The organism is Acinetobacter chengduensis (assembly GCF_003664645.1).
GTDB lineage: Bacteria > Pseudomonadota > Gammaproteobacteria > Pseudomonadales > Moraxellaceae > Acinetobacter > Acinetobacter chengduensis.
In genome coordinates this window covers 1-41,469 of sequence record NZ_RCHC01000023.1, presented here as the reverse complement: position 1 = coordinate 41,469, position 41,469 = coordinate 1, and the positions used below count along the sequence as shown (strand labels likewise).

General features: G+C 40.3%; 40 protein-coding genes. 10 read left to right on the top strand and 30 right to left on the bottom strand.

All coding sequences use genetic code 11. From position 1 onward, the window contains the following. Positions 1–142: 142 nt before the first annotated feature. The 3 genes from D9K81_RS16025 to D9K81_RS16015 all read right to left on the bottom strand — a co-directional run bounded on the left by D9K81_RS16025 (position 143) and on the right by D9K81_RS16015 (position 3,089). A complete protein-coding gene (locus D9K81_RS16025; RefSeq protein ID WP_120375932.1) occupies positions 143–1,060 on the bottom strand; it encodes a hypothetical protein in 918 nt (305 codons plus the stop codon). 76 nt (positions 1,061–1,136) lie between these two features. Then, entirely contained in the window at positions 1,137–2,285 is a 1,149-nt protein-coding gene (locus D9K81_RS16020) for a toxic anion resistance protein (RefSeq protein ID WP_120375931.1), read from the bottom strand. Positions 2,286–2,300: 15 nt separating this feature from the next. Beyond that, the gene (locus D9K81_RS16015) at positions 2,301–3,089 is read right to left on the bottom strand and encodes a tellurium resistance protein (protein WP_120375930.1); all 789 of its coding nucleotides are present in this window, start codon (positions 3,087–3,089) and stop codon (positions 2,301–2,303) included. Between the two features lie 296 nt (positions 3,090–3,385). Here D9K81_RS16015 and D9K81_RS16010 point away from each other — a divergent pair, with 296 nt between their 5' ends. After that, a complete protein-coding gene (locus tag D9K81_RS16010) occupies positions 3,386–4,987 on the top strand; it encodes a hypothetical protein (protein WP_120375929.1) in 1,602 nt (533 codons plus the stop codon). Positions 4,988–5,048: 61 nt separating this feature from the next. Here D9K81_RS16010 and rnk read toward each other — a convergent pair whose 3' ends face one another. The 3 genes from rnk to D9K81_RS15995 all read right to left on the bottom strand — a co-directional run bounded on the left by rnk (position 5,049) and on the right by D9K81_RS15995 (position 8,305). Then, positions 5,049–5,453 carry a nucleoside diphosphate kinase regulator gene (gene rnk, locus D9K81_RS16005; RefSeq protein ID WP_120375928.1) on the bottom strand — a complete coding sequence of 135 codons (405 nt, stop codon included), beginning with the start codon at positions 5,451–5,453 and terminating at the stop codon, positions 5,049–5,051. A gap of 183 nt (positions 5,454–5,636) precedes the next feature. After that, the gene (gene glyA, locus D9K81_RS16000) at positions 5,637–6,893 is read right to left on the bottom strand and encodes a serine hydroxymethyltransferase (RefSeq protein ID WP_120375927.1); all 1,257 of its coding nucleotides are present in this window, start codon (positions 6,891–6,893) and stop codon (positions 5,637–5,639) included. Positions 6,894–7,048: 155 nt separating this feature from the next. After that, complete coding sequence (locus D9K81_RS15995) at positions 7,049–8,305, bottom strand: alpha/beta hydrolase family protein (RefSeq protein WP_120375926.1); 1,257 nt, start codon at positions 8,303–8,305, stop codon at positions 7,049–7,051. 468 nt (positions 8,306–8,773) lie between these two features. On the opposite strand from D9K81_RS15995, the gene D9K81_RS15990 reads away from it, so the two are divergent. The 3 genes from D9K81_RS15990 to D9K81_RS15980 all read left to right on the top strand — a co-directional run bounded on the left by D9K81_RS15990 (position 8,774) and on the right by D9K81_RS15980 (position 10,799). Beyond that, positions 8,774–9,472 (top strand): exonuclease domain-containing protein, encoded by a 699-nt coding sequence (locus tag D9K81_RS15990; RefSeq protein ID WP_120375935.1) that lies wholly within the window; start codon positions 8,774–8,776, stop codon positions 9,470–9,472. 98 nt (positions 9,473–9,570) lie between these two features. Further along, a complete protein-coding gene (locus D9K81_RS15985; protein WP_120375925.1) occupies positions 9,571–10,215 on the top strand; it encodes a hypothetical protein in 645 nt (214 codons plus the stop codon). Between the two features lie 233 nt (positions 10,216–10,448). After that, entirely contained in the window at positions 10,449–10,799 is a 351-nt protein-coding gene (locus tag D9K81_RS15980) for a hypothetical protein (RefSeq protein WP_120375924.1), read from the top strand. A gap of 95 nt (positions 10,800–10,894) precedes the next feature. Here D9K81_RS15980 and D9K81_RS15975 read toward each other — a convergent pair whose 3' ends face one another. After that, on the bottom strand, positions 10,895–11,116 hold the full coding sequence (locus tag D9K81_RS15975) for a hypothetical protein (RefSeq protein ID WP_120375923.1): 222 nt from the start codon (positions 11,114–11,116) through the stop codon (positions 10,895–10,897). Positions 11,117–11,665: 549 nt separating this feature from the next. On the opposite strand from D9K81_RS15975, the gene D9K81_RS15970 reads away from it, so the two are divergent. Further along, positions 11,666–12,208 carry a serine O-acetyltransferase gene (locus D9K81_RS15970; RefSeq protein ID WP_120375922.1) on the top strand — a complete coding sequence of 181 codons (543 nt, stop codon included), beginning with the start codon at positions 11,666–11,668 and terminating at the stop codon, positions 12,206–12,208. Positions 12,209–12,367: 159 nt separating this feature from the next. Further along, the gene (locus D9K81_RS15965; RefSeq protein ID WP_120375921.1) at positions 12,368–13,576 is read left to right on the top strand and encodes an MFS transporter; all 1,209 of its coding nucleotides are present in this window, start codon (positions 12,368–12,370) and stop codon (positions 13,574–13,576) included. A 25-nt stretch (positions 13,577–13,601) separates the two neighbouring features. On the opposite strand, the gene hpaR is transcribed toward D9K81_RS15965, so the two are convergent. The 11 genes from hpaR to D9K81_RS15910 all read right to left on the bottom strand — a co-directional run bounded on the left by hpaR (position 13,602) and on the right by D9K81_RS15910 (position 25,326). After that, complete coding sequence (gene hpaR / locus D9K81_RS15960; RefSeq protein ID WP_120375920.1) at positions 13,602–14,027, bottom strand: homoprotocatechuate degradation operon regulator HpaR; 426 nt, start codon at positions 14,025–14,027, stop codon at positions 13,602–13,604. Positions 14,028–14,083: 56 nt separating this feature from the next. Beyond that, positions 14,084–15,424 carry an OprD family outer membrane porin gene (locus D9K81_RS15955; RefSeq protein ID WP_120375919.1) on the bottom strand — a complete coding sequence of 447 codons (1,341 nt, stop codon included), beginning with the start codon at positions 15,422–15,424 and terminating at the stop codon, positions 14,084–14,086. Positions 15,425–15,459: 35 nt separating this feature from the next. Continuing rightward, the gene (locus tag D9K81_RS15950) at positions 15,460–16,809 is read right to left on the bottom strand and encodes an MFS transporter (protein ID WP_120375918.1); all 1,350 of its coding nucleotides are present in this window, start codon (positions 16,807–16,809) and stop codon (positions 15,460–15,462) included. 364 nt (positions 16,810–17,173) lie between these two features. Then, positions 17,174–17,944, bottom strand: coding sequence for an IclR family transcriptional regulator domain-containing protein (locus D9K81_RS15945; RefSeq protein ID WP_120375917.1), 771 nt, complete (start codon positions 17,942–17,944; stop codon positions 17,174–17,176). Further along, positions 17,937–18,695: an IclR family transcriptional regulator gene (locus tag D9K81_RS15940; protein ID WP_120375916.1), complete on the bottom strand. Its 759-nt coding sequence runs from the start codon at positions 18,693–18,695 to the stop codon at positions 17,937–17,939. Before D9K81_RS15940 ends, D9K81_RS15945 begins: the two co-directional genes overlap by 8 nt. A gap of 110 nt (positions 18,696–18,805) precedes the next feature. Further along, positions 18,806–19,558, bottom strand: a complete 753-nt coding sequence (locus D9K81_RS15935) for an SDR family NAD(P)-dependent oxidoreductase (RefSeq protein WP_120375915.1) — start codon at positions 19,556–19,558, stop codon at positions 18,806–18,808. A gap of 19 nt (positions 19,559–19,577) precedes the next feature. Further along, positions 19,578–20,279, bottom strand: a complete 702-nt coding sequence (locus D9K81_RS15930; protein WP_120375914.1) for a hypothetical protein — start codon at positions 20,277–20,279, stop codon at positions 19,578–19,580. Between the two features lie 15 nt (positions 20,280–20,294). After that, on the bottom strand, positions 20,295–22,037 hold the full coding sequence (locus D9K81_RS15925; protein WP_120375913.1) for an FAD-dependent oxidoreductase: 1,743 nt from the start codon (positions 22,035–22,037) through the stop codon (positions 20,295–20,297). A 153-nt stretch (positions 22,038–22,190) separates the two neighbouring features. Continuing rightward, entirely contained in the window at positions 22,191–23,132 is a 942-nt protein-coding gene (locus D9K81_RS15920) for a p-hydroxyphenylacetate 3-hydroxylase reductase component (RefSeq protein ID WP_120375912.1), read from the bottom strand. A 16-nt stretch (positions 23,133–23,148) separates the two neighbouring features. Further along, complete coding sequence (locus D9K81_RS15915; RefSeq protein WP_121523637.1) at positions 23,149–24,420, bottom strand: p-hydroxyphenylacetate 3-hydroxylase oxygenase component; 1,272 nt, start codon at positions 24,418–24,420, stop codon at positions 23,149–23,151. A gap of 291 nt (positions 24,421–24,711) precedes the next feature. Continuing rightward, the gene (locus D9K81_RS15910; RefSeq protein ID WP_120375910.1) at positions 24,712–25,326 is read right to left on the bottom strand and encodes a TetR/AcrR family transcriptional regulator; all 615 of its coding nucleotides are present in this window, start codon (positions 25,324–25,326) and stop codon (positions 24,712–24,714) included. Between the two features lie 93 nt (positions 25,327–25,419). Here D9K81_RS15910 and D9K81_RS15905 point away from each other — a divergent pair, with 93 nt between their 5' ends. Continuing rightward, positions 25,420–26,616 carry an MFS transporter gene (locus D9K81_RS15905; RefSeq protein WP_120375909.1) on the top strand — a complete coding sequence of 399 codons (1,197 nt, stop codon included), beginning with the start codon at positions 25,420–25,422 and terminating at the stop codon, positions 26,614–26,616. A gap of 127 nt (positions 26,617–26,743) precedes the next feature. Here D9K81_RS15905 and D9K81_RS15900 read toward each other — a convergent pair whose 3' ends face one another. From D9K81_RS15900 to D9K81_RS15855, 10 genes are all read right to left on the bottom strand, one after another. Then, positions 26,744–28,138, bottom strand: a complete 1,395-nt coding sequence (locus tag D9K81_RS15900) for an MFS transporter (protein ID WP_120375908.1) — start codon at positions 28,136–28,138, stop codon at positions 26,744–26,746. Positions 28,139–28,649: 511 nt separating this feature from the next. Further along, a complete protein-coding gene (locus D9K81_RS15895) occupies positions 28,650–29,303 on the bottom strand; it encodes an EthD domain-containing protein (RefSeq protein WP_120375907.1) in 654 nt (217 codons plus the stop codon). A 117-nt stretch (positions 29,304–29,420) separates the two neighbouring features. After that, positions 29,421–30,869: an NAD-dependent succinate-semialdehyde dehydrogenase gene (locus D9K81_RS15890; protein WP_120375906.1), complete on the bottom strand. Its 1,449-nt coding sequence runs from the start codon at positions 30,867–30,869 to the stop codon at positions 29,421–29,423. An 11-nt stretch (positions 30,870–30,880) separates the two neighbouring features. Continuing rightward, complete coding sequence (gene hpaI / locus D9K81_RS15885) at positions 30,881–31,684, bottom strand: 4-hydroxy-2-oxoheptanedioate aldolase (protein WP_120375905.1); 804 nt, start codon at positions 31,682–31,684, stop codon at positions 30,881–30,883. A 10-nt stretch (positions 31,685–31,694) separates the two neighbouring features. After that, the gene (gene hpaH / locus D9K81_RS15880; RefSeq protein ID WP_120375904.1) at positions 31,695–32,498 is read right to left on the bottom strand and encodes a 2-oxo-hept-4-ene-1,7-dioate hydratase; all 804 of its coding nucleotides are present in this window, start codon (positions 32,496–32,498) and stop codon (positions 31,695–31,697) included. A gap of 14 nt (positions 32,499–32,512) precedes the next feature. Then, on the bottom strand, positions 32,513–32,902 hold the full coding sequence (locus D9K81_RS15875; protein WP_120375903.1) for a 5-carboxymethyl-2-hydroxymuconate Delta-isomerase: 390 nt from the start codon (positions 32,900–32,902) through the stop codon (positions 32,513–32,515). 27 nt (positions 32,903–32,929) lie between these two features. After that, positions 32,930–33,778, bottom strand: coding sequence for a 3,4-dihydroxyphenylacetate 2,3-dioxygenase (gene hpaD / locus D9K81_RS15870; protein ID WP_120375902.1), 849 nt, complete (start codon positions 33,776–33,778; stop codon positions 32,930–32,932). 53 nt (positions 33,779–33,831) lie between these two features. Then, positions 33,832–35,292, bottom strand: coding sequence for a 5-carboxymethyl-2-hydroxymuconate semialdehyde dehydrogenase (hpaE, locus tag D9K81_RS15865; protein ID WP_120375901.1), 1,461 nt, complete (start codon positions 35,290–35,292; stop codon positions 33,832–33,834). A 19-nt stretch (positions 35,293–35,311) separates the two neighbouring features. Then, positions 35,312–36,073, bottom strand: a complete 762-nt coding sequence (locus tag D9K81_RS15860; protein ID WP_120375900.1) for a fumarylacetoacetate hydrolase family protein — start codon at positions 36,071–36,073, stop codon at positions 35,312–35,314. Then, entirely contained in the window at positions 36,073–36,735 is a 663-nt protein-coding gene (locus tag D9K81_RS15855; RefSeq protein ID WP_120375899.1) for a fumarylacetoacetate hydrolase family protein, read from the bottom strand. The genes D9K81_RS15860 and D9K81_RS15855 overlap by 1 nt, the downstream gene beginning before the upstream one ends. Positions 36,736–36,885: 150 nt before the next feature. On the opposite strand from D9K81_RS15855, the gene hpaA reads away from it, so the two are divergent. From hpaA to D9K81_RS15840, 3 genes are all read left to right on the top strand, one after another. Next, positions 36,886–37,782 carry a 4-hydroxyphenylacetate catabolism regulatory protein HpaA gene (gene hpaA / locus D9K81_RS15850; protein ID WP_120375898.1) on the top strand — a complete coding sequence of 299 codons (897 nt, stop codon included), beginning with the start codon at positions 36,886–36,888 and terminating at the stop codon, positions 37,780–37,782. Continuing rightward, positions 37,782–38,996 (top strand): multidrug effflux MFS transporter, encoded by a 1,215-nt coding sequence (locus D9K81_RS15845; RefSeq protein WP_227602101.1) that lies wholly within the window; start codon positions 37,782–37,784, stop codon positions 38,994–38,996. The genes hpaA and D9K81_RS15845 overlap by 1 nt, the downstream gene beginning before the upstream one ends. A gap of 315 nt (positions 38,997–39,311) precedes the next feature. Next, positions 39,312–40,298 carry a tyrosine-type recombinase/integrase gene (locus tag D9K81_RS15840; protein WP_121523635.1) on the top strand — a complete coding sequence of 329 codons (987 nt, stop codon included), beginning with the start codon at positions 39,312–39,314 and terminating at the stop codon, positions 40,296–40,298. 27 nt (positions 40,299–40,325) lie between these two features. Here D9K81_RS15840 and D9K81_RS15835 read toward each other — a convergent pair whose 3' ends face one another. Together D9K81_RS15835 and D9K81_RS15830 are read right to left on the bottom strand one after the other, a co-directional pair. Further along, positions 40,326–40,835 (bottom strand): hypothetical protein, encoded by a 510-nt coding sequence (locus D9K81_RS15835; protein WP_228199858.1) that lies wholly within the window; start codon positions 40,833–40,835, stop codon positions 40,326–40,328. Beyond that, positions 40,832–41,419 carry an N-acetylmuramidase family protein gene (locus tag D9K81_RS15830; protein ID WP_120375896.1) on the bottom strand — a complete coding sequence of 196 codons (588 nt, stop codon included), beginning with the start codon at positions 41,417–41,419 and terminating at the stop codon, positions 40,832–40,834. Before D9K81_RS15830 ends, D9K81_RS15835 begins: the two co-directional genes overlap by 4 nt. Between the last annotated feature and the right edge of the window lie 50 nt (positions 41,420–41,469).

Sequence of the window (41,469 nt, the reverse complement as noted above, 5' to 3'; positions counted from 1 at the left end):
CAATGATCGAAAAAACTGATCAAAATAAAAAATATAACTTTTATTCAAAGACATAATACAGTTCTACGTCTCTATCTAACACTTTGTAAAACGATTCGATGCACTAAAAACATGGAGCCTAAAATATTTAAGCTTAAGGCCTCTAACTTAAGTGTTGCCCAATACGTTGAATACGATTTTTCAAATGCGAGGATAAAACAAATAGCAATAGACTCATCACAAGGAATATCGCAATAGCAAACAATAATACCCAGTATACGACTGTACTCAGCACATTGGCTTGCGCGACTTGCTGACTCACACTTTGCGCCATTGGCGTCATTGTTTTATCAAACAGTTGATTTTGCATGCTCCACAACTGCTCGGGTTTAAAGCCATAGCTTAAAAACTGAGGATCCTGTTGTTCGGCCTGTATCAGCGCTTGTACATAAGGAATGGCAGTTGCACGATCGGCTGGCTGATGTAACAAGGCAGTTTGTGCCAAAAGATAGCTTTTAACTGGTACCGCAATCTCTGATGCTTTCAAATAATGTGATATTTCACTTTCTTGAATATTTTTATCATAGTGAACTAGCTGTTGATATTCACCCGCATGATCAGATTTTAAATCATATTGCACATAGGTCAGTCCGCCCCAAAGCACCATAAATGCAATGATCCAACCTACAAACTTCAATACAAACGATTGGAATCTGACAGCAAAAAAGCGAATTTTACGTAGCAAATGGATCACAAAAAATGAACCAATAAATGCCACAAAGAGTTTTAGAAAAAGCCAACCAAACCATGCCAATAAATTGACGAAATAATCAGGCTGTTGGCCAACGGCCATCAGCTGTGCATCAATACTACTGGGTAAATGTAATTGTTCAACCTGCGTGGTCAAACCAAAAAAACCATAGACAAAATCTTGTTGTACAAACAGACCAATCACCGAAGCAATCAAAAAGACCGATGTCGTGATGCCCAATAAGACAACATTACGTTGCCGCTTTTTAAGCGTTACTAAACCAGCTTCAATCTGTTGTGGACGAACAGCATATTCATCTAAGGGAGGCATATATTCTCCTGAGTCACTAACAATATTGCCTTCCTAAGCAGTAAAAATGGCACACCCTTATGCCAATGATCAAGTTCTAAGAAATCTTGGAAGCATTTGAGCTGGTATCCAGCACCAAATGATTCAAATTATCCTGCAATGCACGTAAGCGTGTAGTCGCCTCATCACGTTTTTGCATGCCTTCTTTTTGAATCTGAATCACATCATTCACTGTTTTAATGAGGGTATTTTGTACATGTTCAAGGGTTTCAATATCAATCACCGAACGCTGATTCGCTTTGGCTGTATCTACCGAGTTCTGATGCAACAAATCCGCATTACGTTTGAGCAAGTCATTGGTCGCATCATCAATAGTATTGGCCAACTGCACACTATTCTTTTGTTCCTGCAATGAAATTGCCAAGCTAATTTGGTTTTTCCATGCAGGTAAAGTAATATTTTTAATGGCATAAAACTTATCTACCAGCATCAAATTATTCGACTGAATAATACGAATCATGGGTAAAGTTTGCATCGCAGATTGTTGCAAGACTTGTAAATCACTGACTCGTTTTTCTAAATTATTGGCCAAATGATTGAGATCATAAATTTTTTGTGTATTGTTCTGATCTTGCTCTAAAGCCGTTAAAGTCGAAATTTCTTGTTGAATATCTTGTTGCTTCAATTTACCTGCAGCAACATATACGCCCAACTGCTTATATTCGTCTTGCACGCTATTAAACATACGATCCAGCGTATCTACACGTGCTTTCAAGCCGTTTTGTGAGCTTTCAATTTCTTTCACCAAAGCATCAATTTGCTCTTTAGTAGTATTAAAATGCTGATCAAAACTTTGCTTCGCACCCTTAAACTTACTCAGTAAGCCGCCCAAAAAGCCTGAATTTTTGGATTTGTTTAAAATACTACTGGTATTGAGTTGCTGTGCTACTTGCACCACCTGATTGAGCTTTTGCCCTGTTGCATCAAGGTCTTTATTTTGCACTAAACTTAACAGTTCATCGGTATACGTTGATGTTTTAGTTGCAATATTTTTACCATACTCAGCAACTGCATTATGGTTCATATCCGCCAATTCTTTATGTGCGGTCATGACATCCTGAAAATCTGCTGGTTTTAAACCAATACCTTGTAAGTCGAGTTGTTTAAATTTTTCTTCTACCACAGATACAGCTGTTGTTGGGGTGTCTTCGTTTACAAGCAATTGGAGGTTTTCTGGATGTGTCATAGCGCACCTTACTGATTATGATTTAGAGGATTTCTCTAATGATTTTCTTAATGTTTTAATGAGGGCTTCTCGACTATTATCAAGTTTTTCCAGTGAAGTTGTCGAGTTATTCTGCTGGCTTTGTTTAACATGATACTGCCATGCTGGAATCAGCACTTGCTGTGCCTCTTTAAAACGGTCCAGCAAACTAAAAGATAACTGCTGTGATAAATGCATTTGCATCATTGCAATATCATTGCTGGCCTGTAAAGTTCTTAAGCTTTGAATCTTTTTTGCTAAGCGCTCGGCAAAACTGTCCAAAGGCGCTTGATGTGCAAAACTTGGGTATTCTTGTGAGAATTCCTCAGCCGCCTGAATATATTTTACCATTTGCTCACGTAGCCCCTGTAACTGACTAAAACGTGATTGTGATTTTTGAATTTCGATTTGCAAATGCTGACTGAGCTGATTGGCATCAGTTAAGATTTGATCGAGCTTTTTATAGTAATCAAATTGATGAGAACCAAACTCTAAATCAATACCCAGCCATTTTTGTAAGCCATTAAATTTGCGTTTTTTTAAAATTTTCTTTGAGTCAGACAGCATGTGTATTAACTCTTCAATCCGTTGGCCCAGCTTTTGAGTTAAATGCGGATCTACCCCGTCTAACAGCACTGATTGAGCCTGAATGATGGAATCTGCATAATGATTTAAACGATATTGATCATTCAATATGGGGACCAATTCATTGCATTTGACCGACAGCACTTCCTCTGAAGATACAATTATCTCTGTTAAAGGCACCAACACATCGACTTGAGACATAAATCATTAAACTCAATAAAATCATTTTTATACTAAGGCTTTTAGCAAAGCTTTGATGTAGTTTTTTGCAAAATATCCGAGCCTTTTGAGTATTGCGCTATTTTAATCTTAAGCCTTCATTCAAACTTTGAAAGGTAAACAACTGGATTTTAAATCATCTGCTAAACACGTTTAAGTTTTTCGATCATTGTTTAAATTAGCATCGATTTAATTTTATAAAAATCTAGCTCTAATCACTAGCACTACTCAAAGATGCTCTTTTATACTCATATCAAAATAACACTAAAAGAATCATCATGATAACAAATCATTTTAGTACCTCAAGCGACTCTACTTTATCTACAACCGCGCGTATGCAAGGCATTCGAAAACATTTTAAAGATAGCGCAAATCAGCATGAGTTTTATATTGCCAATGCATTAAATACTGTTAATTTGGATCAAAGCTTTGCCAGCTTTCAGCGCCTTGATCAATTATTTACAGCATTTAAAAAACAAGTAGGTTCACTCGATATTCAGCATGATGCTGAAACAAGCCAGTTAAACACACTCATGCTATTGGCCAGCCATTTGGGCCAATTTTTAGCAGAACGTAGTACTTATGCAGAACAATGGTTGAATCGTGAAGAGCTGAAAAGAACGCTATCTGAAAGTGAAATGTCCTTGCCTCAATCATATTTATATGACTATGCACTGGTTTTAGCTCATAAAATAGTTTTTCCCCTTCTTGTTGTACACCAGTACTTTCAACAAGCTGAAATTCCACTTCATTTTAGTCAACATGTTGAAATCGAACTTCTCAATCACATGGTATTGACTGGCGAAAGCCGACAAAAAATTGCTGAAGAAATGCATGCGTTACAAAAGATGTATCAAAACCAATACCCGTTACCCAGCGGAAGCCCTTATTTAAAACTTGTAGAAATATCTAACTTAGACTACTCCCTCAAAAGCCTTGAACGCTTAGATGAGTTAATGCGGGAAATGCGCCAGAATTACATCATTTCCGCTGAAAAATTTTTAACAGAAGAAAACAATTATTACTTCATTTTATTTCTAAGTGGCTACTTAGGGCGCGTTATCGCGCAACACGCAGGCACTTCTTTACGCTGGCTAAATCCGGTCCAAGCAAGCCAAATGCTTGGGCAAGATATTCAAGCTCAATTGCCGACTGCGCGCATCGCACATATTCATAATCGCGTATTTTTTACCACTGGTCATGTTTGTGATTTTCTTTTTGCACCTATTATTCAGACCAGCTCAACAAAATATGCCCAGCAGATTATTAACGACATTTTAAAAACGCGTAATCCAATGTACATTGCTAAAACATCTTTAGATGATCTGCATAAAGGCTCTCCTTATCATGATGCCTTACATCAAGCTGGTGTATTGATCGCGTATATATTTCAATTTATTCATGGAGTCATGCCAAGAACTGACCCAGATGACAATATGATTCCAACCAGCTTTCCACCCGGCCATACATTTATTAAGCACATGGGTGGCCCTGATGAAGCCTTAAATCAACTGGAACAGAATCCAAACAAACATCCATTTAATGTTCTTGCTTATGAAATGTATGCCTGTTTACCACATATTCGTACCGATGCTTTTGCCATTCACATTCGCCAATACGGCGCACATGCCATGAACTTACAACTGATTATTCCCTATTTTTCTGTATTTGATTACCGTGGATTTTCTATTTTCCAACCTTATTTGAATGCCTGCGATGCGATTACAGACAGTGCTATGCCTCAAATTTTATCTGCGATGCAAGCACTGTTCGATGGTATAAACAATTTTGAAACATCACTGCCTGCGGAGCGAAAAGTTTGGGCCAACCATTACCAACCTCATTTAAATCCCTACCCACAGGGTTTTGCTCAGAACTAAATAAAAAAACTCCAGATCATCAATCTGGAGTTTTAGTTTTAACTGATGTCACGTAAGCCAATTATAAATAGTTGCCTTCGCGCTCTGGTTGGTACAGCACTTTTTCAATTTTGACTTTCATAATGTGACCGTCTGGCTGTGGCCATTCAATTTCTTGACCTTCAGCTAAACCTAAAATGGCCGCACCCACTGGTGCCAACACATTCACTTGTCCTTTATCGCCACGAAAATCATGCGGATAAACCAAGGTAATTTCAGTCGCCTCTGTCGCTGGTGCAATTTTAATGAGCACCTTAGCATTCATACTTACAACATTGGCTGGCACATCCTGCGGTGCAACGACTTCGGCACGTGCCAACTCATTTTCCAGATGCTTCATGGTCGGCGTTAGCTGATCCTGATGTTCGAGCATGGTTTCCAAACGGTTCAAATCCTGTTCTGAAAGAACAATATTCGGCTGCGTCATCTATAATTATCCTTGTATTTTTATCCATTCAAATGATGATCAAATGAATCATTCTTTATGAAGCTATTTATTAAGTTATAGCAGAATTTTCTGCACTTGAGTAACACTAAGTATTCTGCTGAAACTGTATTTAATTCAGCTATAAAAAAAGCCCCCTTGAGGGGGCTTTTTCTCAAGTAGAACTTATTTTGCGTAAACTGGGAATTTAGCGCAAACAGTTTCAACTTTCGCTTTAACTGCGTTAATTACAGCTTCGTCGCCTTTTGCATCTAAAATGTCTGCAATCCATCCAGCCAAATCACGTACTTCAGCTTCGCCAAAACCGCGAGTTGTTACTGCAGGCGTACCAATACGGATACCTGAAGTTACGAACGGAGAACGAGGATCGTTTGGTACAGAGTTTTTGTTCACAGTAATGTGAGCAGCACCTAACCAAGCATCAGCTTCTTTACCTGTAATATCGCCTTGTTTGATTAAAGACAATAGGAACAAGTGGTTTTCAGTACCACCAGAAACAACATCGTAACCGCGAGCGATCAACACTTCAGCCATTGCTTTCGCGTTTTTAACAACTTGTTGTTGATAAGCTTTGTATTCAGGCGCCATTGCTTCTTTAAAGCAGATCGCTTTTGCTGCTACAGCATGAACCAAAGGACCGCCTTGGTTGCCTGGGAATACAGCTGATTGAAGTTTTTTCTCAATTTCTTCGTTTGCTTTCGCAAGGATTAAACCTGAACGTGGGCCACGAAGTGTTTTATGTGTAGTCGTTGTTGTTACGTCAGCAATTTGAACTGGGCTTGGGTAAACACCAGCAGCAACTAGACCTGCAACGTGAGCCATATCTACAAATAGGTAAGCGCCAACTTTGTCCGCGATGTCACGGAAACGCTGCCAGTCAACAATTTGGCTATAAGCAGAGAAGCCAGCAACGATCATACGTGGCTTATGTTCTTCAGCTAAACGTTCAACTTCTTCATAATCGATTTCGCCAGTTTCTGGGTTCAAACCGTATTGAATTGCGTTGTAAGTTTTACCAGAGAAGCTTACTTTAGCACCGTGAGTCAAGTGACCACCGTGAGCCAAGCTCATACCTAATACTGTATCGCCTGGGTTAAGAAGCGCTAAGTAAACTGCAGAGTTTGCTTGTGAACCTGCATGCGGTTGTACGTTTGCATAGTCTGCGCCGAAAAGTTCTTTAGCACGATCAATCGCTAGTTGTTCAATAACGTCTACATATTCGCAGCCGCCGTAGTAGCGTTTGCCTGGGTAGCCTTCCGCATATTTGTTAGTGAGTTTAGACCCTTGAGCTTCCATTACTGCTGGTGAGCAGTAGTTTTCAGAAGCAATGAGTTCGATGTGCGCTTCTTGGCGGGCATCTTCTTGAGAAATCGCTTTAGCGATTTCCGGATCAAATTCAGCAATAGATGTGTTGGCAAACATTAGCGAGGTCCTATGAAATGTAGGGCTTTTAAGCCGTGCTAAGATTGGCGCGTATTGTAGCATGAAGTTTTATCAAGTAGAGAATGAAGTTCGTGCTGTTTGCAATAAAAAATGCCCATCTTTATTCTAAAAATGAGCATTTTAGTTAAATTAACTTATTGAATTGGCATTAGAGATTGTACATCTTTCACAATATTGCCCAAATTTAAACTATAGGCTGTGATGTGATCCCATTTAGCTGCTAGTGGAAGTGCATCATCTGTTTTATAACTAATTGTTGTGCCCTCTGGTGCTGATTTCACCAAAGCATCTGTCACTTGGCGTGGCACCGTTGGATCGAGTGTCCCTTGATAAATAATAATTGAAGTTTTAATCGCTGTTTTTAACGGCTGTGAACCATTAACCAAAAAGTCTTTCACTTCTGGAATATCCGTCATGAAATTCGCTTGGGTTCGTGGGTAATTTACTAAGCTCATATTTTGCTGTAAATATTTCCCCATTGCCCCACCCAAAGCATCACCCAACTTATCAGAACATAATGTTTCTGCTTCTGCTGCAATTGAATCCGTTGGTGATTTAAAGATTTGGTTGTATTGCAAATTTGGATATTGATTTTTTATACCAGCAACAATCAATGCAGTAAAGGTATCTAAAGAAGCCAATGTGGTAATTTGTGCTGTTGGATCTGTCATTTGTTGAGCAGCATCTTCTCCAATACTCAACACAGAACCCAAAAATGATGCGGGTGCTACGGCAATCGCACCTTTATAGCTTAACTGCGCACGTGATGCATATTGTGCTGCGCCTAAAGCCGCTTGCCCGCCTTGCGAATGCCCAACAACCAACCATCGATTTTCTGTGGTATTGCCAAGATAATTACGTGCTGCAACCACAGCATCTGTAATTGAAAAAGCTTCACTTTTTAGATTTAAGAATGGATGTGGTTCACGGCCACTTGGCTCCCCCAGTCCTTCATAATCTGGTGCAACCACCGCATAGCCAGCAGCCAATAGCGCTTGAATTAAATATTCATTGCCTTTTAAACCTTGTTGGCTGGGTGCACACATATCCGCAACACCAGTAGTTCCATGCGCCCATGCAACAATAGGCCATCCCCCCGCTGGTTTAGCTGTATTTGGCGTAAATACTAATGCGGTTGCTTGGGTCTCTTTTCCATTCACACCTAGCATTTTATAAGTCATTAGGGACTTATCTGAACTGACCGTAGCTAAAACATTATCTGCTGTTGGACTAGCATCGGTGTAGCCCACTGTTTTAACAACAGGACTCTCGATATTATTTTTAGGTATCCCATTATCAATGATATAGACGGCCTCTCCACCATCGCCACCGCCACATGCCGTTAGTAAAATAGAACCGCCCATTAAGACTGCTAAAATATGTTTTTTCATTCGAAGTCCTTCCTTGTTGTTTTTTTCACCATTTTATATATACCCCGTCCATGCGCATATACACAAGAGTATTTAAGATCAATGACAACCTATGCGTTATATGATGTAAAAATGTCTATGAACGCATGACCAACTGAGTATTTTTATGTGAAGGTGAACCTAATCTTAAAGAGATAGGAATAACATTTAGATCAGCGTTGGATGCTTTGAAATTTACACAAGCGCTATGAAACTAAATTAAGTTGGTCTACTCGATAACTTATTTTTTCAATTCTTCTTAAATAAAGAACTTTAAGCTATGAACACTAAAACTAGACTTTATGGATATATGACGTACTCAAATAAATCTTAATTGACTCATATTTTCAGCAAATACATGCAAGGTCATCTCTTTCAGTGCAGTTGGGTTTGTCAGCATTCGACGCAAATGATAGATTGGGCATATTCATTTTGCTTTTGGATTTGGGCATGCAAGCCATTATTCTTGATACAGAAACACATACATTAAATGGTCAACCCATTGAAATTGCATACGCGCCGATCGAAATACAAAATGGCAAGCTCAGCTTAGACAAAACCAAAGTATTTGATCAGCTGTATACTGTGGATGAGCCCATTTCATTTGCAGCCATGGCTGTACATCATATTTTAGAGTCAGACTTGGTCGGTATGCCACATTATAGTAGTTTTCAGCTCCCCGCTGAAACAACTTATATTATTGGCCATAATATTGATTATGATCTTCGCGCATTAGAAAAATGTGGTGTGAATACATCTAAAATTAAAGCCATTTGTACACTTGCCCTTGCACGTCGTGTTTGGCCTGATGCTGAAGCGCATAATATTTCTGCATTAATTTATATGATTAGCAAAGGTAGTGAAAAAGCCCGTGAAATGATTCGTAAAGCACACCGTGCAGATATGGATATTATTTTAACGGCTAATATTTTGATGCATATTGTGCACCAACTCAAAGTGAATGACCTTGAATCCCTCTATGCGCTTTCTGAAGATGCTCGCATTCCACGTAGCTTAAATTTTGGTAAGCACCGTGGTACAGCAATTGCTGAACTCCCTGCGGACTATGTGCAATGGCTGATGCGCCAAGAAGATTTAGACCCTTACCTACGTAAAGCTTTAGAAAATACGGCGGTTAAAACCCTATAAAATTGTTAAAAATCAAATGAAAATTCATTAAACTGTCATTTCAGTGTAATTTTTACACAATAGGATGTGCCTTGATTTATTGGGGAATAAATTAAGGTATGTCTACTTTTTATAAAACCGAACTTGGTTTTCGCACCATCAAATTACGTGACTTAGCATTAAATGCAAAACAACGTCGACTCTTGCTACTCATCGGCACAGATGATTTCAATGCGATGAATTCATCAATGCAAAATCGATTTGCTACTCCTGAATTAATTCAACAACTTTTAGAGCTCGGTCTCATTCAAACAGAGGCTACATTTAGCCCAGATTTAGACATCCCGCCGATAACTGACGATGCTTTCACTGCCCCATCGCTACAAACTACAGAGATTCAAACAGCCACGAATGAGCCCATTGAATCTAGCACTCAAACTTTTGTGATGCCTGATACGCCATCACTCATTCTTTCGAATCAAGAAGCTCATCAAGAACATAGGCCTGAAACAACAACGCTACGTACCCATGCTTCAACTCTAAACGAGTTAAAAGATTTCATGACGCAACAATTGCAACAATATTGTGGCCTTATGGCTAAGTTATTGATTGAAAAAATTCATAAAACGCAGCATCCTGCTGAATTAAAAACCTGCCAAATGCAATGGATGACCCATTTACAAGAATCGCGAATTCAGCCTGCTCAACTCAATATGGCTTTAAAATATGTGAATTCTAGTATTCACACCTTGGCTAGTGATTAAGCGAGATCACTCTAGGTCATCGCTATGTTTATACTTAGAGCTTTTATGTTCATTCTGATTTATAAAAGCTCTCAAATTAAACTTTTGTTAGTTTTAAAACACTCAATTTGTCTAAAATTCTCTCAATTATATTCAAAGTAGCTCAAGCATCATTTACACACTACGACTTAATGCTAATGGGTTTTCATTGTTATATTTGGCATAGATAAGGCTGTATTTTAAGAGCGTGACGCATGGCAGTTTTATTTGAGTTTGACCCTTTTGACCATCCGACTCAATTGAGTAAAGTCGGTAATTGGGTGATTACCTTTTTAAGCCCTGCAAGTGAACTGCATGACATCCAGCTGGCCATTACCTATGTATTACCGCGCCAAGCCAATGACCAATTACAAGCACGACGAGTTATTATTCATAGTACTGCACACGAACAGCAATGGCTGATTCAAAATATTGAATGCTTTGACAGTGCTCAAAATACGGAAATTGATTTATTAGCAACGACACTCGAAGGCCAACAGATTTTACAGACTGTCGTGCAAGAATTTGCGCGTTATGATGTTCTAGTCAAACTCATTTGTGAATAAGCTAAATACTTAAACAAATGAAAGAAACATCTAATAAAAAAGCTCCTCAACTAGGGAGCTTTTTTACGGTTTGATCAAGCTATTATTCAGTGAATTTAGGCTTCAATTACTTTATAAATACTTGGTGAAGTCTGGCTTTCATACAGAAATTCAATGCTGGGTTGAATCATTTCACCATTCACAAAAATATGATCAATATGGCGAGATACTGGAGTTCCTTCTGCGGCTTGCTCCATAAGACGTGTACTCAAAACTGCTTTTGCATCGAGAATCTGGCTATATTGATCTTTCACTTTAATATCAATCATTTTTATCATTTCACTATATCCTTCTTCAATTATCAACGTCATCTATCTATTTATGTGTTATAGCACATACAAAACAATCAACCACAAAGAAAATGTTAGATTTCATGGCAATGTAACTTTTCTTAATTTTAAAAATGATATATCAAAGAGATAGTTTGAATAAATTAATATTGTATGACAATTTTGCTATATATCTGACCCATCAGTTTCCACTTTATAGACATTAATCCATTAAAAAAGCCCGCACATTGGCGGGCTTTATGTTGGAAGGCTAGTGCTGATTGTATTGTTTGAACTAGCAAACTCAAAACGAGCTGTCATTGATCCGTCCAACTACTTTGTAGCGTCTACTTAATGTTTCGACCTACTGTAATTTCACTATAAGACGACATGCAGAATACTTCAATCATTTGAACACTTTCACACATTTGTGCAAATAAACACCAATTGATTTCTTTTCATTTTAAGTGAACAATTGCTTGGTTATTTTTGACTATAATTAATTCTCAGGCTGTATAGGACAGTCTTCTCTCTTTTTATGATGCAGTGAATTCAACCATGTTATCCAAACTTATTTTAAGTGACCTCTATCGCTACTGTGGCAACACCAGCTGGAAGTCGTTTATTAAAAATTATTTGTTTAACCGTGGTTTTAATTTTAGCGTTTGGCTTCGTCTTGCAAGCCCGCAATCACCTTGGCGTAAAATTGCCTACCCTATTTTTTATTATAAGAAAAAGAAATACAGTATAGATATTCACTGTACCACTCAAATTGGCTATGGCCTCTTTATTGGTCATGGTGGGCCTTTGGTTGTAAACCCAACGACGATTATTGGCAACAATGTAAATTTATCTCAATTTACTACCATTGGTGCAAATGGTGGCAGACAAGCCGCTGTCATTGGCGACAATGTTTATATTGGCCCTAATGTATGTATTGTTGATCATGTCAATATTGGTCAAAATGCAACGATTGGTGCAGGTAGCGTAGTCACTAAAGACATTCCAGATAATGCAACCGCAGTGGGTAACTATGCCAAAGTGATCCATTACAATAATGCAGGAACATCGGTGAATCGTCGCTGGGACATTCATCAATAAAAAAAGAGCCTGATTTAGGCTCTTTTTTTTATTTGTTGTACTCAACGTAGCATAACTTTATTTAATATGAATCTTATCCATTTATAGTGAAAATTCTATTTTAAAATCAGTTAAAAGCCCCTAATATAGTTAATATATTAACTTAATAATTAATCATTCGTGCATACCTTCAGTTCATTACGTTTTCCAAACTTTCGTAACTATTTTATTGGCCATTCACTTTCCACGTTGGGTACTTGGATTCAACAAGTTACACTTGCTTGGATTATTTATGAACTGACAAATTCCACCGCATTACTGGGCATTATTGGTTTTTGTGCGCTCATTCCACAGTTATTTGTGAGCCCTTTTGCTGGTGCTTGGATCGATAAAATCGACAAACGCAAAACTCTAATATTTATTCAGATACTGTTGTTTGCCCAAGCCATTTTATTAGGTGTGGCTTATCATTTTCATTGGCTAACGCCTTCCATACTTATTGGTCTTTCCTTGCTACTGGGTATATTAAGTGCAATTGATACGCCCCTACGTCAGTCCTTACTCAGTCTAATTATCGAAGACAAAACTGCGCTACCAAATGCCTTGGCCTTAAACGCCATGGTGTTTAATGCCTCCCGTTTTGTTGGCCCGCCTATTGCTGGTCTTTTGCTGGCCAGCATTGGTGCAGAGCTTTGCTTTTATTTAAATGGTCTATCCTATTTGGTGTTGGCGCTGGCTGTTTTTTGCATGAAACAAGTAAAATCTTCAATCGCGCAAGGAAATATCAAAAATGTACTTAAAGAAGGTTTTGAGTACGTCTATCGGCACCACGTTTTTAAATATTTAATGCTGACTGTTTTTATACTCAATATGACTGCTTCTAGTTATGTCGCTCTGCTCCCTGTATATGCAAAAGATATATTACAAGGCGATGAAAAAACCTTAGGGATACTTTGGGGTGCGGCAGGCGTAGGTTCATTACTCTCGTCCGTAATTCTTGCTGGACAAAAAAGCTTTAAACGTGTCCACACACAAATTTTATTCAATCTCTTGTTTTGTGGTGCTGGCTTGTTGCTCTTAGCTCTTTCTTCTAGCTACATATTTTTGATGCTGGCGATGTTTTTATTGGGTTTTGGGATATCTACATCCAATATTTCCACCAATATTGTGTTACAGCAAGATACACCAGAATCTTTACGGGGACGTGTGGTGTCTATTTACACCTCTACTCGATTTGGCTTTGATGCACTCGGCGGGCTTTGTGCAGGATTGTTCGCCAGCCTAATCGCACCGCAAAATGTGATGCTGATCTTTGCATGTATTCTTTTAAGCTATGCGCTGTTTAATTGGCTTCGGATTTATCCGCATCTAAATGCGCCAAAGCTGTAGCTCAGCGCATATAGATAGTAAAATATCAGTCTTGCTTTAAGCTTTGAATCTCTTTGAGAAGTTCCATCAGCTGTTGCATTTTTTCTTCACCAAAACGGTCCTGAATATTTTGATAGCGGCTTTCCATGCGCCCACGCATTTGGGCAAAAATCTTTTGCCCTTCTTCACTTAACGAAATGAATGAGAAACGCTGGTCTGTATCTGAACGACGGCGCACGATCAAGCCCGTTTCTAGCATGCGATTAATAATGCCCGTCAAGCTTGGCTTTAAAATACAAGCTTTTTCGGCCAAGGTCGTGCTATCTAATTCCTGGTATTGCGCCAATGTACGGATAATGCGCCACTGTTGTTCGGTTAAACCCATCTCGTTCAATTCAGGACGAAAATGGGTCATAAGTGCTTCACGGGCTTCCAATAAAGCCAACGTCAAGGATGGTCGGATATTTTTCATGTAGTGCGATGGCATAAATATTAATATATTAACTATTCTACCAACATTATGAAAAATTAAAATGATAATGGATATTCGATGATGACTCGTAATTCATCGATATCATTATAGCGATAGCCATCTACCGCACGATGTGTTGCTTGGCGCAGTTTAATATCCATGCCTTTAGCAAAGCCTGAAGGTACCTTATAGGCCAGTTGAATATCTCGTTCCCAATGCGTTGTGTCTATATTTGTGTCATAGACATGGCGTTTTGTGTAGTAAGTGTTATTACTGTGACTATTATCAATATCCCAACCATAAATATAGCGTGCCATTAAACTTAAGCCCGGCAGACCATACGGTGAAAAATCCGTCTCATATTTGATTTGCCATGATTTTTCTTTAGCTTCAGAGAAGGTTGCAAACTGAGCCGCATTTAAAATAGACGTGTTACCACCAATAGTAGAAAAACCTACCCAATCAAAGGGCTCATTGCCAAAGACCTGCTGATACCCTGCAGAAAGCGTATGATTTTGATACTGATAACCCAGCAACACTGATGCGATATGTGCTTCAATATCTCCAGCTATTTTTTTACCTGTATCATTATTGCTATAACCCGCAAAGGCCACTTTAATTTTCTGATCAGGATCGTGTAGCGCTTTTTGGTATGTTGCACCTAAAAAGTACTGATTCCAGACATCTTCAAGCTCTGACGCATACACCGTGACAGACCCTGTAGGCAGTTTATATGTTCCGCCTAAAAAGCTGATGCTGTCAGCCTTGATGCCTGCTGCATAGTCCGTGGTGAAATAATTCAAATCATGCGTCGAATCCAATGGATTCATGCTGTAGAAATAACCTGCGTTCACCACCAAGTTATTCAGCGTTTTATCTTGAAGAGATACCCCTGTAGACACTGTAGGTAGCAAGCGCACTGTACTGGTTGCAATCACAGGTACATTTGGAAACTGATTACCATAAGTGAGCACCGTGTCTTTGTATTTAACTTTGACTGCACCGCCAACTTCGCCATAAGCATCTCTGGTTTCGCCAGTTTTAGGGTCAAAAGTAATTAAATTGGTACCGGTCTTATATTTATCACTATAAAGCTTAATGCCAACCATACCGTAAGCATCAAAGCCAATTTGCACGGCACCATCAGTAAAACCTGAACTGTACTGCCCCACAATGCCATGCGCCCATTCGCTACGGTATCCTTCTCTTTCAGAAACAGGAAGCTGTGAATTTGCGCCAGATGGATTAGAAGCACCATTTCTAAAGTCACGGTAAAAGTAAAAATTCCGATTCATTAAATCAAATTTGCCATCTTCAAAAATATTATTGGCAAAAATTTCTGGTGATAAAGGCATGAGCATCCCTATCACCAGTGAAAGTTTCACTGGTGTATTCATTAAATTATCCTTAATTTAAATATTGAATGAGACTGTTATTTGTCACTCACAAATACAGCTTTGGCAGGAATCAAGAAGATCATAATGAGCGCAGCAACAACCATCACTGCAGCAATACTGAGTAAAGCACCTGCGTTAGTTCCAGTGTTTTCACGCATAAAACCAATCAGCCATGGGGCAAATAGTCCGCTCATGGTTGCTAAGGTACTCACCATTGCAATCCCTGCTGGTGCGGTTTTGTCTTTTAGATAGGCTGCTGGCAACGACCAAGCGACCACGACACCACCACTGAAACCAAAACCTGCTAAACCTAAAATAATCAAACGCGTCACCAAACCACCTTCCCAAAATGCAGCCAAGGCCATCATGGCAGCACCAAACAGCATGCTGATGGCATAGTGCCAACGGCGTTCACGGCGCTTATCCGAACTGCGACCTACTGTAATCATGCCAACTGCAGCCAATGAAAATGGAATCACCGCGTAAAAAGAAATCTGTGCAATATCCGTCACGCCCATTTCTTTAATCATGGTTGGCATCCAGAAGTTAAAACCGTATGAACCGCAGTAAGCTGCAAATGCCAGTGAAGCCAATAGATATACACGGTAATCTTTTAAGCAACTGAGTACCGCAGTACCACTGTGGCTTGAAGCATCTTCTTCCACTGCGCCTTTGCGATCTTCTTGCATAATTTGTTTATGCAGAGCACGTTCTGAAGTATTCAGCCATTTTGATGATTGCGGTTTATCCGTTAAATACAGCAAGCACAGGAAACCAATTAAAATAATTGGCATCGCTTCAAGTGCAAACATCCATTGCCAACCGCCCAAACCATGTACGCCATTCATGTGGGTCATGATTAAGCCTGAAATTGGGCCACCAATAATGGGTGCAGCTAATGTTGCCAAAATCAAGATGGAAGTCACACGACCACGCATGTAGCTTGGAAACCAAAAGCTGAGGTACAAAATCACCCCTGGGAAAAAGCCTGCTTCAAAAATGCCCAGCAATAAACGCAAAAAATACAGCTGAGATGCAGTGCTAACAAACATGGTGGCTGCAGAAGCTAAGCCCCATAAAATCATAATGCGCGCTAACGTTTTACGCGCACCGATTTTGCCCATGAGAATGTTGCTTGGGATTTCAAAGAACGCATAGCCAATAAAGAAAATACCCGCAGCCATGGCGTACTGTGAATCTGTAAAGCCAATGGCTTCCTGCATTTGTAATTTTGCATAGCCAATATTCACTCGATCTAAAAACGAAAAGAAATAAGCAATAAACAAAATAGGTAAAATTTTCCAAAACAGTTTCGTCAGTAATTGTTGCTTTTCTAACTCAGTCGCATTGGAAAGTGTAATGTCCGACGTTAGTTGGTTATCCATACCAAACCCCTCATCTCTAGCTTCTCAGCTAAACAAAATTATTGTCCTATTAGCAAATCATTTGCCAATGATGAAAAGTTAATATATTAACTAATCTTAATCAAGAGCTAGAACAATAAATTTTTCTTATGAGTTTTATAAATAAAAAAAGAATTAGCGTAGGTCAAAATAATCTATTTGTAGACATGGCCTAACCCAAACATTCATGCGCTCTGCAAGAGGATGAAAGAGAGATGCTTCAGTATTTAGCGATGAAAATACGTCAATAACAACACAACGTTGAATGTTGTAAATGCAATATCTTAACGAGACTAGATACCGCGTAAGCAATCATAACTTTAAGCTGAACTAAATTTTAGTCATGCTAATTTGCGCCAATACTCTTAGATAACTCTAAAATTTTGGCAGAAAGATAGTCTTGAATCTGTGCTTGCTGTTCCAACAGAACATCACTGACATGGAAAATGGTAATTACAAACTGTACTTCTTCAGAAATACTAAACACAGGAATGCTGATAGAACTCAGCCCACGACTTGGCCGATCAATCATTACCGTCAGTGGTTCTTCACGCTGGGCTTTCATCCGTTGTAAAAAATCCTGCTTTTCTTTTTGACTGAGCTTCTGCCCTGAACTGCGCATGCTGTCCAGCTCTAAAGCTTGCTTAAGCAAATGCTCTGGAATGTACTTGGCAAAAGTATTGCCAATAGAACTATTCACCAGTGTCATTACAGAACCCACACGAATCTGTGAATAGACACTTCGTGATGGATCAAAAGTTTTAATTACGGTTGGACCCAATGAGCCCCAAATACTGACCGCGGTACCAAAGCCTGTTTCATAATTAATCGCTTTGGCAGTTTTACAGGCCTCTTCTACAGGATCTAAAGCGTTTAAAGCGCGAAAGGATAAATCTAAGGCCAAACTGCCGACTTCATATTCATTATTATCAGTTTTATGCAATAAGCCAATCCGCGTCAGACTAACCAAATATCGGAAGATTTTCGCTGGGCTTTCATTCAACTGCAGGGCAATTTCTTTTAAGCTTAAACGTGACTGATTTTTGCAAAATAACTCTAACACCTGTGCCGTATAGTCAATACTTTGAATACCAGCATTTTCGTTTAAATCATGCATAGCTACTCTCCTGTAAATTACGGGCAGCAACTTTTAATTCGACCAAGATTTGCTGAATTTTTTCTGGGCTTAACTGCTGTGTTTTGGCAAAGGCGGTAATGGCAAAACTGATTTGCCCTGCACTATTAAACACAGGCACTGCATAACTGCTAATACCGGGTGTAGGTGTATCAATCAATGCGGAATAGCTCAAAGCTCTAATGTCGGTTAAATCCTGCTGAAAAATTGGATCCAAAAATTGTTCTTGCTCTGGCAAGAAGGCTTTTTGAAGGATGTGATTTTCTTCTACATCTATAGATTTATAAGCAGCAAATAGCCGTCCAGTCGCTGTGCTGAGCGCCATTTTATTACCTAAGCGGAAACCCAAGTTAAAGAAACCCGCAGACTCTTTATAAAACACCACCGTCGGTCCATTTAAATCTGACCATAGTGAGCTAAAGACATTCACTTCGTATTTTTCAGCTATTTGAGTCAGTAAATGACGTGACTGTGCGACAACTTCATTTTGGCTGATTTTAGCAATGCCTAAACGTAAGCTAAGCGAACCCGCTTCAAATTCGAGTGTGCTTTCATTGCGTTTGAGCAGGCCTGTACGCTGCAAACTAATGAGATATTTATAAGTAGAGCCAGGCGCAAGCCCCAAAGTTTCAGCAATTTCACTCAAAGAAAGTGATTTTTTTGACCGGCAGATCAAGTTTAATATTTCACCTGATAATTCAACTGTCTGAATCCCGCGTTGCTGGCCAGCCATCCCTGCTCCTCTATACAATAATTCTTAAAATTTAAATAACTTAAAATTTAAGCTCATACTAAACAGATCAAGCAGGAAAAGGAATAGCATTTATAGTATAGCTTGAGCACTTATACTGTTAAATAACCGCCATCTACAGGCAAGATACAACCCGTTACATAGCTGGCCGCGTCAGAACATAAAAATGCCACTGGCCCAGCCAGTTCAGTAGCTTGCCCCATACGGTTCATAGGCACATGGCGCAAATAGCCTGCCAATGCATCGGGATTTGCACGTGTTGCCTCAGTCATTGGTGTTTCAATGACACCTGGAGCAATTGCATTGACACGGATATGATATTTGGCCAATTCTGCCGCCAAAGTTCTGGTCATTTGTGCGACTGCGCCTTTAGAAATTGCGTATGCCGTCGCACCTGTCGCCGCTACAAAGGACTGAATCGAAGCGACATTAACAATATTGCCTTGGGTCTTTTTCAACGACTCAAATAAAGCATTAATCAGATAATAACTGCCTTTTACGTTCACATCGATGGTATCGCTTAAGTCCTGAATAGACGTTGCAGACTCAAAGTTACTACGACGTAAAATTCCAGCATTATTTACCAATACATCAATGTCACCAATCGTGTCATACACGGCTTGAGCAAAATCTTGACAACATTGCTGCTCTGCCACGTTCAGAGCAAAAGCATAAGCTCGCCCACCTGCCGTCTCAATTTCATTTTTTACATTTTGCAGTTTTTCAAAGTTCATATCTGCCAAAATCACCGTTGCGCCAAGCTTTGCTAAAGCCTTGGCGATCGCCTCACCATTACCTTGCGCCGCACCAGTCACGACAATTTTCTTTTGTACTAAATCAAACATGTTCATTATCCTTGTATATTCAGCTCCGCCTGCTGATATCATTTTTTAAAATATATTCTTCACCAAAAAACCGTACTGTACCGTCTTGAATAAAATGTCCAATATCATGAGAAATTTCTTCACGACCACGTTCACTGTCAAAATAGTGATTCTGCACGCTGTGCAAATCTGGAAAATGCAGATCGGATAATCCCCGAATTTTGGGTGAATGCTGGGTCAACACCTGATTCACCCAATGCCGTGCATATCTAGACAAACCAATATGCACTTTGGTGGCTAACTTAGAGTGATGTGCCCATATACGCTGCGCTGCTGTATCTGGTAAATCATCATATAAAAATAAGCCCCGCATAATTTTAATGCCCGGTACATACATCGAGCCTGCTTTAAGCGCTTGTCGATTCAATACTTCCGTATCCGTGATTTGATAGATATGCATCTGCGCAACTTTGGGTTGAAGCTCTAGTTGCAACACTTGCAGTAATTCCATGACATTACACTGTGCCTGTGGCCAGAGTTGAACCACCACATCTGGTGCCTCACCTTGTAAGGATTCAGACTGGCCATAAGGTAACAGTTGTATCGATGTTAAAGCCAAGTTCACAATGACTTTTTGTAGCGATGCTGAATGAGCAAGGCTTGGTCCCCACTCATGCAAACACCAGTGTCGCAACTGTTGAACTTGACTTGGGTGGGCCTGCAACTGAATCAGTATTTGCATACGACACCCTCCTGTTTAGACTGCCTCAGCACTACGCTTTACAGTCTCTATCACTGGATTATTATCCTGACCTTTCGCAATAAATAACCCCGTTTGATAGCCAAATACCAACGCTGGTCCAAGGGTAATTCCTGCTCCAGGATAATTACCACCCATAATACTGGTTGCATCATTACCCACAGAATAAAGTCCATTAACAACTTTACCTGAGCGATCCAATACACGACTATGGCGGTCTACAGGTAAACCTGCATAAGTCCCGATATCACCCGGATGCAATTGAACTGCATAGAATGGCCCTTGCTCGATAGGTTTTAAACATGGGTTTGGCATGTGCAACGGGTCACCTTGATAGCGGTTATAAGCTTTTGAGCCTTTACCAAAATCTGGATCTTGACCAATTTTTGCCAGGGGATTGAACTTCTGAATTGTTTCTTCAAGGCCTTTTGCATCAATACCGCAATTTTTTGCGAGCTCTGCAATGCTGTTCCCTTTTTTCAGATAACCTGATTTTAAATGCTTACCAATAGGTAATGGCTGAGGTGGCACAGAACCTAAACCATACATTCGTAGTGTTTTACGGTCACAAATCAGCCATGATGTAATTTGACCGTCAATATTGGCGCCATTGATCATGCCTTGTACAAAATCGTGATAAGAATTGGCTTCATTCACAAAGCGCTTACCCTTTTTATTGACTGCAATCACACCTGGTTTTGCGCGGTCAATAAAGTGTGGCATGACACCAGTAGATCCATCTTTACGTTTCACTAAAGAGACTGGTGCCCATGCTGCAGCATTTGGTAAATAGGTATCGACAGCGACATTGAGCTTTTCAGCCATGGCAATACTGTCACCTGTATTGGTTTCCGTAGTGGGTGACCAATGCTCCAAGCCTGTAGGCGTATGACCATATAAGCGTTTACGTAGTTCAACATTGTGCGGGAAACCACCTGCAGCTAAAACTACGGCCTTCGATGCATGAAGCACAATTTCTTGACCTGCTGATTGTGCAACCACACCCACCACTTTGCCATCTTTTAACATCAGTTCTTTGGCTGCCGTATCCACCAATACTGGAATGTTTAAATCTAATGCCGTTTTTGCTAAACGTCCTGCCAAAGCATTTCCGTTGGTTAATAGCATGCCACGACCATATTTCATACATTCTGCAAAATGCGTCGAAAATCGCTTAACCGTATATAGCGCAGATTCTAAAGAACGTGTGGCTTTCATAAAGTGACGTAAATCTGCACCTGAACCAATCATCATGCCAAATACAGTTAATTCTGGCAGTGGTGGTTCCAACAACGCCAAACGATCACCTAATTCACGTGCATCAAACGGGCGTGTCACCATTGAACGGCCACCCTGCATTGCGCCTGGCGCTTCTGCATGATAGTCAGGGAATGTCAGTGGCATATCAAACTGTACAGCTGTTTTTTTAGTGAAAAAATCAACAGCGTCATAACAGTGATTTACAAATGAATCGACACGCACTTCGTTATAAGCTGTACCACCTTCATGCTTCAAATAGGCTTTAACTGCTTCTGGTGAATCAACATGACCGTAGTTTTTACCCAGTTGCGTGCATGGCACCCATAGCCAACCACCTGAACGTGCTGTGGTTCCGCCATAGTTTTTAGACTTTTCAATAACCACAACATTTAAACCTAATAATTTTGCCGTAATGGCTGTCGACATACCTGATGCGCCTGAACCTACCACTACCACATCAAAATCAAATTTGTTTTTCATGTTCACTCCTGAGAACTTCTCTTTATCCTTGTACAGCATCACTTGCTATATAATTAAGATATTAAATATTAATTAACCTATTAGAAAGTGTTTCACTTATGCGTAAAATTTATAAAAAAACTGCCGAAGCAGTTTTAGTGTAGAAATCAAATATTAAATACCAATCAGATCTTTCAGCATTTTTTTGAACAGTGCTTTATCTTGATCAGAATACGCACCAAATACATCTTGCTGATGGCTTTCTGCAATCTGATACAACATTTGCGCACTTTGAACGCCTTGCGCTGTTAGCTCATAAGAATGCCCTGTGTCCGTCATGAGCCCTTTACGCACTAAAATTTCAGTGGCCTGCTCAATTTCACGGATTGGCATCGCCACTTCACGCTGTAAATCATCTTTAGAAGTTGCTGTTTTACTTTCCAAAACCAAAAGTAAACGCGCTTCACTGGTACGAAAACCTGATGCCAATTGTTTTGGCTGATAATCATTGGTATAAGCACGGACTGCCTGAGTCAGCAAGTAATACATATTGTCATATAAACGCCCTGGGAAAATTTCCGCAGGTGTTTCTGCTTTAGCATTTAAGCTCGGATGTGGCAAAACTGACGAATAAGCACCTTGATGATATAAAAGTGGCGAACGGCCATTGTCTTGGAAGTTCACCACACGGCCTAGAATAATCCAGTGATCACCGCCTTCAATAATGTTAAAACGCTCACATTCAAATACTGCCGAGCATTCTTTTAATAGAGGCGTATTCCCCGCACCCAATTCAAAATCTACATTGGCATATTTATCATCTTTAGAGCGGGCAAACTGATTGGATAATTCAATTTGATCGGCAGACAAAATATTGACTGCAAAATGCGTTGCTTGTTCAAATACGGTAAAACTTGAAGAACGCTTATCAATACTCCATAAAATAAGCGGTGGATCTAAAGACACGGAGTTAAAGCTATTTGCTGTCACACCAACTTTTTCACCTTGCGCATTTTGCGCCGTCATAATGGTCACACCAGTGGCAAAATTACCTAAAGCACGGCGAAAAGCTTTCGAGTCAAAGCCAATTTCTGGCTGTATATTCATTGAATTCATCTGGGCTCTCCTTGCCTTAAACCATGGTTGGATCTGGTTCTAGACCCATCAATTCACGTCCCAAAATCTGTGCACATACATCATAATCCGTATATGCATGCGCACCTGTCATGTGTGAATCACGGAATAAACGTTGCATTTCTTGACCATCTAGCCAGCTGGTTGCACCCGCCGCTGCAAATAAACGATCTACGGCTTCAATACACATTTTTACGGCATAAGCTTGATTGGTACGCCAAAACGCCAAGGTTTCTTTTGCTGGATAAATCTTGTTTTCACCATGTATACGATGATCTTCCCAAGTTTTTTCTAACAGCGCACGCGCCGCAGCCACCTGATGGGTAGATTCGGCCAAACGCATTAATGCTGGTGTAGATGCGCCCAAATTTGCCCCTGTATAAGCACGAATACGTGTTTTTTGCTTTTCTTTAAATGCTTCTAGCATGCGTTCTGCAACACCTAAACTTACCGCAGAGAAACCACTCGCAAAATATGGACGATACGGTGAATAGAAAATTTTGCTGTCTGGATAAAGACCAAATCCAGCAGACTTTCCTTCCATCATGTCTTTGGCTTTTTGAATTCGATATTCTGGAATAAATAAGTCACGAATCTGTAATTGCTTTGAACCACTGCTCTTGATTGCTCCCGCAAACCAGTTGTCATGAATGACATAGTCTTTACGTGGAATCACACCAAAGCAGTAAATTTTGTTGCCTTCTGCATCAAAACGGTTAAAGCCCACAATGGCATATTCGGCATGATCACAGCCACTGCTCCAGCCATAATCGCCATTTAATTGAATGCCACCTTCGACTTCTTCCACTTTACCAAAAGGTGCAATTGAACTGCTGGCTGTCGCATCTGGATTGCTCAGCCAAATTTCATCTTGTAGCTGTTTTGGAAACATCGCTATTTGATGGCTATGCGTACATAACAAACTAAATGCCCATGCTGTACCTGCACACGCGCCTGCCAAAGTCACAATACAGTTAGCAAAATCAGGTAAGCTCATTTCCAAACCGCCATAAGCTTTTGGCTGAAATGCGCGGTGAAAACCGATTTCTTTTAAAAGCGCAATATTTTCGTCGGGTACTTTGCGTAACTCTTCTGCATGTTCAGCATTGGCCGCAATTTGAGGAAGAATGTGTTTAATTTTTTCAAGCATGCTACGTTCAGCAACAACTGGTGCTTTTGCGTCAACATAACTCATTTTAAAATAATCTAGTGCTTGGTCATCCTGACCTAAAGAAACAGTATCTGCATTAAAATTGATGGTATTTTCCATATCTTACTTTCCTTTTATCTCGTTCTTTCAGAGCTGAAAGTACTGAGTGCTTTAAATCCTTATATAGCAGGCAATACTGCTGGGTTGACCCCATTATTCAAGAATCTTCCATAAACTTTAATGTATTTTTCCGACTTAAAATTGTACTTTTCAAATTACACATATATTAAATATTTTCCAATAGGATAATTTTAAAACTTTAGTCGCACAAAAAAGCCCCTGATAGACAAGGGCTCATTTAGACTTAGCTAATCCACTTAAATATAGTGCGAAATTTATGATTCAACTGAATTAAGATGCTGGCTTAAAAATATTACGAATGTTAATTTCAAACAATGATTGTATGCACTGCGCATGAGCTGGCGACAAAATACCGTTGTGCACGATCCCCATCCAAATGGGGGCTAAAATCAAAAGGGTCAAAGCTTTAGGATCACTTTGTGCTGGCAGTTCTTTACGCTCTACAGCAATTTCAATTAATTTTTGAAGCTCAACTTGCCCTGGCTGATAAATTTTTTGCAAATATAATTCGCGTATATGTTCGAAATTTTTACCTTCACTCAAAATTAAACGGGCAATGTTGGCACGTCCAGCGGACTCTATATTGTCTATCGCAGGCATCATCTGTTGCAAAATAAAATCTGCTACTTTCACATCTGCTGTGAGTTCGTCACTTTGAATCGGATGATAAGTATCTTGAATTAAATAATCAATCACACCTTCAAACAGTTTTTCCTTGGTCTCAAAATAAGAGTAAATCGTTCCCTTCCCAAGCCCTGCCGACACCGCAATAGAGGCTATTTTGCTATTGGCATAACCTAAATGATTAAACTCATTTAAAGCAGCAACAATAATTTTTTTGCGGGTTTCAGCTGTTTTTTCAACCGAAGGGCTACGCTTTTTCATGAAATAAATCGTCCTGATTCAAAAAAATTAAATTGACCCAAAGGTCAGTTTTAAAATAAAATCGACTCACAAGTCAATTTTAACATATTTTCTATGCAACCTTCAGCTACACATTTAGAATACATCATACTGTGTTTATGCCTTTGTTTGGGTGTACTCAGCACAGCCCTTGCAAGTCCGCTTTATTCCATTTACATGGAAAACTGGCACATCAGTACCACTGAAATTGGCTATGCATTTATTGCATACATGGTGGGTGTAGTCTTTAGTTTACTGTTTTTAAATGGATTAAGTGCCAAATACGGTTATAAAAAAACAGTTATGGCTGGTCTTGTAATTAGTATTTTATCGCTAGCCTATTCCGCATTGGCCAATAACATTGTGCATTTGTGCGCAGCACGTTTTTTTATTGGGATTTCTTCTGGCTTACTGTCAACTGCAACCATTATTGGTCTTACGCATAAGTATCCATTTAAACGTAAAGAAAATGCCGGCAAGATCTCTTCAATTATTACTGTATTTGGCTTTGGCCTTGGCCCATTAGTCGGCGGGATTTTGGCAGACCATAGTCAATCTCCACTAACGACGCCCTATTGGATTATTGTCGCAATCTCTAGCGTTGCACTCTGCGCTTGCCCGCTCATTCGCTATCGCCATATTCCACTCACTGCGTCTAAGCCTGCGTCCATTTGGAATATTCCTACATCGCTACTGAATAAACAGATTTTCTTTACCTGTGCCATGACCGCTGTCTGCTGTTTTGGTATGTTCAGTCTGTATGCAGCTCTTGCAGGTACATTTATTAAGGCATTACCTGTTGCTCAATCTGCAACACTCACAGGCTTTTCAATCTCTATCATTTTGTTTATTTCAACCTTTACTCAGCTCGTGTGTAAAGGCTTAAAAGAAGCTACCAGCATGATGTTTGGACTTTGCTTAACCATATTTGGTTGCATGTCTTTAATGCTGGCGCAATATACTCACCTAAATATCTGGCTAATTAGTAGTATTTTAGCTGTTGGGATTGGGCATGGCCTGTGCTTGAGTCCTGCTTATTACTTAGTAGGTTTAATGACACAAAAAGAACCGCCTGCAATTTTTTCAACGTTCTTGTTATTGGGCTATCAAGGTACGATTTGGCCCGTATTGCTCTCAAGCATACTCATTGACCATTTTGGTATTATGACTTCATTGGCTGTTTTTTCAGTGTTAATCTTCTTTGCTGCAGTGTGGATCTTATCTCATTTACAATCCATTAAGCACAATGCATTAAGTACAACCAAAGCTTAATGGCTATCGAGTTGCATAATTGACCTTTTGACCCTAAAACATGCGCATATTTCATCAATTGAAATACGAATCTAAAATAAAAAAAGCTGAGATGATTCTCAGCTTTTTTATGGTGCTACATTCAGTATTAATCGCTATACACACGCTTGGCTTTTTCTTTACTAAAGGTAAATGCAGATTCATTTTGTAAAGCTTCATGATCAGGCCCTAATGGAATACCTGAGCGGTCTTTAAGCAAAATGGTCGCAACCAGGCCAATGAGGGTCATTCCAACTAAATAGAAACCTACAGAATCTGTTGAGCCCGTGGTGCTCACCAGCCAAGATGCAATTAATGGGGAAAATGCGCCACCCAAAATCGCACCCAGTGCATAAGAAATGGAAACACCTGAAAAACGGATGGATGCCGGAAATAGTTCAGAATAAAAAGCAGATTGAGCACCATAAGTCATCCCAATGCCCACTGCCAAGAAACACAGCCCCAAAGCAACTGACCAAATTTCACCAATATTCACTAATGGGAAGAGTGCAATAACACCAAATAGTTGCACAATAAAACCGTAAATATACGTCTGACGGCGTCCAATTTTGTCTGATAACCCGCCAGAGAACCACGTGAAAAATAGCCAGATTGCAGCCGAAACTGTCACACTAATTAAAATAGGCGTACGCGGTAAAGCCAATGGCCCTTCTGGATTAGTGGTGTAATTTTGAATAAATCCACCCGTTGTCATATAGCCAATCGCGCTATTGCCAGCAAAAACCAGTGCTGCCACAATCACTAGACCAGCATGATTTTTAAATAAATCTTTAATAGGCGTCTTAGATGCAGATTTGCGTTCTTTAATTTCTTCAAATACAGGGCTTTCTTCTACAGATTTACGTAGCCAATGGCCCAAAAATAACAGCACAATACTAAACAGAAAAGGAACACGCCACCCCCATTCCATAAATGCTTCACCTGGGGCAATCACACCACTCATTAAGGCAAACATACCAGAAGCCAGTAACAAACCTAGTGGCACACCAATTTGTGGGAAGGAACCAAAACGGCCACGTTTATGTGTAGGCGCATGCTCAACCGCCATGAGTACCGCTCCGCCCCATTCACCTCCCGCAGATAAGCCTTGTAAAATACGAAGCACCAACAACAATATTGGCGCCCAAAGACCAATTGTTTCGTAAGTGGGTAACAGACCAATTAAAGCAGTCGATAACCCCATGACCACCAATGTTGCGACCAATACAGCGCGACGTCCATATATATCACCGAAATAACCTGCAAGGAATGCACCTACTGGGCGAAAAAGGAAGCTTAAACCCACTGTCGCAAATGCCAACATGGTGCCTAAGGATGAACCTGCGGGTGAGAAAAATAATGTTTTAAATACCAGGCCTGCGGCAGCCGCGTAAATAAAGAAGTCATACCATTCAACCGTTGTTCCAATAATGGTTGCAAAAGCAACCTTTCGGTCATTGGCAGACATTTTATTGCTATCTTGAACAGCATGTGCTGTAGACATGAGATATCCCTCTCTTCAAAACCATACAATGCAGGGATGAATACGTCCGTCCAGCAGTTTTTCACGGCTGGTTCATCACTGTTTATGTAGGTAGCTGTTTAAATAAATATGCGATTAAAAATCAAATATTGCTCATTCAGATGATCAATTCGGTGTGCATCTAGGTTTTAAGCATTTTCACTATGAGCGTTTCCAAACACTCAAAAGCATTGGTCTTTGATGGGCACAAAATGCACGGAGCACACACATGCTTCATACAGGCTCATGTAATGTTTAGTTGCAAAACTATGATGTGATTTTCCATCATCCAATCGTTGCTCATTTCCTTCGAGCATCTTTTCTCACTTAGTTTATCCTTTACTATTTTTTAAATGATCTTAGTCATGCAATAAAGGTACTAAATTGATTTAAAGTTGCACTTTTCATGAAGCTTATTTATTTCATTTAAAAACATTAATTTATGTATAAAAACCCGCTTAAACTTTGGTCTAATCCAGCACCTTTCTGGTGGCTACTTATTATTTTCACGTACTTTAAATGGATGTACCATGAGTAAAGAAATCCGCTGTATCTGCTGAAAATTCTGCGCATAAAATGTTTGCCATGATTCAGATTCAAAGTCAGCCAAAACATGGGCATATTGATCATACCAAAGACTAAAAAATTGCTGTGGTACATCTAGTAATGTTGGCAATTGCGGACGGTTCATGACCTGTTGTACATTACTCCGTTGTATACCCGCCAAGTTTGGCAATACTTGCCTTAAAGTCTGCTCGCTGACTAAAGCATCCACATCGCTTAAGCACAAAAGTATTTTCAGCTCAGCTTGCAGTCCATGTAATTTGGCTTCATCAACAATACATACTGAAATACGCGACATAAATTCGCATTCATCCTGACGTAGTAATTCGATGGCTCGCTGACTATTAAAATCTTGCAACATCTGCGCTTCTGTCTGCCAGTACATTTCTGCAATGCCATCAATGTGAAAAGCAGGATGCTGTGCCGTAAAATTTGGCAATAAATCTACGCGATGATTTTGGGTATAGCATATAAATTGGGGCATTCGCATGACCAGCGGGCTATGTTTTTTGGCCCAATAGGCACTAAATTGGGTTTGTGTTAAATCTTCGCGTCGCTGAAATAGTCCCATACGTTTAATCATGCAGTTCTATCCTTAAAGTGCATTGATGACAAAAAACTAAAAACAATTGAAAATTTGGCAAAAAATAAGGACCCGAAGATCCTTATTTTTGAAAATAAATCGTATTGCAGTTCGAGCTTAGATGCCCATGCACATATATTTAATTTCCATGTAGTCTTCAATACCGTATTTAGAACCTTCACGGCCAGAACCCGATTCTTTAATACCACCGAATGGTGCAACTTCAGTCGAAATTAAACCTTCGTTAATACCCACCATGCCATATTCCAGTGCTTCGCCAACTTTCCATGCACGGCTCAAGCTTTCTGTATAGATGTATGACGCCAAACCAAATTCTGTGTCATTGGCCATTTGAATGGCTTCAGCATCGGTGCTGAATTTAAATACAGGGGCAAGTGGTGCAAAAGTTTCATCTTTAGCCACCAACATGTCTTGAGTTACACCCGACAATACCGTTGGTTCGAAGAAAGTATGACCCAGTGCGTGGCGTTTACCTCCAGCAACAATTTTTGCACCCTTAGACACTGCATCCGCAATGTGCTCTTCAATTTTTTCCACAGATTTTTCATTAATCAGCGGGCCTTGCTCAGCACCTTGTTCAAAAGCAGGCGCAACTTTTAGCTTGTTGACTTCAGCAACTAGCTTTTCAAGGAAGGCATCATGAATACTTTCGTGTACCAATACGCGGTTGGTACAAACACAGGTTTGACCTGAGTTACGGAATTTAGATGCAATTGCACCTTCAATCGCTTTGTCCAAATTGGCATCTTCAAACACGATAAATGGCGCGTTGCCACCTAGTTCCATACTGACTTTTTTCATGGTTGAAGAACATTGTTCCATCAACAATTTACCTACGCCCGTCGAACCTGTGAACGATACTTTCTTCACAGCAGGATGCGTAGTTAACACACCACCAATTTCGCGTGAGCTACCTGTTACAACATTAATCACGCCTTTTGGAATACCCGCTTGTTCAGCCAATGCAACCAAGGCCAATGCAGAGAGTGGTGTTTCAGAGGCAGGTTTAATAATTACTGTGCAACCTGCAGCCAATGCTGGTCCCACTTTACGGGTGATCATGGCATTGGGGAAATTCCACGGAGTAATAGCAGCCACAACACCGACAGGCTGTTTAATGACGACCAAACGACGGCCCTGCTTGTCATGCGGAATAACATCGCCATAGGTACGCTTTGCTTCTTCTGCAAACCATTCTATAAAGCTTGCGCCATATAAAATCTCACCGCGACTTTCTGTAATCGGCTTGCCTTGTTCTGTACTCAAAATGACTGCCAAATCTTCCTGATGTTCAACCATCAAGTTAAACCATTTGCGCAGTAGCGCTGAACGTTCTTTTGCTGTGGTCAGCTTCCAAGATGCTAATGCCGTTTCGGCTGCTTCTACTGCTGCTGTCACTTGCGCTTCTGTCGCGCTAGGAACACGGGCAATTTCTTCACCTGTTGCAGGATTCGTTACAGCAAAACTTTTGCCGTCCGTTGCATCTGTCCATTGACCATTAATATAAACTTGCTGTTTCAGCAGATCAGTATTTTTCAGCTGCATTCATATTCTCCTTAGTAGACGCTTGGCGCTGCAGGCTGTGCAGGCGCGGCGCCGTCTTTAAATTTTGCCAGCAGCATATTCATTGATTTCATCAGCAGGCTGGTGTCTACGCCTACCGCAACAAACTCAGTGCCTAAAGCCAGATACTGTTTCGCTAAAGTTTCATCGGCAGATAAAATGCCAGCCGCTTTGCCCGCTTTCCGAATCTTCTTAATGCAGGAAATAATAATCTCCTGCACGTCAGGATGACCCGGATTACCGCGATGACCTAGCGCAGCAGATAAATCTGCAGGTCCGATAAACACGCCGTCAATACCATCAACCTGCAAAATCGCATCGAGATTTTCCAAGCCTTTTCTTGACTCAATCTGTACGATGACACAGATTTGCTCATCCGCATCATTCAAATAGGTTGTTAAATTGTTCCAGCGCGATGCACGTGCCAGAGCAGAGCCCACTCCACGTATACCTTCAGGCGGATAGCGGGTCGCACTTACCATGAGTTCAGCCTGCTCAGCCGATTCAATCATTGGAATCAATAGTGTTTGCGCACCAATATCTAATAGCTGCTTAATCAATCCTACATCAGCTGTGACTGGACGGACAACCGCTTGGCTTTTATATGCTGCAATTGACTGCAATTGATGCAATATTGTGCGCAAATCGTTCGGTGCATGTTCGCCATCTATTAATAGCCAGTCAAAACCAGCATTGGCCGCAATCTCTGCCACATAACCATCTGCCATACCCAGCCACATGCCAATCTGCTGTGTTTCGCTGAGTTTTTTCTTAAAATAATTGGTTGTATCTAACACGTCCTACTCCTTACACAAAACGGAATGCAATTGAACCCAGCTGATCATAATCAACATGGAAGGTATCGCCTGGACGTGCTGCCACTGGGCGTGTGAACGAACCGCCCAGAATGATTTGACCCGCTTTTAGTGTTACGCCATGTGGGTGTAACTTATTTGCAAGCCAAGCTACACCTTTTATTGGGTTGTTGAGTACTGCAGCAGAAACACCTGATTCTTCAATCACACCATTGCGGTATAAAATTGCAGAAATACGGCGTAGGTCTAGTTCATGCGGTTTGATCGGACGACCACCTAACACGATACCTGCATTGGCAGCATTATCAGAAATGGTGTCGAATACTTTGCGTGTGATGCCTGTTTCAGGATCAACATTGTGTAAACGCGCATCTATAATTTCAATCGCTGGAATGACATAATCCGTTGCATCTAATACATCAAAAATCGTGCAGTTTGGACCCGTTAAGTCTTTACCCAATATGAACGCAAGTTCAACTTCCACACGTGGCACAATAAAGCGATCAAATGGAATATCTGAACCTTCTTCGAACACCATATCATCCAGCAAAGTGCCATAATCAGGCTCTGTGATATTTGAAGAAACTTGCATTGCACGAGACGTTAAGCCAATTTTGTGACCTACCAATTTACGGCCTTCAGCAATTTTGTGTGCAACCCATTCTTTTTGAACTGCGTAAGCATCTTCAATAGTAATTTCTGGATATTGCAACGAAAACTGACGCACTTGCATACGTTTTTTTTCTGCGCTGTCGAGCTCAAGCGCGAGTGCTTTAATTTTATCTTGATCTAGCATATTAGAATCCGTTCTTATTTCTGGGCATTAAGAAATTGATGAATGTTGTTTGATTTAAAGTTCAACACTGGATCAAGTTCAATCATTTCAAAAGAAATGGCCAATAAACGCTTGTCCTTTAAAGGTTGGAAGTGAGCTTCTATCAGCTTAAATAACTCTTCAGCCACTCCCTTGCGTGTTTCTAAATCTCGACCTGCCCCAACTTTGAGCGTCATGTGAATAAAGGCATAATCATGTTGCGCATCCGCAATCACATAGTCATCCATGCGAATTGCACGGCTACGAATACCACCGAGTGGAAACACACCCGTATTTCCTAAAAATGTATTCACCTGTCCAAAGAAATCTTGGAAATCGATATCATCTTTAATATTTGCGCTATATTCCGCAATAAAGTGAGGCATGGTCTTAATTCCTATGATTCGGTAAGTTTATTCAACAGGGAAAATGGCGTTGATCTGACCTGTACCTGAACTTGGGAATGCAGGTGTAATAATTTCAACCGCTTTGTCATATCGATCCCAACCCAATAGGCCAAGAAGCATTGCTGTATCGTGCATACCACCTTCGCCATAGCAGTAGTCTGCATATTCAGGAAGCATTGCGGTAAACTCAGCCCATTCAGCACGTTCCCACATACCGACAACATGTTTATCTACTTGGCGATCCCACTCACGCGTATAGGAGTCCATACCACGGCTTGCATCACGATCCCAAATAAAACGATGCGATAAAGAACCACTTGCAAATACGGCAACTGTACCTTCGTATTTTTCAATTGCAGCACGTAAACCTTCACCAAATTTACGACTGTCTTGAAGTTCATGCGAAGTTAAAAACGCAGATACAGAAACCACTTTAAATTTCTTGTCTTGGTTCATATATCGCATTGGAACCAATGTTCCATATTCAAGATGCAAGCTTTCAATGTTATGTGCTTGTACACGAATACCTGTTTTTGCAATCTCTTCTTGCATCAATTGACCGAATTCTGGATTACCGTCGTAATCAAATTTCATGTTTTTGATGAAGTGTGGCAATTCATTACTGGTATAAACACCTTCAAAATGTGCGCCACTATTAATGTGGAATGCACTGTTTACCAACCAATGACTGTCTAGCACAACAATGGTGTCTACACCTAATTCGCGGCATCGACGGCCAATTTCGATGTGACCATCAATTGCAGCCTGACGGCAACCATTTTGTGGGCCCGGCAATTCTGATAAGTACATTGAAGGTACATGTGTAATTTTTGCGGCTAAAGCGAGCTTGCCCATATTCTTTCTTCCTGAAATTTTAAAATTCTTTATTTATTTCCCGAAGGTAGCGTTTACACGCCCCACTTTGGAATATGGTGTGAACCCATTGAAATACATACGTTCTTAAGCTCTGTGAATACTTCTAGACTGTACTCACCACCCTCACGACCTGTACCAGAACCTTTAATACCACCAAATGGCTGACGTAAATCACGTACGTTTTGACTATTAATAAACACCATACCTGCTTCAATACCCGCAGCTAAACGATGTGCTTTAGCAATGTCTTGCGTCCAAATATAAGATGCCAAACCATATTCAGTGTCGTTCGCCAAACGAAGTGCTTCCGCTTCATCTTTAAATTTGATCAAACATACCACTGGGCCAAAGATTTCTTCTTGCGCAATACGCATACGGTTATCGACATCAGCAAATACCGTTGGCTGAACAAAATGACCATTTTTCAAATGTTCTGCTAAGCCCGCTGGACGCTCTAAACCACCCGCAACCAAGTTTGCACCTTCTTCGATACCAATCTTGATGTAGCCCGTTACTTTGTCGTAATGCGCTTTAGTGATCATTGAACCGACTTGTGTATTTGGATCTTGCGGATCGCCGACATTGATGTTCTTCGCACGGCGCGCAAATTCTTTTACGAATTCGTCATAGACCGATTCTTGAATGAAAATACGGCTACCCGCAGTACAACGCTCACCGTTCAACGAGAAGATGGTGAACAGTGCAGCATCTAATGCGCGCTCAAGGTCAGCATCTTCAAAAATCACCACTGGAGACTTACCACCCAATTCCATTGAGTATTTTTTCAAGCCTGCACCAGCCATGATCTTACGACCAGTTGCTGTACCACCTGTGAATGAAATTGCACGCACATCTGGGTGTTTTACCAGTGCATCACCTGCATTTGCGCCATAACCTTGAACCACGTTGAATACGCCTTCGGGAATACCCGCTTCAAGTGCTAAACGACCGAGTTCGTTTGCAGTTAAAGGTGAAAGTTCAGACATTTTTAGTACAGCAGTGTTACCTAATGCTAAACATGGTGCAGTTTTCCACGTTGCCGTCATGAACGGTACATTCCAAGGAGAAACTAAACCACATACACCTACAGGTTGGTGCAGTGTGTAGTTCAACATCTGGTCGTCTACTGGATATGTATGACCATTTAAACGCGTACATACTTCCGCGAAGAAATTAAAATTATGCGATGCACGTGGAATCAATACATTTTTGGTTTGGTGAATAGGCAAACCTGTATCTAAAGTTTCAAGTTCAGCAATTTTCGCTACGTTTTGGTCAATCAAGTCGCCCAAGTTACGCATTAAACGCGCACGTTCTTTCGCAGGTGTTTTTGCCCAGCCTGGTGCAGCGCGTTTTGCAGCAGCAACTGCAAGATTAATCTCTTCTTGACCGCCACTTGCAACTTCACCAATCGCTTGGTTCGTTGCTGGGTTGTAGTTGGTAAATGTTTCTTTGCTTTCTACTTCTTTACCATCAATCCAATGCTTAATCATTTTGTTCATCCTTTAACACTTAAACTGTTTTGAAAAAATCCGATTCTGAAACGATAAAGTTGCGTAACTTGCCGATACCTTCGATTTCAACCACAACTTCATCGCCCGGGACTACATCAGATAAACCTTCTGGTGTACCTGTAGCGATCATGTCGCCGGGTTGAAGTGTCATGAATGATGAGATGTATTCGATTAAGAATGGAACATCGAAAATCATGTCCGATGTTGTGCCTTCTTGACGAAGCTCACCATTCACCCAAGTTTTTAATACGAGATTATTGGGTGAAGGTACTAACGATTTATCAATAATGTACGGACCTACTGGTGTTGTAGAATGACGGTTTTTCACACGTAAGTTCGGACGGTAGTAGTTTTCTAAGAAGTCACGGATTGCGTAGTCATTACATAGTGTGTAACCCGCCACATAATCCAATGCATCTTCACGTTTTACGTTTTTCGCTATCTTACCAATTACGGCTACAAGCTCACACTCGTAGTGCATGTATTCCACATTGTCAGGACGCCATGTATTGGCGTTATGACCTGTATATGTATTTGGTGCCTTAATGAAAATCAAAGGCTCTTTAGGTGGTTCAAAAGCGAGTTCGCGTGCGTGATCTGCATAGTTCAAACCTAAAGCGAACATGGTGCCCTGCGCAGGTGGAAGCCATTCAACATCTTGTTCATTTAGCACTTCACCATTCGGCAAAGTCACTTGTAGCTCATCATTTACAGCTACATTAAAAATTTCACCATTATGGCGGATGCGTGCAGTTTTCATCATTCGTTCCCTTCTTCCTGAATTGTATTTGTCACAGAGCCAAGCTGATCAATCTCAACACGAACTTCATCGCCCGCTTGTAGATCAACACGACCCAAAGGTGTACCCGTCAGGATGATGTCCCCTTCGTTTAAAGGCATATATTCTGAAATTTGTTCAATAATTTGTGCAGGTGTACGAATCCAGTTTGCTGTCGTGCCTTGCTGTTTCAATTCGCCATTTACATACACACGTAGCGCTAAATTATTCAAATCTGTCACTGCTTCTTTTGCCACTGGCGTACCAAGTACACAGAAACCATCTTGGCATTTGGCTTTAATCGCTGGGCGGTAGTAACTGTCTTCAGGAAGACTAAGCTCATTTACGGTAACGAAACCAGCTACATGGTCTAAAGCATCATTTTCCGAAACACGGCTGGTACTTTTGCCAATCACGATACCCAGTGTCGGGCCTGCTTGTAAAATGTCATCTTTTTGTTTAACAACATGTTGACCAGATTGATTACGCGTATTTGGCGTTTTAATAAACAAAACTGGTTTTTTCGGTTCATTTATATAAGGCTTTTCATTAAACTGAGCTTGAAGTTTTTCGTATAAGCATTTGTAATTCAATGCAATACCAAAAATATTTCCATCCATGCTGTTCTTATTTAACTCACTCATTTGAGACTCTCTATCTATGATCTGATCAATTATTGACTAGACATTTTGCAAATTAGTTAATATATTAACTTTATAATTAACATATTAACTTTTTTCAAGCACTTTTTACAGTTATTGTTAAAAAATTATACTTTTCATGGACTAGAAGGTATGAATCACATGCAGATTCCAAACATCAAATTAGGCGAAGTCTATGACCAGCGCTATATGGATTCGGAAATTCATTATGATGCACAAGGCAAATTGGCAGACTTCTTTGGCGTAAACATGCCAGCGCATCGCCATGACGGATTTTTTCAGATCCACTTCTTTACTAAAGGCTCAATTCGCATCTTTTTAGATGATGTGAAATATGTCTGTAAAGCACCTGTGTGCTTTTTGACACCGCCCTCTGTTGCACACGCCTTTATTACTGACCCAATGTGTGAAGGTCATGTACTGACCGTACAGCAAAATTTAGTCTGGCCTTTATTACAGGTCGATTTAAAAGTGCAAAACATCGTACCTTTATGTATATCTCTCGATGGTCTAAAGAATAAAAGTAGTGATGAGTTGATACAGCTAGAGCGCTATTTTGATGATCTACAAAGAGAATTCCAATCAAACAAGCCAAATCGTCAAGTGGCTTTAAGAAGCTTGGTGTCACTCATCTTTATTCAGTTAATTCGCCTTGGTGATGTTACGGCGCCACGTATTAATAGTTGTAGTGGCGATTTAGCAACATTCCGTGCATTTAATGAGCTGATTGAAAATCATTTTCTTGACCATTGGCCTTTAAGTGAATATGCACAAGCGCTGAATGTCACCGAAACACGATTGAATGATATTTGTCGTCGTGTCGCGGATATTTCATCTAAAAAACTCATTTTTGACCGCCAAATGCAGGAAGCCAAACGCCTGCTGATTTTTTCAGATGCAACCATCAATACTGTGTGCTATCAGCTTGGTTTTAAAGATCCTGCTTATTTTAGTCGATTCTTTACTCGTCATGCGGGCATACGCCCTTCGGACTACCGTACGACCCATTTAAATACGGTTAGAATGTAATGACTATATCTAAAAAAATAGCTTCTGAAAAAAATGTACCCAAGTCTATTATTGTATTGCTCAGTGCTTTAGTGGCTTTTGGCCCACTATCCATTGATATGTATTTGCCAAGCTTGCCTATTATTGCACAGGACTTACAAAGCCCTGTGAGTGAAGCGCAAAAAACCATTACGCTTTTTTTAATTGGTTTTAGCGCGGGGATGCTGGTGTATGGCCCTTTGTCTGATCGATTTGGCCGTAAAAAACTATTGCTCATCGGCATTGTCATTTATATTTTGGCGACATTAGGCTGTATTCTTGCCAACCAAATTGAGCAACTGCAATTTTTCCGTTTATTACAAGCCATTGGTGGCGCTAGTGCATCAGTTTTGTCTAGAGCCTTGGTACGCGATTTATTTAGTAATGCTGAAATTCCTAAGATATTATCGCTAATGCACATTATCACCATTATGGCGACATTGGCCGCTCCTGTTCTTGGTGCTTTAATTGCAGAATATCTAAATTGGAGCGGAATTTTTATATTTCTGTTTGTCTATGCGTTGCTCTGTCTAATTTGGAGTAAACGGGCAATTCAACTCCCGCCAAGCCCCCATGTCCCCGCAGGTATTCTCAGTAATTATAAAGCTGTGCTCAGTAGCCGTTTTGCGTGGGGTCTCATGCTCTGTAATAGTTTTTCTTTTGGTGGGATGTTTGCCTATATCACTGCATCCTCTTTTGTATTTATTCAATACTATGGCTTTAGCCCGACCCAATACGGTTATTTATTTGCTTTTAACTTATTTTCGATTTTGGTTTTTACCAGCATAAACACACGGGCACTGAAATACTGCTCTGCATTGCAGTTGCTAAAAATCATGGCCTGTATTTCCTGTATATCGGGCTTATATTTGGCCTATATCACCTATTTAAATCTTCAGTCATCAGTTTGGCTCATTATTGGACTGGCATGCTTTGTTGGGGTAACTGGTTCTATTGGTGCCAATTCAATGGCGAATTTATTACGAATTTTACCTAAGCAAGCTGGAACTGCTTCTGGCCTATCTGTGTCTATGCAATTTGCGATGGGCGCAGTGATGAGTTACACCGTTAGCCTACTGTTCAACAATAACCACCCTGCGGCCATGAGTATCATTATTTGCGTGAGCGCGTGTCTGTGTCTTTTCAGCTTATTGTTAACTAAAGGTTTGAAGGAATACATCGTTTCAAGTAACTAAAGCGACCTACATTATTTAAAATTTAAAAGCTAGCTTAAGGTACGACTACAAGGAATAGAAAAAGGATAGATCATTGTTTTTTTAATATTTGTGATTATTGGATGTGCATAAAATACAAAGATGGTGCGCTCAGCGGGCACTTTTATTAATTTCGTGTTTTCTTACTTTATCTAATTTTACCTAATTTTTTCTTAATTATTATCGATTTAACATGTACTGATAATTTAGTTAGTTACATGTTATCTCATTATTCCTTATTATTCCCTCTAAATAGATTACGCCAAATTTACGCCACGACATTTTAGAGAGAAAATTATGGCCACCTTTAGACAAAGGGGTGATGCTTGGCGAGTTGAGATTAGTGTGAATGGTACTCGGGAAAGTGCGACATTCGATACTAAGACTCAGGCTCGCGCATGGGCATCAAAACGTGAAACTGAATTAAGAGAGTTATCACGCGGAAAACTTCCTGATTATACATTAAATTGTGCAATTGATAGGTATATAGAGGAGGTTTGTCCAAAGCATAAGGGCTGCGATTCTGAAATCAAAAGATTTAAAGCTTTCAAGAAAAACTTCCCTCAACTATGCAAAAAGCATATTGCTAAAATTACTACCGATGATTTCGTTGTGTGGCGCGATAAAAGACTTAAGTCTGTAAAGCCCGCCTCAGTACGCCGTGAAGGAAATATACTATCTGCCCTATTCACTGTTGCTCGCACAGAATGGAAGTGGGTTTATGATTCACCGATGAGTGATTTAAAGATGCCTCCACCACCTGCACACCGAGACAGGCGTATCAGTGAGGATGAGGTAAATCGATTATGTCTTGCTGCAGATTTTAATAATCAAGCACCTGAAACCTTTACTCAACAAATTATGATTGCTTTCTTATTGGCAATTGAAACCGCAATGCGTGCAGGTGAAATTCGTGGGTTAACCTGGGATCGTGTTTATATAAAAAATAGATATGTCACTTTGAATGAAACTAAGAATGGTACAAAACGACATGTGCCACTCTCAAAACGTGCAGTTGAATTGTTGGGGTTGATGCGAGGTTTGAGCAGTCATCAAGTATTCACCGTTAAGGATTCAAGTTTTGATACACTTTGGAGAAAATTACGAGATCGTTGCGAAATTAAGGATTTGCATTTTCATGATTCGAGACATGAGGCATGCACAAGGCTTGCTCAGAAATTAGAAGTATTGGATTTAGCGCGGATGATTGGTCATAAAGATTTAAGAAGTCTTATGATTTACTACAATGCCACAGCTAGTGAAATTGCAAACAGGCTGGATTGATAGCCCTCACTTGAGGGCTTTTACTTATTATGGCCATGCATCACTTAATCGCTTTGCATCAGCTGCGTGTTCATCAGCTCGTTGCGCCACTGTTCGATATTCATTGACGCATTTTTCGAGTACGACACTGCTGGCACTGGCGTACTCAATGATGGTTTCTCGGGTAGCTGTGGACATACGATTTGAGGCTGTATCGATTTGCTTTGACAGCCGATCAATAGCGGACTTAGCGCTATTGCTATCAGCAATGATTTGTTTGATATCCTCACGATGTTGGATCTCCGCTTTTAATAGTTTTTCAGACCATTGTTTTTCTTTTGCAACGGCGTCAGCCTTGGCTTTTTCAGTAAGCGCCTCAGCCTTGGCCACATCAGTTTTATATTTTGCATCAAGTAGTGCGTAATCATCTTGCCAAGCCGAAACTCGCCATGTCTGCACACCAAAGCCGATAAGTGCAAGCAATAAAAAAACCGCCATTGTGATAATGACGGTTCCGTAGAATTTGGCTAAAAACGCTTGAATTGTTGTCTTAATCACTGACCACCCCACTCCTTATAAGCATTCGCCAATTTCACATCATAGCTATTCTTAGCGTATTCGACGCCGTTATAACCGCGTGCAAATGCTTTCCAGTCTTTATTTTTAAGTGCATTTACTAGGCCATTCACTTTAATGTATCGACACATCGCTTTAAGCTGTGAAGCCTCATCTTTATACATAGCATTTACAAAGGCCTGTAAAGATGCATACCCTAGCGACTGCCAGTGATAGCCCATTACCTGCCCAATCCCCCAGCTTGCAGACTCTAATGCAGATGCACGATGGTATTGTGTCGCTACATTTAAACGCCCGTGTTGGGCTGAATATAATCCATAGCCACCAGCCGTTTTACTACATAGATCTGGTCGCTTAATCATCATTTGATCTGCAATCTTTAATTGGCCATTTGCTATCAAACGTTGTCGCATCACATGACGCTCAAATAAGATCACTGGTGTATTGTCCGTATTAAAGCCCGAGCCTTTACATTCAACTTCGATCACTGCACGTAATACGGCACTTTCAACGCCTAATTTTTTGGCTTGATCTTCAATTTGGGATGGGATTAATTTTTTATTCATTTCACTTTCCTTTAGACATAAAAAGAGCGCCTTATGGCGCACACAGACAA

Coding starts and splice junctions, on each gene's coding strand:
- hpaE (WP_120375901.1), bottom strand. CDS start 35,292: ATGATTAAGCATTGGATTGATGGTAAAGAAGTAGAAAGCAAAGAAACA.
- D9K81_RS15950 (WP_120375918.1), bottom strand. CDS start 16,809: ATGGATAACCAACTAACGTCGGACATTACACTTTCCAATGCGACTGAG.
- D9K81_RS15925 (WP_120375913.1), bottom strand. CDS start 22,037: ATGAAAAACAAATTTGATTTTGATGTGGTAGTGGTAGGTTCAGGCGCA.
- hpaR (WP_120375920.1), bottom strand. CDS start 14,027: ATGAAAAATATCCGACCATCCTTGACGTTGGCTTTATTGGAAGCCCGT.
- hpaD (WP_120375902.1), bottom strand. CDS start 33,778: ATGGGCAAGCTCGCTTTAGCCGCAAAAATTACACATGTACCTTCAATG.
- D9K81_RS15975 (WP_120375923.1), bottom strand. CDS start 11,116: ATGATAAAAATGATTGATATTAAAGTGAAAGATCAATATAGCCAGATT.
- D9K81_RS15905 (WP_120375909.1), top strand. CDS start 25,420: ATGCAACCTTCAGCTACACATTTAGAATACATCATACTGTGTTTATGC.
- D9K81_RS15855 (WP_120375899.1), bottom strand. CDS start 36,735: ATGAGTGAGTTAAATAAGAACAGCATGGATGGAAATATTTTTGGTATT.
- D9K81_RS15945 (WP_120375917.1), bottom strand. CDS start 17,944: ATGCATGATTTAAACGAAAATGCTGGTATTCAAAGTATTGACTATACG.
- D9K81_RS16020 (WP_120375931.1), bottom strand. CDS start 2,285: ATGACACATCCAGAAAACCTCCAATTGCTTGTAAACGAAGACACCCCA.
- D9K81_RS15995 (WP_120375926.1), bottom strand. CDS start 8,305: ATGAAAAAACATATTTTAGCAGTCTTAATGGGCGGTTCTATTTTACTA.
- D9K81_RS15970 (WP_120375922.1), top strand. CDS start 11,666: ATGTTATCCAAACTTATTTTAAGTGACCTCTATCGCTACTGTGGCAAC.
- D9K81_RS15910 (WP_120375910.1), bottom strand. CDS start 25,326: ATGAAAAAGCGTAGCCCTTCGGTTGAAAAAACAGCTGAAACCCGCAAA.
- glyA (WP_120375927.1), bottom strand. CDS start 6,893: ATGTTTGCCAACACATCTATTGCTGAATTTGATCCGGAAATCGCTAAA.
- D9K81_RS15915 (WP_121523637.1), bottom strand. CDS start 24,420: ATGGAAAATACCATCAATTTTAATGCAGATACTGTTTCTTTAGGTCAG.
- hpaA (WP_120375898.1), top strand. CDS start 36,886: ATGAATCACATGCAGATTCCAAACATCAAATTAGGCGAAGTCTATGAC.
- D9K81_RS16015 (WP_120375930.1), bottom strand. CDS start 3,089: ATGTCTCAAGTCGATGTGTTGGTGCCTTTAACAGAGATAATTGTATCT.
- hpaH (WP_120375904.1), bottom strand. CDS start 32,498: ATGCTAGATCAAGATAAAATTAAAGCACTCGCGCTTGAGCTCGACAGC.
- D9K81_RS15980 (WP_120375924.1), top strand. CDS start 10,449: ATGGCAGTTTTATTTGAGTTTGACCCTTTTGACCATCCGACTCAATTG.
- D9K81_RS15985 (WP_120375925.1), top strand. CDS start 9,571: ATGTCTACTTTTTATAAAACCGAACTTGGTTTTCGCACCATCAAATTA.
- D9K81_RS16010 (WP_120375929.1), top strand. CDS start 3,386: ATGATAACAAATCATTTTAGTACCTCAAGCGACTCTACTTTATCTACA.
- D9K81_RS15990 (WP_120375935.1), top strand. CDS start 8,774: ATGCAAGCCATTATTCTTGATACAGAAACACATACATTAAATGGTCAA.
- D9K81_RS15890 (WP_120375906.1), bottom strand. CDS start 30,869: ATGCAGCTGAAAAATACTGATCTGCTGAAACAGCAAGTTTATATTAAT.
- D9K81_RS15930 (WP_120375914.1), bottom strand. CDS start 20,279: ATGCAAATACTGATTCAGTTGCAGGCCCACCCAAGTCAAGTTCAACAG.
- D9K81_RS15955 (WP_120375919.1), bottom strand. CDS start 15,424: ATGAATACACCAGTGAAACTTTCACTGGTGATAGGGATGCTCATGCCT.
- D9K81_RS15875 (WP_120375903.1), bottom strand. CDS start 32,902: ATGCCTCACTTTATTGCGGAATATAGCGCAAATATTAAAGATGATATC.
- D9K81_RS15845 (WP_227602101.1), top strand. CDS start 37,782: ATGACTATATCTAAAAAAATAGCTTCTGAAAAAAATGTACCCAAGTCT.
- D9K81_RS15860 (WP_120375900.1), bottom strand. CDS start 36,073: ATGAAAACTGCACGCATCCGCCATAATGGTGAAATTTTTAATGTAGCT.
- D9K81_RS15840 (WP_121523635.1), top strand. CDS start 39,312: ATGGCCACCTTTAGACAAAGGGGTGATGCTTGGCGAGTTGAGATTAGT.
- D9K81_RS15900 (WP_120375908.1), bottom strand. CDS start 28,138: ATGTCTACAGCACATGCTGTTCAAGATAGCAATAAAATGTCTGCCAAT.
- D9K81_RS15940 (WP_120375916.1), bottom strand. CDS start 18,695: ATGGCTGGCCAGCAACGCGGGATTCAGACAGTTGAATTATCAGGTGAA.
- D9K81_RS15830 (WP_120375896.1), bottom strand. CDS start 41,419: ATGAATAAAAAATTAATCCCATCCCAAATTGAAGATCAAGCCAAAAAA.
- D9K81_RS15935 (WP_120375915.1), bottom strand. CDS start 19,558: ATGTTTGATTTAGTACAAAAGAAAATTGTCGTGACTGGTGCGGCGCAA.
- rnk (WP_120375928.1), bottom strand. CDS start 5,453: ATGACGCAGCCGAATATTGTTCTTTCAGAACAGGATTTGAACCGTTTG.
- D9K81_RS15895 (WP_120375907.1), bottom strand. CDS start 29,303: ATGATTAAACGTATGGGACTATTTCAGCGACGCGAAGATTTAACACAA.
- D9K81_RS16025 (WP_120375932.1), bottom strand. CDS start 1,060: ATGCCTCCCTTAGATGAATATGCTGTTCGTCCACAACAGATTGAAGCT.
- D9K81_RS15920 (WP_120375912.1), bottom strand. CDS start 23,132: ATGAATTCAATGAATATACAGCCAGAAATTGGCTTTGACTCGAAAGCT.